The organism is uncultured Tateyamaria sp. (genome assembly GCF_947503465.1).
In the GTDB taxonomy this organism is placed as follows: Bacteria; Pseudomonadota; Alphaproteobacteria; order Rhodobacterales; family Rhodobacteraceae; genus Tateyamaria.
This window is the reverse complement of record NZ_CANNDN010000002.1, coordinates 1-54,652: the sequence shown is the minus strand read 5'-3', so window position 1 is coordinate 54,652 and position 54,652 is coordinate 1. Positions and strand designations below refer to the sequence as shown.

The following is a 54,652-nucleotide window of genomic DNA, read 5'->3' as shown; positions in this document are numbered from 1 at the left end:
ATCATGGGTTCGTTCCCCGTGGACACCGCAGCGATGGAAGACGCGTTCAAGACAGCAACCACGCTGAACGAGAAACTGAGCCACGTGGCGATTGACGCGGCTGAAAAGTCGACCGAAATCTCGTCCAAGTGGACCAAGGAAACTCTGGCGAAACTGGGCGACATGTCCAAAGCCAAAGCCGAGCCTGCCGACTATGCCAAAGCGATGACCGATTTCGCGTCGTCCTACGCAGAAGTGACAGCCGAGCACATGGCCGCCTTCGCCGAAGTTGCGAAAAAAGTGCAGATGGACACCGTCGAGCTGATGATGGCCGCAGGCAAAGACATGAGCGAAGACGCGCAAGCCGCAGTCAAGAAAGCGACCGGTGACATGACCGCCGCTGCCAAGAAAGCTGCTGCTGCGAAGTAATCGCACACCGGAATATCGCGCCAACTTTCCTCCCTGAAACGGCGCGGTGACTATGGCGGGTCCCTTTGTGGGCCCGCCTTTTTCTTTGGCGGGCGGCGGTCAGGTCAGGTGCCTGGCCAGCCAGTCATAGACCCGGCGCACCCGCGGGATGCGCCGCAGGTCGGGATGGGCCGTCAGCCAGAGCGGCATGGTGCCCACCTGGCTTTCATCCGCGATGCGCATGACGCGGGGATCGGCATCGCCCACGCGCCGTTGACCGAACCCGATGCCAAAGCCCGCAATCACCATGTGCCAGCACAGCACCTGGTCGTCGCTGCGAAATGCAAAGAAATCGCGGCCTGCGTGGAACCCGCGCTGGGCGAAGCCGTCGATGATCAGGGTGCTGCGGTCGTAGCCGATGATGGTGTGGTGGGCGAAATCCTCCAGCCTGTCCGGTGTCCCGTGCCGGTCGAGGTAGGCGGGCGCCGCATAGGCCCCCAGCGGCAGGTCGGCGATGTGCCTGGCAATCACGTCGTTCTGTGTGGGTCGGTACATGCGCAGCGCGATGTCCGCCTCGCGCCGCAGCAGGTTTTCCGTGGTGTCCGAGGCGATCACCTCGATCTGGAGCCCGGGGTGGGCGCGGTGCAGGTCCGTCAGGATCGGTGGCAGGATGAAGTTCGCGACCACATGGCTGGCGGTCAGACGCACGGTGCCCGAGAGGTCGGCGCCATGCCCACCTTGCGCCGCATCGAACCGTGCCGCCGCATCCGCCATGGTCGCGGCATGGGTCAGAAGCGTGGCGCCGTCTTCGGTCAGCACCATGCCGCCGCTGGACCGGTCGAACAACCGCAGGCCCAGTGTCGCCTCAAGCTGGGCGATATGTCGGCTGAGCGTGGGCTGGCTGCCGTTCCGGGCACGGGCCGCGGCCGAGAGCGAGCCATGTTCGGCCACGGCCGCGAAGGATTGGATCTGGGACCAGTCGGGGATCATCTCGGTATTCTTTTTTGGATAGCCATATGCGAAATCAGCCAGATCATATTCGATTTTGATTGCATTAGATAGGAGGAAGATCAGCCAGAAACAGGAGCATGGATCATGGCAAATGTGATTGTACTTGGGGCCAAGGGCCGGGTCGGGCGCGCGGCGGCACGCGCCTTTGCAGAGGCGGGGTGGTCCGTGACGCGGGCGGGCCGCGGGATAGATGGACCGGGCAGCGTGCAGGTGGATGCCACGGACAGGGCTGCGGTGACACGCGCCTGTGCCGGGGCGGATGTGATCGTGAATGCGGTGAACCCGCCCTACCACCACTGGGTCCAGACCGTGCCGAAAGTGACCGAAGCCGTCATTGCGGCGGCGCGTGCCCATGGGGCGACGGTGATGATCCCCGGCAACATCTACAATTACGGGCACAGCCTGCCACCGGTGCTGCGCGAGGACACGCCCTGGGTTGCCAACACGCGCAAGGGCGGCATTCGTATCCGTATGGAGCGCGCCTATCGCGACAGTGGCGTGCGCACGATCGTGCTGCGCAGCGGCGACTATTTCGAAGCGGCGCAGACCGGTGACTGGTTCGGCAGCTACATCACCGCGAAACTGGGCCAGGGCAAGGTGACCTATCCCGGGCCGCGGGATCAGGTGCACGCCTGGGCCTATTTGCCGGATGTCGGCCGCGCCATGGCGGCGCTGGCCGATTTGCGCAGCACCTTCGATACGTTCGAGGAATTCAACTTTGATGGCTATGCGCTGACGGGCGATGACCTGATCGCGCTGATCGAACAGGCGGTGGGCCGACCGTTGCGCGTGACGCCATTTCCGTGGTTTGCAGTCAGGATGATGGGGCTGTGGTCGCCGTTGATGCGTGAAGTGCTGGAGATGCGATACCTGTGGCAGCGGCCACACGCGGTGGACGGCACCAAGCTGAACGGCGTTCTGCCAGCCTTCCGGTCAACTCCGGTGGACCGTGCGATCGCGGCATCCGTGCGGGACAAGACGGAAGCGTATGTTACGGATGCCGCGCGGGCTTGAATTGCCGCACATGCACAAATGCTTTCTTTTTGTCCACACCGCGCCTAAGCTGCAATGCAGCACGGCAGCGGGGAGATCAGGCACGTGACAGAAAAACCAGCACCATTGTTGATCAAGCGCTATGCCAGCCGGCGGCTCTACAACACCGAGACAAGCGATTACGTCACGCTTGAAGACATCTCGGGATTTATCCGCGATGGGCGCGAGGTGCAGATCGTGGACCTCAAGACCGGCGATGACCTGACGCGCCAATACCTGCTGCAGATCATCGCCGAACACGAAAGCCGCGGCGAAAGCGTGCTGCCGGTCGACGTGCTGAACGATCTTGTGCGCAGTTACATGGGGGGCGGCGCGTCGGTGGTGCCGCAATTCCTGCAAGCCTCGTTCGAGATGCTGCGCGACGGGCAAAGCAAGGTCATGGAGAACATGACCGCCATAAACCCAATGGCCAAGATGCCCGGGTTCGAGATGATGCGAGCGCAGCAGGAAGCGTTCATGAAGGCGATGACGGGTGGTCTGGGCACCGGCTGGGCATCGACGGGCCCGGCGGCCGAGGCCGGAGAGAAGGACGGTGGCGAGGATCTGGATGCCATCAAGAAGCAGTTGGCCGAATTGCAGGACAAACTGTCGAAAATGTCCTGAGCCCGCGTCTGCGGCGGTTCAGGTTTTTTGCAACTGGAACGTTCTTGCCAAAGCTCGGATGAATGGCTGGTTTGAGCCCAGACCTACCAACCTGCCGCGATGTGTCGAATGACCGCTATGCGCAACAAGAATTGCCTTCTTGGATCGGTGGACATGGCACTGTCCCATATGAGCAGTATACGCAGCAATCACCTTCAAGCGGCTTAAGAACCGTCTGACACGACTTGCATTCATAGAACCACTGACAGGCGTCCGTGGGCATGGTTTCAGTCTCGACATACCCGCAAGATGGACAGGTCAGCGTGGACTCCAAGACTACTTTTGTTTGTTCTGTCGCCATAGCGCGTACCCCGTAAGTATGAGAAAACCTGCCAAAATCGGTAGCAAAACGGCATCGTCGTAGAGAATGCCAAGCAGGCCAGTCAGACCAAGTGCAGTTAGAACAATCGGCAACAACGGTGTGAAACAGCACAGGATCGCCAGAACCGTACCGCCAATGCCAAATGCCAGTAATCTGTTCTTCATCGGGTCGATCTCCACAAATCCCACATCAACCGTTGTGCTGAGGCTTCCCAATATGGGGATGACAGCGCGACCAAGAAGGCAATGGTGGCGAAGGATGCCCAGAGGATAGCGGATCGCCTACGCCTTGCGCACGCCTTAGGCCATATCACCTGATACCATGACCAGATCAGCGCAATGGCGACAGCAACAAGGATGAAACCCCGATAAGCAATAAAAGGCCCGAGCATGGTGAGCCATGCGCCACCAAGACCGACGATAGACAGCCCGATTGGCAACACGCAGCATGAGGCCGATAACAGCGCGAGAATAGCAGCGAGTGGCATGACCAGCCGCGCAGCCATGCCGGGTTCAGTCGTTGTTTGTTGATTTGCGTTCACGTCCATTCTGCGGTTTTAATTCCTGTAGTGGCTACAGGAGCAAGTAAAATGTTCACCATTGGCAAGGCGTCAGAACAAAGCGGCGTGAACATCGAAACGATCCGCTATTATGAACGGATGGGCATTGTGCCAAAGCCGGGGCGGTCGGCGGGAGGGCGTAGGCGCTATTCACCTGATGAAATTGCAAAGCTGAGGTTTGTGCGGCGTTGTCGAGACCTGGGATTTCCGATCCCTATCATCCAGACATTCTTGTCGCTGACGGAACGGGATGATCGAAGTTGCGGTGAGGTGAAGACGTTGGCGGAAAATCATCTGGATGAAATCAACGCCAAGATCGAGAACCTGACACGCCTCCGCGAAGCACTTCTATGCCTGTCTGCGAATTGTGATGACGGGACTGCCGCGTGTCCGATGCTCCATTCTCTCATGAAAGATGGTTTTGGCGAAGACAGAGCAGAGCAAAGCAGACATTGAGTTGGCTCCAGTGAACGGCAACTAAGTCCCGCCAGGGCGACATTCCGACGGTGTGCTTGTCCAGACAAAATGCGTTGTTAGGTTTGCTCCCAATCGCTTTGAGACGGTCAACGTCCAGCGAGTGCTTTCGTCACCGGCGTTCGCAAGTCGTCCCGCATGATCCAGTCAAAGTAGCGCGCCCGCAGATCCGTGGCGACAGGCCCGGCCGTACCGTTGGAAAAGTACCGGTCATCCACCCGCGCCACCGGGATCACGCCGCCACCGGACGAGGACAGAAACACCTCGTCCGCGTTCAGGAATTCGTCCAGCGGCAGGGGGCGGGTTTCGGGTGTCAGCCCTGCCTCAGCACATATTTCAAGCACCGTGCGCCGGGTGATGCCGTGCAGCACGCCGTGATCCGATGTCACGACCCGGTCGCCAAACACCGCAAAGACATTGAACCCTGGTCCTTCGGTCACGTGACCGTCGTGGTCAAGCAGGAGCGTGGTTTCGTAGCCGTTCTCCTTGGCCTCGAACAGGCCCGACGTGAAGTCGCCCCAGTGGTAGTTTTTGACCCTAGGATTCACGCTGTCGGCGGGGATGCGGCGGACGGTCTTGGCGATCCAGACCGACGTGCCCTGTGCTGCCACCTCGGGTTTGACGATGTGCACGTAGGGCACGCACCAGGCATAGAAGTGATTGGCGCAGTCGCGGGGATCACGGCTGCCTGCCGCGGGGTTGCGCCCGCGCGCAGCCACCATGGCGACATACGCGTCCTGCAAGCCACTGGCCCGGACCATGTCGGTGAGCGCCGCGCAGATCGCCGCGTGATCCATGCCGATGTCGTAGCGACCGACCGTCAGGGACGCGATGAAGCGGGCGACATAGTCATCCAGCCGGAAGAACGCACCCTGCCAGACCGGCACCACGTCATAGGCGATGTCGGAATGCGTCAGGCCCCAATCGGTTACGGGAATGGCGGCGTCCGCGATGGGAAGGATCGCACCGCCCATCCAGGCGGCGCCCGTGCTCAGGTCTGTCATGCGCAGACGCTAGCCGACCGGGCGCGGGTTGCAAACCGGGTTTGGGGGGCTCTGCCCCCGGCGCTGCGCGCCACCCCCGTCGTATTTCCGGTCGGAAGAAACGGTCAGGCGGCGCGTTTCTTGGTGGCTGTGGCGACGGCCGACAGCAGGACATCCGCCACGGCATCCAGCGTGTGGATGGGCAGGTGCACGGGCAGGCGGACATCGCAGGCGCGCATCAGCATGGCGCGGGTTCCGGGCAGGTCGGGCAGATCGGGGATGAACTGCCAGTTCCAGAAGGCGCGCGCGTTGTCGGTGCTGGCGCCAAAGACCTGCACCTTGACCCCGGCATCGCCTGCGGCTGTGACACAGGCGCTGACCTGTTCATCGGACATATCGACCAGGTTGAACTGGATCGAATCCGGTGCGCGCACTTCACCGTCAAGCGGGGCGGGGACGTGGATATGCGGGCTTTGATCCAACAGCGCCGCCACATGGTCGTGGTTGCGTCGTCCGTCTTCGACCCGTTGGGCCAGGTGCGGCAATTGCGGGCGGATGACCGCCGCGCTGAGGTTCGACATGCGCAGGTTGTAGAGCGGCCACCGGTTCTGGTGCGCGGCAAAGGCGTCTTGCAGCACCGGGTGTTTCTTCCAATTGTGTTCGTAGGCGCCCGACATGATGATGGCGCGCGCGACCAGGTCGGCGTCATCGGTGATCATGATCCCGCCTTCACCGGCGTTGATCATCTTGTAGGACTGGAACGAGAAGCAGCCGATTTTGCCCAGTGTCCCGATCTTGTGCCCGTTCCACAGCGTGCCCAGCGAATGGGCCGCATCCTCGATCACGGGGACGCCTGCGGCGGTCGCCAACTGCATGATCGCGTCCATGTCCGATGTGTGGCCGCGCATGTGGCTGACGATAACGGCCTGTACGTGGGGCAGCTTGGCGGTGAAGTCATTGATGTCGATGCGGTAGTTGTCGCCCACCTCGCACAGGACCGGCAGGCAGTCGGCATGCATCACCGCCGATGGCACGGCAGCAAAGGTAAAACCGGGGATCAGCACGCGCGCGTCGCGGGGCAGGTCCAGCGCCTTGAGCGACAGGAACAGCGCCGCCGAGCAGGACGAGACCGCGAGTGCGAACTTGCTGCCCATCATCGCGGCAAACTCCGCTTCGAGCAGGGACACCGGTGCGTCCTGCGGTGCGGTGTAACGAAACAGGTCGCCCGAGGTCAGAAGTCGGTCAATCTCGTCCCGGGCGGCGGCGGGGATGGGTTCGGCGCTGTGCATGTCGGGAAGGGCCATATTTCAGAATCCTTATGCTCGGTTTTTGGTTTTCTAAATCCGTTAGGGGCAAAAGGAAACGATTTTGTGACAGGGCGGCGAAAATCTGCGCCGGTTTACAGGCCCAGACGGTCGCGCAGGCTGTACCATGTCATCGCCAGCACCAGCAGCGGAGAGCGCAGGCGCGCGCCGCCCGGAAACGGCGCCGTGGGGATGGCGGCCATGGTGTCGAACCCGTCCGACTGCCCCTGAATGGCGCGGGCCATCAGCATGCCGGCATGGGTCGCGGTGCCCACGCCGTGGCCAGAATAACCCGAGGCATTCAACACAGCGGGACCGACCCGCGCGAGGTAGGGCAGGCGTTTCATGGTGATGGCAAGTGTGCCGCCCCAGGCATAGTCGATGGGCACATCGCGCAGATGCGGAAAGATCTGCGTCATCGGTTTGCGCACCTTGGCCGCAATGTCGCGCGGAAAGCGGTAGCCATAGCTTTCGCCCCCGCCAAAGAGCAGCCGCTTGTCATGGCTGAGGCGGAAGTAATTCACGACGAAGCGGCTGTCTGACACGGCAATGTCGCGGGCCAGAACGCGGTCGGGGTCGTCCAGCGGGGCGGTGGCCGCGACAAAGTTGTTGATGGGCATGACCCGCGCCGCAACAGCGGCGTTCAGCCCGCCAAGATATCCGTTGCACGCCAGGATGACGTGGTCGGCGGTGACCTGGCCGCCGGGGGTTGCAACGGTGACCACCGGGCCGGTCGAGACGCCCGTGACGGTGCTGCCCTCGTGGATCGTGGCCCCTGCAGCCTCTGCCGCGCGCGCCAGACCCAGCGCAAACCGCAGCGGGTGCAGATGGCCGGACCGGGGGTCGATCACGCCGCCCCGGTAGGCAGGCGACGGACAGATCGCGTGAAACGCGTCGCGCGTCAGCACCTCGACAGGATGGTCATAGATGCGGGACATGTGATCGGCATAGGCATGCAGGTCGGCCACATCGCGTGCGGTTTCCGCAGTCCAGGCCACACCGGGACGGTAGAAACAGTCGATCTTGTGCGTGCTGATCAGGGTGCGGACCAGATCGGTTGCCTCAAGGCCCATGTCCCACAGACGGCGCGCATCCTCCGGGCCAACCATCTTCTCCAGATAGGGCTGTTCAACCCGCTGGCCGGTGCCCAGTTGCCCGCCATTGCGCCCCGATGCGCCAAAGCCCACGCGCTGCGCTTCAAGAACGACAACCCGGCGCCCGGCCTGCGCCAGATGCACGGCGGCGGACAGGCCCGTATATCCTGCCCCGACAATGCACACGTCGGCGCGCACATCTGTGGCCAATGCAGGACGCGCGGGGCCAATGTCCGACGTTGCAGCATACCAACTGTCGGGATACGCCCCGGCACGATCATTGGCAGTGAGCAGGTCCATCTTCTCTGTTTCCCAAAAAACCGGCCCCATGGCCCGACGGGTGATGTTGCGATCGAAACGGATGGGCCAGATGTCCTGCCCTAGACGTTCAGCAGCAAATGCTCGCGCTCCCACGGGGAAATGACCTGAAGAAATTCGTCATATTCCGCGCGCTTGACGATGGAATAGACACGGGCAAAGTCCGGGCCCAACACCGCGTGCAGATCGGTGGCCTGATCAAAAAGATCGAGGGCCGATCCCAGCACGCGCGGGATGTCGCCATCGCCCTCATACGCATCACCCCGGAACTGGGCCGAGGGACGCTGTTCCTGGGTCAGGCCGAGATAGCCGCAGGCAAGCGACGCCGCGATGCCCAGATACGGGTTGCAGTCCATGCCCGCGATGCGGTTTTCGACCCGCCGCGCCTGCGGTTCGGACAGCGGGATACGAATGCCCGTGGTGCGGTTGTCGCGGCCCCAGGCCAGGTTGATCGGGGCGGCATGGTCCTTCACGTACCGGCGGTAGCTGTTCACGAAAGGGGCCATCACGGCAAGGGCCGCGGGCAGATGATTTTGCAATCCGGCGATAAAGTGGAAAAACGCGTCCGTATCGCCGCCCTGTGGGCCAACGAACAGGTTGTCGCCAGTCTGGGTATCGATGATCGAATGATGGATGTGCATCGCACTGCCGGGCTCGTTTTCGATCGGCTTGGCCATGAATGTGGCAAAGCAGTCGTGGCGCAGCGCGGCCTCTCGGATCAGCCGTTTGAAATAGAACACCTCGTCCGCCAGCTTGACCGGATCGCCATGGCGCAGGTTGATCTCAAGCTGGCCCGCGCCGCCTTCCTGGGTGATGCCGTCAATTTCGAACCCCTGCGCTTCGGCGAAGTCATAGATGTCGTCGATCACGGGCCCGAATTCGTCAACGGCGGTCATTGAATAGGCCTGGCGCGCGGCGGCGGGACGGCCCGACCGGCCAACCATCGGCTGGATTTCCTGCGCCGGGTCCAGATTGCGCGCAATCAGGAAGAACTCCATCTCCGGGGCCACAACCGGTGTCCAGCCCTTGTCCTTGTAGAGCTGCACCACCCGCTTCAACACGTTGCGCGGCGAAAAGGGCACGGGCGCGCCCTTGCGGTCATAGGCGTCGTGGATCACCTGCAAGGTCCAGTCGCCTGTCCAGGGCGCGGCGGTGGCGGTCGACATGTCCGGCTTGAGGATCATGTCCTTTTCGATGAACCCGTCCTCGTCCGCGGCCTCGCCCCAATCGCCGGTGATGGTCTGGTAAAAGATGCTGTCGGGCAGGTGAAAGTATTCCTGCCGCGCAAATTTCGAGGCAGGCACGGCCTTGCCCCGTGCGATACCCGGCAGATCGGCGATGATGCACTCGACCTCGTCCAGGCGCCTGCCTTCGAGGTAAAGGCGCGCCGCATCGGGCAGTGTGGCGGTCCAGGGGTCAGACATCGACAAGCGCCCCCTGTTTGAGGAAGGCCACCATGTCCGCGGCCACCTTGTGCCTGTGGGTGGGGATGTCCAGTTGCGCGCGCGCCTCCTCGATCAGCGGGTCGGGGACAACGCCGGGCGCTCGGTGGGTTGCCAGCGCCTCGACCATGTCGGCGCCAAATTCGGGGTGCGGCTGGATCGTCCAGATCCGGTTGCCATAGACAAGGGCGGCGTTTGCGCAAAAGGCGCTTGATCCGATCACCTCGGCCCCCGGTGGCACGGCGATCACCTGGTCCTGATGCCAGGCGTTCACGCTGATCGTTTCGCCCTTGTAGTCGTATTCGCGCCGCCCGACGGACCAGCCGCCCGCGAATTTTTCCACGGTGCCGCCCATGGCCTGCGCGATGATCTGGTGCCCAAAGCAGACGCCGATCATGGGGCGGCCAGAGGTGTGGATGTCGCGGATCAACGCTTCGAGCGGGGGAATGAACGGATGGTCCTCATAGGCGCCGTGTTTCGATCCGGTCACCAGCCAGCCATCGCAGATGTCAGGACCGCTGGGAAAGTCCATATCGACCACCTTGAAGGTTTCAAAGTCAAAGCCGTGCCCGTCCAGCAGGCGGGCGAACATGGCGTCATAGTCGCCAAGCGTTCCCAACACTTCGTCGGGCGCGTGGCCGGTTTGCAATATGCCGATTTTCATGGATCACCTGAGGGTTACGGGCCGAAGATAGTGCGTGCCTCAAACGCTGTCGAGGTAGATTTCCGTCTGCTCGTCTGGGCTGAGCTCTGCCATGTAGCGGGCCTCCTGCCGTTTCGTCATCAGCATGTTGGCGATCAGCGCCGCATCAAAGATGCGGGCGATCTCGGGGCTGGCCTCGAACGCTGCCATGGCTGCGTCCCATGTCGCCGGCACCTGTGGCAGGTCCTGGGCATAGGCGTTGCCGGTGATCGGGGCGGGCGGATCGGTGGCGTCCTCGATCCCGTTCAGGGCGGCACCCAGCACCGCCGCAATGGACAGGTACGGGTTCACGTCGCCCCCCGCCAGCCTGTGCTCGATGCGCCGCGCCGCGGGCGGGCCGGAGGGGACGCGGATCGCGGCCGTGCGGTTCTCGTAGGCCCAGGCGATGCCTGTGGGCGCATGTGCGCCGGGCACCAGGCGGGCATAGGAATTGGCATGCGGCGCGAAGATCAACATGGACCCGGGCATCGCCGACAGACATCCCTGAATGGCGTGGCGCAGGGCATCCGTGCCCGCGGCACCTCCATCGTCAAAGATGTTCCGGCCCTCCGCATCCAGCACTGAAAAGTGCATGTGCAGCCCGTTGCCCGCATAATCCGGATAGGGTTTGGCCATGAACGACGCGGCAAAGCCGTGCTTGCGGGCCAATCCCTTGACCAGCATCTTGAACAGCCACGCGTCGTCTGCGGCCTTCAGTGCATCGGCCTGATGCATCAGGTTGATCTCGAACTGGCCCAGGCCGCTTTCGGAAATGGCGGTGTCGGCGGGGATGTCCATCGCCGCGCAGGCGTCATACAGCTCGGTAAAGAAGTCGTCGAAGGCATCCAGCGTGCGCATCGACAGGATCTCGCCCGCCACGCGGCGCTTGCCCGAACGGGGCGAGGCAGGGACGCGCAGGCGGGTGCCCGCGTCATCAATCAGGAAGAACTCAAGCTCGACCGCAACAACGGGCGTCAGGCCCTTGTCGGCAAAGCGTTTTTGCACAGCCGACAAAGCATGGCGCGGATCCCCCGCGAACGGACGCCCATCGTCATGAAACATCCAGATCGGCAAGAGGCCGGTGGGCGTGTTCAGCCACGGCATGGGCACGAACCCCCGCTCGGTCGGGCGCAGCACACCATCGCGGTCGCCGGTTTCCATGACCAGCGGGCTGTCCTCGATATCCTCGCCCCAGATGTCGAGGTTCAGCACCGACATGGGAAATCGGGTACCGTCCTGCGTGACCTTGTCGGCAAAACGCACCGGCATCCGCTTGCCCCGCGCCACGCCGTTCAGATCGGCAGCGGCCACGCGGATGGCGCGGATTTCGGGATTGCCTGTCAGCCAATCGTGCATGATCAGTCTTTCATTGTTCTCAAAATATGCCCGCCGGAGGCATGAAATCCTTCATCGGATCAGGTTCATGCGCAACTTCATCTTCTGGCGCGTGTTGGCCGGCAAGTGACGGTTCAGACGCCGGTTTACAAGACCGAACATCCCGATGATGACCAGCGTCAGCAAGATGAAATACCCCGCCAGGATCGGGTAGGGCACAAACGGGTTGAACGTCTTGTCGGCAAAATAGCTTGCATAATAAAGCGCGTCGCCCCGTTGCTGCCACGCCGGAAAGCCCGAGAAGAAGACAAGCGTGGTGGCGTGGAACAGAAAGATCGCCTCGTTCGTGTAGGCGGGCCAGGCCAGTCGCAGCATCGTGGGCCATACGACGCGCTTGAACCGGGGCCAGCCCGACAGGCCGTAGGCATCCGCCGCCTCGACCTCGCCCTTGGGGATCGATTGCAGCGCGCCATAGAAAATCTCGGCCGAATAGGCGGCGGTGTTCAGAAACAGCACAATCAGCGCGCCCAGCCACGCAGCGGTGAACGGGTCAAAGAACGGGTGTACGCCCTTGAGTTGCAGAAACAGGAAATAGGCAAAGAAGAACTGGATAAAGAGCGGCGAGCCCCGGAAGACAAAAATGAACCATTCCGCAGGTTTGCGCGCCCATGTGGATGTCGCGTTCTTGCCGATGGCCACGGCAGTGGCGAGGAAGAAGCCAAGCGACAGGGCCACGATGCCGAAATACACGTTCCAGATCATGCCCGACCCGATCAGCGTGACTTGCTGGCAGATCGTGAAATCCTCGCGCGGGAGCAGCCGTTCGCCAATCCCGATGGAACGCAGGCCGTAGTCCATGATGGTCTGAACGCAACTCACGCAGCCACCTTTCGCTGCGCTTCGCCGCCCGTGGTGGCCTGCCCGTGGGTCAGGCGGGCCATCAGGCGGTCCAGCACGATTTCGGAGACGCGGGTGAACATCAGGTAGAAGACCAGCAGGGCGAGGAAGTACCACATCCGCCAGTCACCATGCGGATATTCGGTAAACCTCGACGTCTTGGTACCGCCCAACTCGCGGGCCCAATAGACGATGTCCTCGACCCCCAGCAGGAACAGCAGCGGCGTCGCCTTGATCAGCACCATCCACAGGTTCGACAGGCCGGGCAGGGCATAGACCCACATCTGGGGCACAAGGATACGCCAGAACGTCTGGCGCGGGGACATGCCATAGGCCTCGGCGGTTTCAAGCTGCGCCTTCGGAACTGCGCGCATCGCACCAAACAGGACGTTGGCGGCAAAGGCCCCGAACACGATGGCGAAGGTCAGAACCGCAAGCGCAAAGCCATAGCTTTCGTGCACCCATTGCGGGGCATTGCCCAACGGCATCTTGGCCGCGGCACAGACGACAAAGTCGTTGCCCTGACGGATCGGGTCGGTCCAATTCGGGCACAGCGCCTTGTGGCGCAGGTATTCGATGGCCTGGTCAAGCGCGATGACAAAGAACAGGAAAAAGGCGATGTCGGGCACACCCCGCACGATCGCAATATAGCCGCGGCCCAGCCACGACACGGGCGTGATGCCCGACCGCGCGGCGGACGCCCCGGCAAAGCCGAAGGCAAGCGCCGCGGGCGCGGTGACCGCCAGCAGGCCCAGCACGGTCAGCACCGACCAATAGATCGACATGTGCTTGCCCGTGGTCAGGTAGCACGCCATCCACTGCCAGTCGGGCAGGGTGCTTGGGTCAGTACAAAAGGAAAAGATGGTGCAGCCCCGTGGTCGGTTGTCCCCGCGGGGACAACCGTGTTTTCAGTGGGTTAGGCGATCAGAACGTCTCGCCGATCTCCCATTTGGTGATCAGGTCATTCAGGGACCCGTCATCTTTCATCGACTGGATGGCCGCGTCGAACTTGGCCTTCAGCTCTCCGTCGCTTTCGCGCACGCCCATGCCGACACCGCCGCCGATCAGCTCTTCACGCTCGAGAAACACCAGGTCGGCATCTTCTTCGACGATGGCGGCAAGGAACGACTGGTCGGCCAGCACTGCATCTGCTTCGCCGTTTTTCACGGCGGCGACAGTTTCTTCGGGTGTGGCGAATTCAACCAGCGTCCAGCCCTTTTCAGCGACAAATGCCGCCTGGATTGTGTTGGTCTGGGCCGCGATCACGGCGCCTTCGACATCCACATCCGCCGACGTGGCGGCATAGGAGGATGGGTCGGGCAGGGTGTAGTTCTGGGTGAAGTCGATCACCTCGTCCCGTTCGTCCGTGATGCTCATGCCCGCGATGATGGTGTCATAGTTGCCGGACACGAGGTTCGGGATGATGCTGTCCCATTCGTTGGTGACCCATTCGCAGGTCAGTTCGGCGCGGCTGCACAATTCGTCGCCCAGTTCGCGCTCGAACCCGTCGACTTCGCCCGCGTCATTGATGAAGTTCCACGGAGGGTAGGCGCCTTCGGTGCCCATGCGGACAACGGAATGGCCATCGGCCATGGCCAGCGTAGCCGTCAACGTGACGGCCACTGTGGTCATCAGGATAGATTTCATGAGTGATACTCCCCTTGTTTTCTTTGGGTTACGCGGCGTGGGTTGCAGATAGAAACCCGCGCAGACGTTCGGATTTGGGTGCGCCGAACAGATCGTCTGGCGCCCCTTGTTCTTCGATCAGGCCCTGATGCAGGAACACCACGTGGTCGCTGACGTCATGGGCCAGTTTCATGTCGTGGGTCACGATCAGCATGGTGCGCCCTTCGGCGGCCAGGTCCTTGATCACCTTGACGACTTCCTGTTCCAGTTCCGGGTCCAGGGCGCTGGTCGGTTCGTCGAACAGCAGTGCTTCGGGCTCCATGCAGAGCGCGCGGGCAATGGCGGCGCGTTGTTGCTGGCCACCTGACAGTTGCGCCGGAAAGGCGTCGCATTTGTCGCCGATCCCGACCTGGTCCAGATACTTGCGCGCCGCCGCTTCGGCATCGGCCGGGTCGCGGCGCAGGACGGTGACCGGGGCCTCCATCACGTTTTGCAGGATGGTCATGTGCGCCCAAAGATTGAACTGCTGAAACACCATCGACAGGTTTGTGCGGATACGCAGCACCTGTTTCGGATCAGATGGGCGGCGGGCGTGATCCTTGCCTTTCCAGGTCACAGGCTCGCCCTTGAACAGCACCTCGCCCTGCTGGCTGTCTTCCAGCAGGTTGCAGCAGCGCAGAAGCGTGGATTTTCCGGATCCCGACGAGCCGATCAGCGACACCACATCCCCCCGTTCCGCCCGGATATCCACACCCTTGAGCACTTCGAGCGCGCCGTAGGCTTTGTGTAGGTTGCGGATTTCGATAACGGCGGTGTCAAACACGTGGGGCAGCTACGTCTGTTTCGATCAGACGGTATAAGGAAGGAAAATATGGGCCTTGTCCACGGGCAAAAGGGACGTTTTGCCCGTCATTTGCGCAAAATGACCCAAGGGCAGGCCGGATTGGTCAGGGGCTGGGCGGAACGGGAAGCGCCAGATAGGCCGATGCGGGGATCTGTACCAGGCCCTTGAGCCGGAGCGCCGCGCGGTCGGTCGGCGACAGGCCGGCGATGGCGCTGCGCAGCGCCCGCGCGATCGGGATCGGGTCACGTTTGAGGGCGGTGATGTAGGGCAGGGTCGGTGTTGGCGCGGTCTGGTCAAAGGCATCGATGTCGGTGGCGTCCGCGGGATGTGCGTCGCACCACAGGAGGTATGTCAGCGCATCGATGGCAGCGACATCGGCGTCCCCCGACCGCACGGCGTCGATGCTTGCCACATGTCCGCCCGTTTGCAGCACCTGCGCGGGACGGCGCGGAGCGACATGCGCAAGCGGCGCGGCCCAGCCGGATTGCGACAACCCGTCGTTGAAGGCCATAACCCCTTGATCCAGAAGGGTGTTCAGGGCGCGCTCCTCGCCGGTGCGGCGGATCAGATAGCTGAAATAGTGCCCCGGCGGACAGCCCGGCAGATCGTAATCCGGGGTGCCGACCAGAACCACGTGACCATGCAGTTTCGCGCGGTAGGGCAAGCCACAGGTCTGGGCCAGCACGAGGGTGCGCGACTGCCGTTCGGCCCAGGGCGCGCCGCCACGGCTGAGGGCGGGCGGGCCGTAGCCAAGCGCCTGGCGTATCCCGTCCCACAACCGGTCATGCGCGCCGCGCAGGTGCGGCATGTCATACATCCCGAGGGATGCGATCACGCCGACACGCGCTGGCGGGCCATGGCACTGTCCTGATCCGTGACGCCCAGCAGGTTCGAGACCAGGCGCAACAGTGCATCCTCCTCTTGCGCGCGCTGGCCGTCGGCGAGCACGACCTTCCACAGCGCCTCGATCACGGCCAGCCGGTCCTCGTAGGCGACCGCATCCTTGATGGCGCGGGTAAAGCGAACGGTGTCCGGCGCTTCGGCTTCCATTGCTTCAGCATCGGCACGCAAGTTACTGGCTTCGCTTGCAGAAAGGCCATAGCGATCTTGCGCGATCTTATCGATCAAGACGCGTTCATCGCCCGAATAATCATTGTCCGACCGGGCGACGCGCACCAGCAGGGCGGTCAGGGCAAGCCGGGCATCGGCATCAGGCAGCGGGGCGGGTTCGGGCTGGATCAGCCGCTTGAGAAGGTCCTGGAACATACATGCTATTTATGGCGCGTGATGCTATTCGCCAAGCGCACGTGTGCGAATGTCCGCGCTGTCGGTGTCGGTGATGCCAAGGGCGGCCTCGATCTGGTGCAGCACGTCCTCTTCTATGCTTGCGTGGTCACCATCGGCCAACAGCACCTGCCACATTGCCATGGCAAGGCCCAGCCGGTCGGCGTAAGCCACTGTTTCCCTGAGAATATCAGCGTATTCCGGTGTGCCGGGCGCGTGCCGTTCCAGCGCCTCGCAGGTGGCGCGCAGCTTGGCTGCGTCCAGCGGTTTCAGGTCGAAGGTCGCCGACAGGATCTTGTCGATCGCGGCCACTTCGGGCGCCTGGTAGTCCCGGTCGGCCATGGCGACACGCACCAACAGCGCGCCCAGCGCAAGCTGCGGTGTGGGTTCCGGCAAGGGTTTGGTTTCTTTGGGTCTTTTGGGAAACAGGCGTTCGAACATCGGTCTCACTTCAGTTGGTCGAAGCGAGTTTTCAGATTTGCGGCCTGTTCGGCAAGACCAAAGGGGGGGCGGATCACGAAAATGCCAGAACCGATCATGCCATGTCCGGGGCGCGCGGGGGGGAAACGCACTTCGTGGCGGAGCGCCTCGGGGTGGTCTTTTTGCAGTGTTGCCAGCATGTTGGCATGCGCCTTTGATGTCAGGATCGGATACCACAGAACGATGATGCCCACGTTCCATGCGCGCACGTATTTTTTGATGTGACCGGGGATTGTGACATAATCGTCCTTCACCTCGAAACTGGGATCGATCAGCATAAGGCCCCGGCGCGGCGTGGGTGGCAGGATTGAATGGGCCATGGCAAAGCCGTCCGCGCGGTGAACCGTGGCCGTGGGCAGCGCCAGTTCAAGCGCGTTATGTTCGCCGGGATGCAGTTCGGCCAGTGTGATCTGATCTGTGTCGCGCAGGATTTGCGTGGCGATCATGGGTGAGCCTGGATAGGCAGATGTGCCATGAAGATCAATGGTTTGTGAAAGACACTTCGCGTAAGGGTGATCGGGTGGAAACCATGTTTTGACCCGTGCGATGCCCTGTGCCGCCTCGCCTGTCTTCAACGCTTCGTCCGCGCCAAGATCATAGAGCGCGCGGCCGCCATGGGTTTCGACATAGCTGATCGGTTTGTCCTTGGCCGTGAGATAGTCCAGCATCCAGGCCAACAGGGCGTGTTTGTGGACGTCGGCGAGGTTTCCGGCGTGGTATATGTGCTGATAGCTGAGCATGGCCGCTTATGGCCCGGGGACCACCGCGCGCGCAACGGGTAACGCGATGGTTCCGCGCGGGCACGACAAAGCCGGGTTAACGCCTGTGAAACAAGGCAAATCGGCCATGCACAGCCCGTACACACCCTGTGCACCATCCGTACACCGTCGGTGCACCGATGTCAGGGTTAACGGGGCGTACGGTGCCGCGTGTTAAGGAAAGATGAACGAGGCCACATGCCCTTGATCAAGGCGATGCGACCAGCGGCGAGCAGAACCAGCGCGCTGAGCCCGTATTTGGTGACGGGTTCCATCGTGCCCTGGATCAGCAGCACATGTACGACAGTGCCCACGGCGATGAGCGCCGCGAGGCCCGCATGCAGTCGGCGCCAGGTGAGCGGGCGCAGGGGCAGCCGTTTGCGCAGCGCGGCCATGAGTGCGGCGGCAAAGACGGCCCACATCGCCATCACACCCCAGACCGAGAAGGGCGTGGGCGATGTAAAGGTCAGCGCGTCGATCACATCAGGCGGGCTGGTGATCCAGAGGCCCGCGACATGGCCGGTGACTGCCAGCACCAGCAGCGCGCCGGTCACCCGGTGGATGCGGCGGCTGCGGCCCGGGGACAGGCCGGGCACATCACCGCCAGCGAGCAGCGGTTGCAGCAGCAGCAGCCCCATGCCGAAGATGCCCGCAAAGCCCGACGCGATGTAAATCCCGTCGCGCCATTGCAAAAGCGGGCTGAAGGCCGCCGCGACAAGCGGAGCCAAGAGCGCCGCGGCGAGCGCCGCCCAGATCAGACCTGCGCGCACGGCCCCTAGGCCGGGACAAGCACGAATTGCACGTCCAGCGTCGTGTCGGACGCGCGGCGCATAATCGGCCGCAGGAACACGGTCTGAAAGCCGTTGGCGTCAAAGTCGGCATCATAGGCGAGGTGCCCGTGCGGCTGGCCGAAGGCGGGCACGATCTGGGGCATGTCCATCTGAAACCGCCCGTTGGCATCGGTCAGCGTGGCGCCATGGCTGCGCTGGTCGCGTTCGTGGCCTTCGGTCGTGTGGGCCCACATCTGGATGCGGGCGTTCGGAATGGGGGCGCCGTCGCCTGCGCGCAGAACGGTGCCCGTCATCAGGAACCCGCCACCGCCGATCCGGTCGACGATGGGCGCGCCGGGGCGGTAATTGTTGGCACCTCCACGCATCGTGGGCGTGGGTGCGACCCCGTGGGCGCGGGCCGGGAGGCTGAGGCCGGTTGTCAACAGCGCGGCGCTGCCAGTGGCAAGAACCGTGCGGCGGGGCAGTGAGGTGGTCATGGGCATGTCTCCTCGGGCTGTGGCGTTGCAATTGAAGTAAGAGGGTATCACGCGGGATAAACCGGGGTCACGGGGTCGTGATGGAAAAGAGCGCGGGTGCGACCGCCTGATCCGCAGGCCCCGCACGGTCCGCATATCCCATGACGGACGTCCCGGCCACGCAGGCGTCAGGGCCGTGCCGCAGGGCGCCGGATGCGCGTGCCTTCTGCCTGGCCTGCTTTGCGCTTGAACAGGTCCTGGAGGATGCGGCCAAAGGCCTGGGCTGCGGGCCCCGATGCCGGGCGTCCCGCGACGACATACCCGAATTCGATGGTCAGGTCCTGATCCCAGGGCACAAGGGCGATCCCGTCGGCCAGTTCTGGATCAAGGGACACGGGATCGGCAAACGCATATCCCAGCCCCTGGTGCACCAGACGCAGGGCCGCCGTGCCCACGGACACTTCGTAGGCCGGTTTGCCCAGTCCGGTGACCTTGCGGTCAATCAGGCGGCGCAGCACGGTCGAATCCTCGAGCGCGATATAGGGCACATCGCGCATGTCGCGCGGCCCGAGCCGGTCGCGGTGCGCCAGCGGGTGCCCACGGGGCAATGCGATGCACAGCGTTGTGGCGCCCAGCGGGACAGGCTCCAGCTTCTCGATGGGCAGGGGGAGTGCGGACACGCACAGATCAAAGCGCTGGTGCAGGATCCGGCGGCCCAGATCGCGCCGCAACATGATCTCAAGCTTGACGGGTTGGTCGGGGTGACGTGCGGCAAAGTCTGCAATCGCGGGCAGCACAAGACCGTTGGCAATCCGGGTTTGCGACACGATCCGCAAGGGGCTGCGCATGTCCTTCTTCATCTGACCGAACATCGCGGGCACATCGTCGATCTGCGCCAGAAGGCTGAGCGCCTCGGGATAGAAGGCTTCGGCCTGCGGGGTGGGGATCAGCCGCTTTTGATCGCGGTTGAACAGGGTGACGTCGAAATCCTGTTCCAGCAGGCTGAGCTGGCGGCTGGTCGCGGATTGGCTGAGATTCATGCGAATGGCGGCCCGCGCAAGCGTGCCTTCTTCCATGATGTAGGTGAAAATACGCAGGGCCCGAATGTTCATTGTTCCAATTTTTCGATTTATAGATGCGTTAATTGCGTTTTTTATACGTTAGCGGGTTTGCTAGGGTCCAGACAGAATGTGAGCGGCCGCGCCAAACCAAGCGTGCCGACGTCTGTGGGAGGACATCATGCAAAGACGCGATTTCATCAAAACGGGCCTGTCGGCCTCGGCCCTGTTGGCCGCAGGCCCGGCGCTGGCAGAGTGGGCGCCGCGCCGCCCCATCAATGCGATCCTGCCCTATTCGGCCGGTGGCGGTACGGATGCGCTGGCCCGCGCGGCGGCGGCGTCTGCCGAGGGCATCCTGCCCGTGCCCCTGGTCATCGTGAACAAGCCGGGGTCGTCGGGCATCACGGGGGCCACCGAAGCGGCGGCGGCGCGGCCCGATGGCAGCACGGTCATGGTGACGTCGTCGGGATCGTTCCTTCTGACCTCGATGCTGCGGGACACGGATGTGAACCCCTTTGACAGCTTCGAGATCATCGCACAGATCGGCAACCTGACGCCCGCCGTGATCGTGCCGGCCGGCAGCCCGTTTCAGAGTGTGCAGGACCTGGTGGATGCGGCCAGGGCCAACCCCGGTGCGCTGCGCTGGGCCCACAACGGCAGGGGCGGGTTTCACCAGGTGGCCGGGCAAAGCTTTCTCAACCGCAACGGTCTTGATGCGCAGGACGTTCCGTTCAAGGGGGGCGGCCCGACCCGGGCGGCGGTCATCGGCGCGCAGGTCGATTTCGCCTTTGTCGGCATCCAGCAGGCCGCCGGGTTCGAAAACGAATTGCGGGTTCTGGCCCTGGCCGCACCCGAGCGGGACGCGATCCGGGACGACGTCCCGACGCTGGCGGAGCTTGGGTTCGACTATGTCGCGGTGTCGTCCCCGATTGTGTTCTTTGCGCCCAAGGGCACCGACCCCGAGATCGTCAGCGGCATGGAGGCCGCATTGAAAGCCATCACCGAGACCCGGCAATTCGCGGATCTGATGCGCGAACGGGGCAATGTCCCTGCCTTTCTGAGCGGGGCCGACACCGCCGCGCGCCTGCGCCGGATGCAGCAGGAGACACAGCCGGTCATCGACGCCCTGAAGTCGCAAGGCTAGGTCGGTGGCGGACGGCACCGTTCCCGCACAGCGGGCCGTGGGGGTGGCGCTGATCCTGCTTGGGATCGGCGCGACCGCCACAAGCCTGAGCATCGGTCTGGACCAATACGGGCGCTGGGGAGCGAGGTTCTTTCCCCTGGGCGGATCGATTGCGCTGCTGGTGCTGGGCGGTGTCGAGCTGTGGGGGGCCAGGCCCGCACCCGTGACCGACAGGCGGCATTTGCCTGCCGTTGCCGCGCTTCTGGTGCTGTCGGTCCTGTATGTCTGGTCGATGTCGATGGTTGGATATCTGGTCAGCACCGCCCTGGCGGCCCCCGTCGCGCTGTATCTGTTTGGCGTGCGCAACCGGGTGGGTCTGGGCGCGGCGGCGCTGCTGTGCCCTGCGATCTATCACGGTGTATTCTTCGGTCTGTTGGGGGTCTTTCCGCCGCTTGGCCGGTGGTTTGACCTGCTGGATGTGATCGGAGGCTATTGAAAGATGGATATCTTTGCGGGCCTTGCCACGGTTCTGGCCGATCCGGTTCTGCTGGGCTGGGTGTTTCTGGCAGCCGTGGTCGGAATGATCGTGGGGGCGATTCCGGGCCTCACTGCCTCTGCCGCGATTGCGATGCTGTTGCCGCTGACCTTCTACATGGAGCCGCTGCCCGCGCTGGCGTTTTTGTATGTGATCGGGAAATCGGGGCGCTATGGCGGGTCCATCGCCGCCATCCTGTTCAACACGCCGGGCACGGCCGCCTCTGCGGCGACGCAGCTGGACGGGTATCCACTGGCGCGGCAGGGCAAGGCCGGCAAGGCGATGAAGGTTGCGACCGTTTCGTCCGTGATCGGCGATTTCATCGGCGAGATATTGTTGATCATCGGCGTTGCGTGGATTGCAGCCATCGCGCTGAAACTTGGCCCGCCAGAGCTGTTCGCGGTCTACTGTGCGGCGTTCATCGTGATCGGGTCGGTGATCGGGCGGTCTGTCACGCGGGGCCTTGCATCGGCCGCGCTGGGCGTTCTGGTCGCGATGATCGGGCTGGACCCCATCAGTTCGACCGAACGGTTCACGTTCGGCAGTTTCGATCTGACCAACGGCATTTCACTGGTGCCGCTGATGATCGGCATCTTCGTGCTGGGCGAGGTCTTTGCCCAGATCGAGGCGCGGGGTGCCAAGGCGGAAATGGTCCCGACGGACCAGACGGACGCGGCCCGCAACACGCTGAGCTGGGCCGAGTACCGCCCGTGCATGCCGCATGTCATCCGCTCTTCGTTCATCGGCGCGTTTATCGGCATGTTGCCGGGGCTTGGTTCGGCCATTGCGGCCTTTGTGGCTTATGGCGAGGGAAAGCGGCGCGCGCGTAACCCGCAAGACTGGGGCAAAGGCGCATTGGAAGGGATTGCCGCGCCCGAGGCCGCGAACAATGCGGTCAGCGGGCCGTCCATGGCGCCGCTGCTGACCCTTGGAATTCCGGGGTCCACGATCGGCGCGATCCTGATCGGTGTATTCCTGATCCATGGCATCCAGATCGGGCCCACGATGTTCCTGACCAGCCGCGATCTGGTGTTTGCCCTGTTTGCCTGCGGGCTGATCGGGATCGCGATGTATGGTGTCATTGGTTATTTCGGGGCCGCCTGGGTCGGGCGCTTCATCACGCGCATTCCGACGCAGGTGCTGTATCCGATCATCTTTCTGACCGCCTTTGTCGCGGCCTATACGTCGCGCGGCAACCTGTTTGACGTCTACGTGATGGTCGCCGCGGGCTTTGCCGGTTGGGCGATGCGCAAGTTGCACTTCAACCCGGCGGCCTTTGTCATTTCCTTTGTTCTGGCGGGGGGCGCGGAGGAAGCGTTCCGGCAGGCGCTGTTGCTGAGCGATAACGGGCTGATGATCTTTGTCACCCGGCCCATTGCGCTGGTGTTCCTGCTGATTGGTGTGGCCGCGATGGTTGCGCGCGTGCGCCGCGTGAACAGGCAGGCGCGCACCGTCGCGCTGAAGGACGCCTGATGGCCGGCCCCCTGACCGGCATACGTGTCATCGACTGGACCCATGTCCTGGCCGGGCCGGCCTGCGCCTATTACCTGGGGCAACTGGGCGCTGACGTCATCAAGGTGGAGCGGCCCGGTCGCGGGGATGCGATGCGCCATCGTGGCGGCAGTGACACCGACCGGTCGGCCAGCGGGGCAAGTACCGCATTTCAGACCCAGGGGGCGGGCAAACGCTATCTCTGTCTGGATGTCGACCACCCCGAAGGCCGCGCGGTGTTCGCGCGGTTGCTGCGGTCGGCGGATGTGCTGGTTGAAAACCACCGCCCCACGACCCTGGCCCGTCTGAACCTGACCGAGGCCGACACGCGCGCGATCAATCCGCGCCTGATCCACTGCGCAATGACCGGCTATGGGCGCGGCCATGCCATGGCGGATGCGCCGGCCTATGACGTCAACATTCAGGCGATCAGCGGCCTGATGGCGTTGACCGGCACGGTCGAGACCGGACCGATCCGCACAGGGGCCCCCATCATCGACTATGCCACCGGGCTGGCGGGCGCGTTGGGGGTCATGTCCGCGCTGATGACGCGCACCCAGACCGGCGCTGGCGGGTTTGTCGATGTGTCCATGCTGGATACCGCATTTGCGCTGATGTCATCGACAATCACCGATTACCGCCTGACGGGGGTGGAACCGCGACCGCGGGGCAATGCGGCCAACAGCCGGTCGCCGTCGGCCGGGACATTCGCGTGCCGGGAGGGGCATATCAGTCTGGGCGTGAACGAGGAGGCGCAGTTTCGCGCGCTGGCCACGGCCATCGGCAAGGCGGAATGGCTGGAGGAGTCGCGGTTTGCATCCGCGCGGGCCCGCAGCGACCATCGGGCGGCGATTGTGCAGGACCTGTGTGCCGTCCTGCTGACAAGATCGGCCATGGAGTGGGAAGACATCCTGCTGGCGGCAGGGGTCCCGTGCGCGCGCTTGCGCAGCGTTGCCGAGGCGTTGGACCTGCCGCCGGCGACAGAGCGGCGGTTTGCCACGCGTGGTCCCGCCGGGTTCCCGGGACTGCCCTTTGTGATCGGGGCAGGGATGCCCGATGCTGGCCCCCGGGACCTGGGGGCGGACACATGCGCCGTGCTGGGCGACATCGGTCTTGGCGATGCAGAAATCGACGCCCTGCTGGCGGCAGGGGTCATTGAACAGCCCATGTGAACATCGCGACCGTTCCGTGCCTGCGCGGTGCCTAGACCAGCCGCGAGACGTCCTTGGCCGCCCTCACAAAATCCTCGAACAGCGGATGTGGCGCGAAGGGTTTTGATTTCAGCTCGGGGTGGAACTGCACCCCGATGAACCACGGATGGTCCGACCATTCCACGATTTCGGGAAGCCGTCCGTCCGGCGACATGCCGGAAAAGCAAAGCCCAGCCTTTTCAAGCTGTTCGCGGTACTTGATGTCGACCTCGTAGCGGTGGCGGTGACGTTCATCGATGGCGGTGGTGCCGTACGCCTCGGCCACGCGGCTGCCGTCCGTCAGGGTTGCGTCATAGGCCCCAAGGCGCATGGTGCCGCCCTTGTCGTCGCCCACCTTGCGTTCGACCTTGTGATTGCCCTGCACCCATTCCTTGAGGTGATAGACGACCGGTTCGAACCGTTTCTTGCCTGCCTCGTGGTCAAACTCCTCGGACCCTGCGGTCTTGAGGCCCGCCACGTTCCGGGCCGCTTCGATCACCGCCATCTGCATGCCCAGGCAAATGCCCAGATAGGGCACCTTGCGGGTGCGGGCGAATTCGGCGGCCTTGATCTTGCCCTCGGTGCCGCGTTCGCCAAAGCCGCCGGGGACCAGGATCGCGTGGAACCCTTCGAGGTGCGGCGCCGGGTCCTCGTTTTCGAACAGCTCGGCATCGACCCATTCGACCTTGACCCGGACGCGGTTTGCCATGCCGCCATGGGTCAGCGCCTCGGCAATCGATTTATAGGCGTCTTCCAGCTGGGTGTATTTGCCGACGATGGCGACCTTCACCTCGCCTTCGGCGTTGTGGATGCGGTCGCTGACATCTTCCCACTTGCGCAGGTCCGGTTTGGGCGCGGGCGAGATCTGGAAGGCGTCGAGCACGGCCTGGTCCAGCCCTTCGGCGTGATAGGCCAACGGCGCGTCATAGATGGTGCCCAGATCCTGCGCCGCGATCACGGAATCCGGCCGGACATTGCAGAACAGCGCCAGCTTCTCGCGTTCCTTTTCGGGGATCGGCCCCTCGGACCGGCACACGAGGATGTCGGGTGCGATGCCGATGGAGCGGAGTTCCTTCACGCTGTGCTGCGTGGGCTTGGTCTTCAACTCGCCGCTGGCCCTGATGTAGGGCAACAGCGTCAGGTGCATGAAGATGCACTGGCCGCGCGGCTTGTCCTGGCTGAACTGGCGGATGGCTTCGAAGAAGGGCAGCCCCTCGATGTCGCCCACTGTGCCGCCGATCTCGCAGAGCATGAAATCAACCTCGTCATCGCCGATCTCGATGAAATCCTTGATCTCGTTCGTGACGTGGGGGATCACCTGAATGGTCTTGCCCAGGTAGTCGCCGCGCCGTTCCTTTTCCAGCACGTTGGAGTAAATGCGGCCTGAGGACACGGAATCGGTCTTGCGCGCGGCCACGCCGGTGAAGCGTTCGTAATGGCCCAGGTCGAGGTCGGTTTCGGCGCCATCATCGGTCACGAACACCTCGCCATGTTCAAAGGGGGACATGGTGCCGGGGTCGACGTTCAGATAGGGGTCGAGCTTGCGCAGGCGAACCGAAAATCCGCGCGCCTGCAACAAAGCACCCAAGGCGGCCGACGCAAGCCCCTTGCCCAGTGAGGACACAACGCCACCCGTGATAAAAATATAGCGTGCCATTTCGGTGCAGTCCCCCGTGGTTCAGTCTGGCCCTGTATTTGGCTTTGGGCCATTGTCGGGACACGCAAACAAGCGTTCCCCACGGGGCCTCAGTATAACAGGATTCGGATGGGCGGGGCAAGGATGCCGCAACATGATGTTGCAGCTTTCCAGACGCCCGCAAGGTTTTGTTTAGTCGGCGCTGGGAACCAGCGGTGCAGTGTCGTCCGCGCTGGGCGGCAACAGGTCGCTGCCCGGCGGCACCAGATCATCGGCAGGTGCGTTTTGCGCAGGCGGCGTGATGCCAAGCTGATCGATCACCGACGTGCCGGACGCGTTCTGTGCCGCAATGATCGTCAGCGTGATCGACGTGATGGTGAAGGCGATCCCGAACAGCCATGTGACCTTGCCCAGGGCCGTGGCCGCCGGACGGCCCGATGCGGCGCCGCCACCACCGCCACCCATGCCCAAACCGCCCCCTTCGGAGCGCTGCATCAGCACCACGGCAATCAGGCCGAGGGCGAGGATCAGGTGGATGATCAGGATGACGTTTTCCATGGAGGCGTTGGGCCCTTTGCTGCGCGATGGGCGGTATCTATGCAAGTTTGGGATGCGGGGCAAGGGCGGTTTCGGCCTCTGGACATTTGGCAACGCAGTGGCCCATGATCAGACCATGCCCCATGACCATTCCGACCATGATCACCCGCATTCCCTGCTGCCTCCGGACCCTGCGCTGCGGGTCAAGGCACTGGAGACGATCCTGACCCGGAAGGGGCTGATTGACCCCGCCGCGCTGGACGAGATCATCGACACCTATGAGAACCGGATAGGACCCAGGAACGGCGCCCACGTGGTGGCCCGCGCCTGGTCCGATCCTGCGTTCAAGACGGCACTTCTGGACGATGCCGACCCGGTACTGGCCGAGATGGGATATTACGGCCGGCAGGGCGAACATATGGTGGTGGTCGAAAACACCGCCCAGACGCACAACATGGTCGTGTGCACGCTGTGTTCCTGCTATCCATGGCCGCTGCTGGGCATCCCGCCGGGCTGGTACAAGTCCGACGCCTATCGCGCCCGCGCGGTGCGTGAGCCACGCAAGGTTTTGGCAGAATTTGGGGTCGAGTTGCCCGAGGGCACCGCTGTTCGGGTTTGGGATTCGACGGCAGAAATTCGCTATCTGGTCCTGCCGCAACGGCCCGAGGGCACGGACGGAATGGACGAGGCGGCGCTCATGGCGCTTGTCACCCGCGACAGCATGATCGGCTGCGGACTGGCGGCTGCCCCTTAACCCACTGTCACACGACATATTGGCGCGTACGCCATGACGCGCGTACACAACATATTGGCGCGTACGCTGTGACGCGCTTACACGACATACTGGCGCGTACGCTGTGACCCGCGTACACGACATGGGGGGCCGTTTTGGCGATGGGCCAGTGGTGCCGGAGCCCGAGCACGTGAAGTTTCACGCCGATTGGCATCCGCGCGCCCTGGCGATCACGCTGGCCTGCGGGTCGTTGGGCCTGTGGAACCTTGATGTGTCCCGGCACGCCCGCGAAAGCCTGTCGCCGGCGGATTACGGGCGGTTTTCCTACTATGAAAAGTGGATTGCCGCGCTGGCTGACCTGCTGGTCGGCACCGGCGCGCTGACGGCAGAGGAACTGGCGCAGGGGCAGGCGGCCGGCGACAGCGATCTGGCGGACCGGCGGCTGGCAGCGGCGGCCGTCGCCGGTGTTCTGGCCCGGGGCGGGCCTGCAACACGGCCCAGCAACGTGTCCGCCGTGTTTGCCGTCGGGGATGTCGTTCAGGTCCGGCGCTTGCCCGAGAACATGATGGTATCGGGCGGACACACGCGTTTGCCCGCCTACGCGGCCGGAGCGGTCGGGACGGTCGTACGCCTGCATGGCAGCCATGTGCTGCCGGACAGCAACGCGCATGGCAGGGGCGAAGCGCCCGAGCCGCTATATGCCGTGGCCCTCAGGGCCAGGGATATCTGGGCGCATCCCGAGCACCCGGACGACGAGGTCATCCTGGATCTGTGGCAAAGCTACCTGTCTGCGCCATGACACGCGCGCCGGTCTTTGAGGCGCCGTGGCATGCGCAGCTTTTTGCCTTGACGGTACATCTGAACGAGGCGGGGCACTTCGCATGGCCGGATTGGGCCGACCGGTTCGGGGCCACGCTGAAACGGCACGGGCTCGACAGGGAACTGAACGGAGGCGATGACTACTTCATCGCGTGGCTCGAAACGCTCGAGGCGTTCCTGACCGAAACGGGGGCTGCCGAAACGCACGCCCTGTCAGACATGCGTGCGGCCTGGGAGGCCGCCTATCTGCGCACGCCGCATGGACAGCCGGTCAACCTCGACTGATCCTTCATCTTGCCAGATAAACTCCGGGGGAGTCGCGTCAGCGACGGGGGCTGGCCCCCGCCGATTTTTCAAAAAATCGGCCGCCCCGCCTCAAACCTCGTCAACATCGTCCACATCCGCCTGACCGGAGAGTCTGCGACGCACGATGCTCCAGCTCAGCCCGATGCCCAGCACCAGCGACAGGGCCAGCAACCCCAGCCATGTATTCACATTGCGGTTGTCGAGGCGGAGAAACCCCAGATCATAGGCCACCCAGAGCATGGCACCAACCACGGCCAGGATCAGAGCCATGCCGATCCCGCCGATCGACCGCAGCGTGGCGCGCAGGTAGATGATATAGGCAATGAGCAAGAGCAGCCCCGCCAGCACGGCGATGGACAGGTTTTGCCCGCCGTATTGCGTGACCCATTGGACGTAGTTGTATTCGGTCGGATTGTAGGTTGCGGTGAGGAGTGCCAGGGCAAAGAGCCAGCGTGCGAGAAAGCCCATGATAAGTGGTCCTGTTGTCGTCTGGACGTGTTCATGGCCTGAAACCTGCGCAGGCTGCAAGCGGCGGAGCCTCCGGCGGTCGTATTTTCGGTCAGAAGAAACACAGATAGCGGTTTGCGTCCGGCCCTTGCGTCGCTATACGGGCGCGGGTTTCATGGAAAGGATGTCTCATGGCCAATGTGGTGGTTGTCGGCGCGCAATGGGGCGACGAGGGCAAGGGCAAGATTGTCGACTGGCTGAGCGAGCGGGCGGACGTGATCGCGCGCTTTCAGGGCGGCCACAATGCCGGGCACACGCTGGTCATTGATGGCGAGGTCTACAAGCTGCACGCGCTGCCGTCGGGGGTTGTGCGCGGCGGCAAGCTGTCTGTTATCGGCAATGGTGTCGTGCTGGACCCCTGGCACCTGGTGTCCGAGATCGAGACGCTGCGCGGCCAGGGGGTCGAGATCACACCCGAGACGCTGATGATTGCCGAGAACACGCCGCTGATCCTGCCCATTCATGGTGAATTGGACCGGGCGCGCGAGGCGCAGAATTCCGTGGCCAAGATCGGGACCACGGGGCGCGGCATCGGTCCGTGTTACGAGGACAAGGTCGGCCGTCGCGTGGTGCGTGTGGCCGATCTGGCGGATCAGGCGACGCTTGAGTTGCGCGTGGACCGGGCGTTGGTGCATCACGATGCACTGCGCCGTGGTCTTGGCCTTGATCCGGTGGACCGCGATGCGCTGATTGCCAAGCTGGCCGAAGTCGCTCCGGCGATCCTTGAATACGCCGCCCCCGTCTGGAAAGTGATGAACGAGGCGCGCAAGGCAGGCAAGCGCATCCTGTTCGAAGGGGCGCAGGGCGCGCTTCTGGACATTGATTTCGGGACCTATCCCTTTGTGACATCTTCGAATGTGATTGCGGGTCAGGCGGCCACGGGTGTCGGCATGGGACCCGGCAGCATCGATTTCGTACTTGGCATCGTCAAGGCCTACACGACGCGCGTAGGCGAGGGGCCGTTCCCGACCGAATTGGAAGACGAAGACGGCCAGCGTCTGGGCGAACGGGGCCACGAGTTTGGCACCACCACGGGCCGCAAGCGCCGTTGCGGGTGGTTCGATGCGTGCCTGGTGCGCCAGACCTGCGCGACCTCCGGCGTGAACGGGATTTCGCTGACCAAGCTCGACGTGCTCGACGGGTTCGAGACGCTCAAAATCTGCGTGGGCTACGAGTTGGACGGGGTGCGCATGGATTACCTGCCCACCGCCGCCGACCAGCAGGCACGTTGCACACCCGTCTACGAAGAGATGCCCGGGTGGTCGGAATCGACCGAAGGCGCGCGCAGCTGGGCCGACCTGCCCGCCAATGCCATCAAGTACGTGCGCCGGGTGGAAGAGTTGATTGACTGCCCTGTCGCCCTACTTTCCACTTCGCCCGAGCGCGAGGATACGATCCTTGTCCGGGACCCGTTCGCCGACTGAGGAGGCAAGATGGCCCTGCGCTACAAGACCCGGAAACGCCTGTCCCTGCTGATCCTGATCGTCGCGCTGCCCCTTTACATCGTGGCAGCCGTGTCATTGGTCGGGGTCTTCGAACGCCCGTCGTTCTTGGTGGAACTGGTGATCTATGTCGGGTTGGGCGTGATCTGGGCATTTCCGCTCAAGTTCATCTTCAAGGGGATCGGTCAGGCGGATCCCGACACACCGGATTCGTGATAGGGTGGCGCCACAAGGAGGTGCCATCATGCTGTTCCATCCCGCCATTCCCATATTCCGCTGCTTTGATGAGCGTCTGGCGCGTGACTTTTACCTTGGTTTTCTTGGCTTCGTAGAAACCTTTGCCTTTCGTCAGGACAGGGACGGGCCGCTCTGCCTGGGCGTGCAATTGGGAAAATGCCGTCTGCACCTGTCGGAGTTTTTCGGTGACGCGAGCCCCGGCGGGTCGATAAGGATCGAGATGGACGATGTGCACGGGTTTTGCGCGGCAGTGTTGGCGAAAGACGACCCTCACGCGCGGCCCGAGGTGCAGCGTCAGCCCTGGGGCATGGACGACATGACGATGTCTGACCCGTTCGGCAACCGGCTGATCTTTTGCACTGATATACCTGACGGCGCAGGCTGACCGCCGACAACGAAAAAGGGCGGCCTGCATGAGCCGCCCCTGAGCCTCTGTCTTCGCAGGACCTAGCCCGCTTCGCGTTGATCCGGACGGTAGCCGATGTCGCCTGTGACGGCAAAGCGGCCCCCCTTGATCTTTTCGATCTTGCCGGCGCGCAGCAATTGTCCGAAGGACCGCAGCCCGTCTTCGCGGCTGAAATCGCCTTGTTCGACCTGACGGACCTTGGTCATCAGTTGCGGGCGTGAAAACTGGTCGCGGCCTTCGACAAAGCTGAGATAGCTTGCCGCGGCTTCGAGCAGGGCAGGCAGGTCATGTGCGCCCATGTCGGAGGCATAGTCCGCAAAGCTGGCGGCATCGTCGGCGGCTGCATCCTGGACGGCTGCCACGCGGCGCGGGGTCACCGGCCCTTTGGGCGCCGCATCCACATCAACACGCTGTTCGGCCACCAGCTTGAGCGGCGCCGGGCGGTCCGTGCTTGGGCGTTGGGCGCCTTCACCGCGGGGCGCGGGGCGGCGCGGCTTGACCACATCGGCCAAGTCCGACCGAAAGGCCCCTTCGTCCTCGCCATCGGTCTTGCCGATGTCGGCATCGGCCTTTTTCGCCATCACGGCGGCCTTGAGATGCTGGAAGGCGTTGCGGCGGCGCGACCCTTCGGGTTCTTCCATCTGGTTGTCGGCTTCGGCCATCAGACGCTGGACATCATCGTCCTTGATCATTGCAGGTTCGGCTTCGACCTCTTCCACCTGGCTGTCCATCACGTCGTCCGTGTCGACCGCGGTCATCGTTGCATCATCATCGGACCCAACGGCATCTTCGGCCACGGGCAGTTCGGCTTGAGGCAGTTCGGCCTCAACCTCGGCCAGTTCGGCCAACAGTTCTGCCTCCTCCTCCTCCGAAAGCGAGGTCGGGGCAGAGCTGTCCTCGATCTCTTCGAGGGCGCCGCTGGCAATGGCCGCGTCGATATCGGCGCGTTTGACCTTGATCACGCGGGCAATCGGCTTGGCAGGGGCAGGGGGTTCGACCGCTGCCTCGACCTCATCTTCGGTCTCGGCTTCCGGGGCCTCGTCAAAGATGTTGTCTGCCTTGTCCTCGTCCGCGTCGGGCGTGCCATCGTCAGCTGCCATCAGCGCGGCCAGGGTGTCGAGCCCGAGATCGTCGTCAGCTGCGTCGTCCAGGTGCCGGGCATCGGCGCCCGCACCCGTTTCGGGAGCCTCTTCGATGGCGGTGGCATCCTCTTGGGTATCTGCATCCTGTTCAAAACGGGCAAGAATGTCGGCGATGTCGTCATCGTCGTCTTCAACCGCATCGGCACTGTCGTCTGCCTGGGCGGCCGCGATGTCATCTGCTGCGGCTTCGCGCACGGCCTGGGCCGATACCGCATCTTCCTGCGCGTCGGCCATATCGTCCATTTCGGCAGACGGGGCAAAGGGTTCGGCATGTTCGTCTTCGAACAATTCGTCCTCTTCCGCCTCTTCCTGGCTTTGCGACACGACGGCGCGGATACGTTGCAGCTTGGCCGCGATGCTGTCGGGGGCCATGTCGGCGACCGGGGCGGGATCAACCGCCTCGTCCACAGGCTCGGCCTCGACAGGGGTTGCATCAACGGGGGCGCTGGCAAAGAATTCTTCGGCTTCGGCTTCGGCTTCGGCTTCGGCTTCGGCTTCGGCTTCGGCTTCGGCTTCGGCTTCGGCTTCGGCTTCGGCCAGGTCCGCGTCTGCCTTTTTATCTTCGGCCTTGGCGTCTTCGGTCTCGGGCGCGATCTCGCCTTCATCTTCCGCCGTCACGGCGGGGTCTTCGGCGGCATCTTCGATCGTTTCGGCCTCGACGGCCTCTGCCACCGGTGCGTCGGCCTCAACTCCCTCGGCCCCGGGCGTATCCGCCACGGCTTCTGCGGGTTCGGATGCGCCTGCGGTCGGGGCGTCCGCGGCTTCGGCCTCGGCTGTGTCCTCAGCGGCGGCAATCGCGGCAGGGGCGGCTGTCGCGGCGGCCAAGGCGGCAGGAGATGCCGTGCTCGGCGCAGGCGCAGGCGTTTCGGCGCTGAGCACGATCCGGCCTTCCTGTTGGCGCGCTTCGACGCGGCGCGAAATCTCGCGCTCGGCGATGCGGGCCAGCATTTCCACGTCTGGTTGGGGCGGTTCAGCCCCGAAATACCTGTCATCGGCCGCAAGGTCGCGGAAATACTCCGCTATTGCCTTCATCGTGCCGAAGCTGTCATCGAATCCTTCCAACGTGCACGAGAACGTGCCATAGGAGACTGTCAAAATTTTATTGTTACTCATCATCGGATGCTCGTCCTCTGCCGATATGCAAAGGGTGTTCTAAAGGGCAATGCCGGACCAAAGCGGCCCGAATCTGTGCGGTTGAGGGTATCATTTCGCGGCAACATTGTGATCTGTTTCCGAAAATTGCATTAATCCCGCATGACTTTCCCGATTGTTCACAGTTCTGACCCCGTGGCCCTGTTTGGCGGCGGTGCGGCGGATTTGGCGGATGTGGCCGCCGTTCAGGCCCTTGCCACCCGTTTCGTGGCCGCCGACGGGGGGGCAGAGGTGGCCCTGCGCGCGGGTGTGGCCCTGGATGCGGTCATCGGGGATTTCGATTCCGTGTCGCCGGAGACGCTTGCGCAGATCCCTGCCGACCGGCACCACCGCATTGCCGAGCAGGACAGCACCGATTTTGACAAGGCGTTGCGGCATATCGCGGCACCTCTGGTTCTGGCCGTGGGCTTTCTGGGCGGTCGCGTTGATCATCAACTGGCCTGTCTCAGTGTGCTGGCCCGCTATCCAGATCGGCCCTGCATCCTGCTGGGGCCTGAGGAATGCGTTCTGCTGTGCCCGCCTGCATTGGACCTGGACACCCGGGCAGGGGAGGTCGTGTCGCTTGTTCCACTTGCACCGGTGCAGGGGACATCCGCCGGATTGCGCTGGGGCATTGACGGGCTGGTGTTCGATCCGATGGTCCGGGTTGGCACGTCGAACATGGCGGAGGGGCCGGTTGCGTTAACCATGACAGCGCCCGCGATGATCCTGATCGTGCCGCGGCGCTGTCTGTCATCCCTTACGCGGGCGCTGGTGCACGCGTCCCGACCCGCGCGATGGCCCGCTCGCGCAGGACAACGTAAAGACCCGCCGCAATCGTGATGCAGATGCCCACGGCGGCAAGGCCGTCAGGCAGGTCGCGGAAGACCAGAAACCCGATGATCGTCGCAAAGGGAATTTCAAGATATTGCATGGGCGCCAGCGTGGCCGAGGGCGCATAGCGCAGCGACCAGGTCATCAGAAGATGGGCGGTTGTACCCAGCAGGCCGATCGACAAAAGGAGGCTCCATTCCACCGCATCGGGTCGGATCAGTTCGATCCCCGGCAGGTCATAGCCCTGCAGAAGGAACACCAGCGGTGCCATGATCACGATGGCCATCACGCCGCTGACCGCTTGCAGCCCGATCGGATCGGTTTCCTTGGCGATCTGGCGGGTCACCAGCATGAAGACAGAGAAATTCAGAGCCACGAAGAGCGGCAACAGGGCGGGCCAGCCGACCTGAACGAAGCTGGGCTGCACGACCATCAGCGTGCCGACAAATCCGATGATGCAGGCCACAAGACGGCGGCTGCCAACTTCTTCGCCCAGCACGTATTTGCCCAGGAGCAACATGATGAACGGCATGACAAAGGCGATGGCAACCGCGTCCGCGAGTGGTAGATATTGCAAGGCAGTGAACATGGCGCCGATGCCAAGGATGTGCAGCACGGTTCGGAACAGGGTCAGCCAGAATACCCGGCCCTGCATCCGCCACAGGCGCGACCCGACCCAGACGATCGGGATCAGGATCACCGCCTGCACTGCAAAACGGACAAGCACCAGCTGGCCGAGGGGCACAGATTGGCCCAACACTTTCGCCACCGCGTCCCCCACCGGGGCCACGATGCAAAAGCCCAGCATCAGAAGGATGCCGAGAAGAGGGCGATCTTGAGCCATGGGTTAACGCTATCTGTTCGACCGGTGAGCGCAACACCTGGTTTGGGGCGTGGATGACGCTATTTCGCGTCAAGGTTGCGCGATGGGAGATGTCCGCCGCGTGCACTCTTGGCTTCGCCAATTCGCCCACCCACCGGACCCGGGGTGTCTTGCCTCATGCTTACCACGTCATATCGCGGCTGCGCAGGCAGGCGCGATCGGTGGCAACGCGGGATCCGGATCTGCAACCCACCGTTCCGAGCCTCTGCGGGCCTGCAATGTCGAGGCCCGTGCCACTCCGGGCGGATCAGCAATTCGGCACGTTCACCGCCAATCCCCCCAGCGAAGTTTCCTTGTACTTCTCGCTCATGTCCGCGCCGGTCTGCCGCATCGTCTCGATGCAGGCGTCAAGCGGGACAAGATGCGTGCCGTCTCCGCGCAGGGCAAGGCTGGCGGCGCTGACCGCCTTGATCGCCCCCAGCCCGTTGCGTTCGATGCAGGGCACCTGCACCAGCCCACGCACGGGGTCACAGGTCATGCCCAAATGATGTTCCAGTGCGATCTCGGCGGCGTTTTCGATCTGGGCGGGCGTGCCCCCCATCACGGCGCAGAGACCGGCGGCGGCCATGGCGGCGGCACTGCCCACTTCGGCTTGGCAGCCAGCCTCCGCCCCTGAAATGGAGGCGTTGTACTTGACCAGCCCGCCAATCGCGGCGGCGGTCAGCAGGAAGTCCTCGATATGGGCTTCGGATGCGCCGGGCACGTGGTCGAGGTAATACCGCAGGGTCGCGGGCAGCACGCCTGCGGCCCCGTTGGTGGGGGCGGTGACCACCTGACCGCCCGCGGCGTTCTCTTCGTTCACGGCCATGGCATAAACGCTCATCCAATCGTTGATCGTGTGCGGCGCGGTCAGGTTCATGCCGCGTTCCTCGATCAGCTTGTCGTGGATGCCCTTGGCCCGGCGTTTCACGCCGAGACCACCGGGCAGGACACCATCGGTGCAAAGACCGCGCGTGATGCAATCATTCATCACCTGCCACAGCCGTCTGGTGCCTGACCGCAGATGCGCATCGCCATTGCGCGACACCTCGTTGGCGCGCTTCATGCCTGCAATGGTCTTGCCGGATGTCTCTGCCATCTCGAGCATCTCGGTGGCGGTCTTGAACGGGTAGGGGACGGGCGCGCCCTCGTCGGTGGCCTTGCCTGCGGCCAGCTCCTCCTCGGTCATCACAAAGCCGCCGCCGATGGAATAGAAGACCTGGCGCAACGTGACGTCGCCCTGGGCATCCGTGGCCATCAGGATCATGCCGTTGGCGTGGCCCGTCAATTGCGTGTCGTAATCAAAGATCAGGTCCGCCCCGGGATCGAACCGCAGCGCTGGCAGGCCTTCGGGGTGGAGAAGATGCGTGTCGTGCAGGGCGGCCAAGGTCGCTTGCGCCTGGTCATGATCATAGGTGTCCGGCACGAACCCGGCCAATCCCAGGATCGTGGCCCGGTCCGTGGCGTGGCCCACGCCGGTGAAAGCCAGGGAGCCATGCAACGAGGCGCGCACACCTGCAAATTGGAAGGGCGACGCGCGCATCATGTCCAGAAACCGGGCTGCTGCCACCATCGGCCCCATGGTGTGGGACGAGGACGGGCCGATGCCGACCTTGAACATCTCGAAGACAGAGAGAAACATCTAGAGCGCCGATCCTTCCGGTGGGGTGGGCAGTTGCGGAGCGGTGAACGGGTGCGCACCAAGGCCCTCGGCCCGGGCCACGCGGTCCACAGAGGGTCGTGTTTCCAGCATTTTGGTCAGGCGGTCCAGTGCCGGATAAGCGCCCAGATCGCACCAGCCGGTCCATCTCGCCGGATAGATGCGGCACCACCGCAGAATGCATGCAATGTAATAGTCGAGGACCCAAGGCGCGCGCGCGCCGTCCTTGTCCAGGCTGGCATAGTATCGATCCAGCACGGTCAGGGCCCCGGGCAGCGCCATGTCGGCCGCACTTGCGGTGCGCAGCTTCGTCCGCAACCTGGCTTGGGCCTCGTCGTCCGGCCCGACGTATTTCCACGGATAGAACATCATCCGCAACTGCGCGTGCAGGGTGTTGGACGTGAAAAAGAGTGTCGACAGGAAGGCGGGCCGCCTCGCGCTGCCTGGCTCGGGTGCCATCGCCCGGTGCGTGTCCGCCAGCCACAGCAGGATCGCGGCGGTTTCGAACATCACACCTTGCGGCGTTTCCAGTGCAGGGATCAGACCGGCGGGGTTCAGCGCCCGGAATGCCGTGGATTGGTGCGCCTGAACCGCACGGTCCACCAGCGCCACCTGATAGGGGAGGCCCAGATCCTCGAGGACCAGCCGCACGATCATCGAGGCATTGTCGGGCGCATAGTGCAAAACATAGCTCATGCCCCGTCATGTACCCCGCCCGCGCGGCGGGCCGATGTCTCAAAACGACCAAATCGTCCAGGTTTGGGTCAATGTTAACCGGGCCTTTACCAAGCTGCGATTTCCTGCCGGGCAGGAGGATGTGCCCATGCGCTGGATCTTGTTGCTGATGTCTGTTCTGGCCTGTGCGATGCCATGGCGGGCGGCTTTTGCCCAAGAGGTGTCGGGACAGGCCCTGGTGGACGCGCTGGTCGCGCGTACGCCGGGCACGACCCTGAACCGGATGCGGGCGCGCCCGAATGACTTTGTGCAAGAGGCGGCGGGGCTCATCCTTGGCTATGGCGGGCCCGAGGGATTGAGCGCTGCGGATATCGAGACGGCCATTGCCGCCGAACACGCCCGGAGCCGCGCGCGTGAGATGCGGCGGCTGCTTGAGGCGGACCTGAACGATGATCTGAGCGTCACGCGGGCCGAACTGGACGTGCTGTTGCGGGCGGCCTCGGCCACGATGCGCGGGCGGCTTCTGGTGTGGCACAGGTCGGCGGATGCCGATGACAATGGCACTGTCAGCTGGGCTGAATTACGTCGTCAGGCCGCCTTGCGCGCCGATGCCGACCTGTCGGACACCGCGATGGCGGCGATGCGCGAGATGATGACCTTTGACCTGAATGGCGACGACCGGGTTCAGCTGGACGAGGTGCTGGAGGCGATGGAACTGCTGGGCGCACCGGCCTGATCTGCCGTTTCCCCGGCGCCGGCGCGCAAATTGCGTCCCAAGGGGTCGCAACGGACGCGCGGGCTGCGTATAAGCGGCTCAGCACTTGGGGAGTCGTCGAACATGTCCGGAGAATTGTCGCCCATCGACAAGGCCAAATTCGTCGCCGCGAAACGCGCGGCCGACTACGTCGAAGATGGGATGCGCGTGGGACTGGGCACCGGATCAACGGCGGCCTGGCTGGTGCGCTGTCTGGGCGAACAGGTCCGCGAGGGCGGATTGCGGTTCAAGGGCGTGCCCACGTCCACCCGCACCGCCGATCTGGCGCGCGAGGTCGGGATCGAGGTGATCAGCCTGGACGAGGCGCGGTGGCTGGACGTGACCATCGATGGCGCGGACGAATTTGATGGCGACCTGAACCTGATCAAGGGCGGCGGCGGCGCACTGTTGCAGGAAAAGATCGTGGCGACAGCCTCTGATCAAATGGTGGTGATCGCCGATATCGGGAAAGAGGTAGAGCATCTGGGCGCCTTCCCCCTGCCCATAGAAGTGATCCCCTTCGGTTGGCAGACAACGCAGGCGCTGGTCGAGGAGACCCTGATTTCCATGGATGTGCTGGGCCGGCAATCCAGCCTGCGCATGAACGGCGAACGTCCCTTTATCACCGACGAGGGCAACTATATCCTGGACCTGCATTTGCAGCGTATCGGCAATCCGCGCCAGCTGAGCCTGGTGATCAATCAGATGCCGGGTGTGGTTGAAAACGGCCTTTTCATCGATATTTGTGATGCGGTCGTGATTGGCTACGGTGATGGCAGGGTCGAAGTGCGCGACATCAACGAAGGCACCGTGGAACAGGATCGGCTCGACTTTCTGGAAAGCGACAATCTGTTCACCGACCTTGCAGACTAAGGACCACACCCATGGCTGACTATGATTACGACCTCTTTGTCATCGGGGGCGGTTCCGGTGGTGTGCGCGCGGCGCGGGTCGCCGCGGGCGAGGCGGGGGCCCGCGTGGCCCTGGCCGAAGACGACCGCTATGGCGGCACATGCGTGATCCGGGGCTGTGTCCCCAAGAAACTGATGGTGTTTGCCAGCGAATTCTCCGGCACGGCTGATGTCGCCAACGCCTATGGCTGGAACATGACAAGTGGCAGCTTCGATTGGTCGGGTTTTCGCAGCCGCCTGAACACCGAACTGGACCGGTTGGAGGATGTGTACCGCAGCCTTCTGAAAAATTCCGGGGTCGAGACATTTGATGCGCGCGCCACGCTGAAGGACAAGCACACCGTCGCGTTGTCCACGGGCGAGACCAAGACCGCCAAGACGATCCTGATCGCAACCGGTGGCCGTCCGGTGCGACCCGACCTGCCAAATGCGGACCTTGGCATCGTCAGTGACGACATCTTTCACCTCGACACGTTGCCAAAGTCGATCCTGATCATCGGTGGCGGATACATCGCCTGCGAATTTGCCTGCATCCTGCATGGGTTGGGCGTGCAGGTTACACAGTATTATCGCGGTGCGCAGATCCTGCGCGGCTTTGATGACGAGGCACGCGGCCTGATTGCCGAAGCCATGCGCGACCGGGGCATCGAACTGCACACCGGCACCAACATCGTCCAGATGGGCCCGGCGTCGGATGATCATTCAGGTCCCGTGCCGACGGCATCGGACGCGGCCATGGGGGCCAGCGCGCAGCAGGAGGAGATCATGGCCTATGGCGGGGTCAAGGATGACGCGCAGGGGGACCGCACGGGGCCTGTCTGGGTCAAATCGACCAACGGGCGGGAACAGGTGTTTGATGCCGTTCTGTTTGCTACGGGCCGCGATCCGAACAGCACCGATATGGGGCTGGAGGAGGTCGGCATAGAGGTGGGACGGCGCGGTGAGATCCTGGTCGATGAGTATTCGAAAACCGCCGTCGACAGCGTCTATGCGATCGGCGACGTGACCAACCGGGTCAACCTGACGCCGGTCGCCATCCGCGAGGGCATGGCCTTTGTCGAAACTGCGTTCAAGGACAACCCCACGGCAGTGGATCACAGCCTGATCCCGTCGGCCGTGTTCACCCAGCCCGAAATGGGCACCGTCGGCCTGAGCGAGGAAGACGCACGCGAAAAGGAGGAGGTCGAGGTGTATTGCACGTCGTTCCGTCCCATGCGCACCGCCTTTGCCGGAAAACCCGACCGCGTGTTGATGAAACTGGTGGTGTCCAAGGCCAACCGCACCGTCCTGGGCTGTCACATCGTCGCACCGGACGCGGGCGAGATGATCCAACTGGCCGGTGTCGCCATCAAGATGGGCGCCACCAAAGAAGATTTCGACCGGACGGTGGCGGTGCACCCCACCATGTCCGAAGAGATCGTGACAATGCGAACCCCGATGCGGACTGCTTGAATTTCGGGGCAAAAATCACAGGTAATGCAAAGGTGTGGCACAGGCCGCACGGCAAGAGGAGAACAATACCACATGGCTGGCAATACAGGCGGCCCCTGGGGGGGTGGCGGAAACTCGGGTGACGGTGACGGCGGACGCCGGAACGGTTCCGGCGGCGGCGGTGGCCGCGGCAGTGGCGGGCGCGGTCCCGGTGATGAGGGTCCGCAGATCCCCGAAATCGATGAATTGGTCAAAAAAGGCCAGGAACAGCTGCGCGTCCTGATGGGCGGTCGCGGCGGTGGCGGCACCGGTGGCGGGCGCGGATCGGGCGGCGGCGGTGGTCCGTTCCTGACACGCGGCACGCTGGGTCTTGGGGCCCTGGCCGCGATTGTGCTTTGGGGCTTGGCAAGTTTCTACACTGTCCGGCCCGAAGAGCAGTCAGTCGAATTGTTCCTGGGCGAGTTTTCATCCGTCGGCAATCCGGGCCTGAACTTTGCCCCGTGGCCCGTCGTGACGGCAGAGGTGATCCCGGTCACGCGCGAACAGACCGAAGAGATTGGAGTGGGCGGTCGTGGAGGCGATGCCGGCCTGATGCTGACGGGCGACGAAAACATCGTCGATATCGACTTTCAGGTGGTCTGGAACATCACCCAGCCGGACAAGTTCCTGTTCAACTTGCGCGATCCGCGCCCGACAATCCGGGCCGTGTCGGAATCGGCCATGCGCGAGATCATCGCGCAATCGGAACTGGCCCCGATCCTGAACCGTGACCGGGGTGCCATTGCGGCCCGTCTTCAGGAACTGATCCAGTCCACGCTCGACAGCTACGATTCAGGTGTGAACATCATTCGCGTCAACTTTGACAAGGCCGACCCGCCGGAATCCGTGATCGCCGCCTTCCGCGACGTGCAGGCCGCGGAACAGGAACGGGACCGCTTGCAAAACGTGGCCGACGCCTATGCCAACCGGGTGCTGGCCGAAGCACGGGGTCAGGCGGCCCAGCTTCTGGAAGAGGCAGAAGGCTACCGCGCCCAGCAGGTCAACCAGGCACAGGGTGAGGCAAGCCGCTTCTCTGCCGTGCTCGAGGAGTACCTGAAAGCGCCCGAAGTGACGCGCAAGCGTCTCTACCTTGAGACAATGGAACAGGTGCTTGGCGACATCGACAAGATCATCCTGGACGAAACCCAAAACGGCGGAGGCGGGCAGGGCGTTGTCCCCTATCTTCCCCTGAACGAGTTGCGCCGCAGCGGAGGGACCAACTGATGCGTAGATCTGCATTTCTTCTGCCCATTGTGGTTGTGATCGCGGCCATTGGCCTGTCATCCCTGTACATCGTGGACGAACGTGAAAAAGCGCTTGTGCTGCAATTCGGCCGTGTCGTTGACATCAAGGAAGACCCCGGCCTGGCCTTCAAGATCCCGCTGATCCAGGAAGTCGTGCGCTATGACGACCGCATTCTCAGCCGGGATGTCGAACCGCTCGAAGTGACACCTCTGGATGATCGTCGTCTGGTTGTCGACGCCTTTGCCCGTTACCGGATCACGGATGTGAACCAATTCAGGCAGGCCGTCGGTACAGGTGGCGAATTGGCCGCCGAGCGCCGGATTGACGGCATTTTGCGGAACGAGTTGCGCGAAGTGCTGGGCTCGGTATCGTCCAACGATATCCTCAGCTCTGACCGGGCAGCCCTGATGCTGCGCATTCGCAACGGTGCCATTGCCGAAGCCCGCGCGCTGGGTATCGAGGTGGTGGACGTGCGCCTGAAGCGTACCGACCTGCCTGCGGAAAACCTGGATGCCACCTTTGAACGGATGCGGGCGGAACGCGAACGCGAGGCCACCGACGAACGCGCCCGCGGTAACGAGGCGGCCCAGCGTGTGCGCGCCCAGGCCGACCGGACCGTCGTGGAACTGACATCGGATGCCGAACGTCAGGCCGAGATCATCCGTGGTGAGGCCGACGCGCGTCGCAACAACATCTTTGCCGAGGCGTTCGGCGCTGACCCGGAGTTCTTCGAGTTCTACCGGTCGCTGACCGCGTATCAGCGCGCGCTCAGGGGCGAGAACTCGACCATGGTGATGTCACCGGATAGCGAATTCTTCAACTACCTGCGCTCTGACCAGGGGACGCGCAGCGCCGAGGGAGACTGACGTCATGGCTTGGGTCCTTCTGGCCCTCGGACTTGTGATGCTTGTGGAGGGGCTGGCCTATGTGCTGGCCCCTTCGCTTATCGAGCGCGTGCTTGAGATGCTGCGGAGCCTTCCCGAAAACGCCCGCCGCCAATTCGGGGCGCTGGTCCTGGTCAGCGGCCTGATCTGCATCTGGCTCGCGTTTTTCATCGGATTGTAAGGTCTGTGCCTCACGTTTGATCACGGAATGATCACGCGTTGTTGAAACGCGGATGTGCTGAACCATCTTTGATGTTGCAAGCGTGCAACCCTACATGCACCCTGTGCGCAGTTGCGCATGAACGTGTGCAAATCGACCGAAGCGGTCACCAAGACTAAGCAGGAGTACCCTGATGCAGCGACAGGCAATCGCCCTCTCCAGACAACACTCACAAATGCCCTACTTGCGCGCCCTCTGGCTGGGCGCACTGACGCTGGCCTTTGTGCTGGTGCAGGCGCTGATGGCGCAGGCCCGCCCCGAAAGCCTCGCGCCGCTGGCCGAGCAGATCAGCCCGTCGGTGGTGAACATCACCACCTCGACAGTGATCGAAGGCCGCACCGGCCCACAGGGCATCGTGCCCGAAGGCTCGCCCTTCGAAGACTTCTTCCGTGAGTTCCAGGATCGCAACGGCCAGGGCGACCGCCCCCGCCGCTCCTCGGCCCTTGGCTCTGGTTTCGTGATCTCCGAAGACGGGTTCATCGTGACCAACAACCACGTCATCGAAGGCGCGGACGAGATCAATATCGAATTTTTCAACGGTGACGAACTGACCGCCGAACTGGTCGGCACCGATCCCAACACCGATATCGCCCTGCTGAAGGTCGAAGCGGACGGCCCCCTGCCTTTCGTGCCCTTCGGCAACAGCGACACGGCCCGCGTGGGTGATTGGGTCATCGCGATGGGTAACCCGCTGGGGCAGGGGTTCTCAGTCTCGGCCGGGATCGTATCGGCGCGCAACCGGGCGCTCAGCGGCACCTATGACGACTACATCCAGACAGATGCGGCCATCAACCGGGGCAACTCGGGCGGTCCGCTGTTCAACATGGACGGTCAGGTGATCGGTGTGAACACCGCGATCCTGTCACCCAATGGCGGGTCCATCGGTATCGGTTTTTCGATGGCATCGAACGTGGTGACCCGTGTGGTCGACCAGTTGCAAGAGTTTGGCGAAACCCGTCGCGGTTGGCTGGGTGTGCGCATTCAGGACGTGACGGATGACATTGCCGAAGCCATCGGCCTTGAAAATACGGCGGGCGCCCTTGTGACATCCGTGCCGGATGGCCCTGCCAAGGATGCAGGCATGCAGGACGGTGACGTGATCCTGAACTTTGCCGGGGTCGAAGTTGCCGATACACGCGGTCTGGTCCGTCAGGTGGGCAACAGCCCCGTGGGCGAAACCGTGCGCGTGGTTGTGTTCCGCGATGGCGACACTGTGACCCTGCGCGTGACGCTGGGTCGCCGCGAAGAAGCCGAAGGCGCCGTGCCTGCCGTGGCCCCCGTCGAAGACGAACCGGCCGAGGCCGAAACCAAGGACGTGCTTGGGCTGACGCTGAGCACCCTGTCGGACGAGTTGCGCGAACAGCTGGGTGCGGCGGCAGATCAGGAAGGTCTGGCGGTGATCGAAGTGGACGAAACCTCGGAAGCCTATGAAAAGGGGCTTCGCGCGGGCGACATCATCACCGAAGCGGGGCAGCAGAAGGTCGACAGCATCGCCGAGTTCGAGGCACGCCTCGAAGAGGTTGAGGCCGCCGGACGCAAGTCACTGCTGCTTCTGGTGCGCAGGGCAGGTGATCCGCGCTTTGTCGCGCTGGGCCTTGCAGAGTGAGCCACACCACCGGAAACTGACAGCAAAAGGCGCCCTGCGGGGCGCCTTTTTCGTTTCGGGTGGACCGGCGTTGCACGCGTAAGACGCACGTGTCGGTGTGCCCGCGGGTCAGGCGGGCTGCGCCACGGCGATCAGACCCAGTTTGCGCGCGGCTGCAATGGACAGCACCTTGCTGTCCAGCCCCTCGGACTGTTGATAGCGGCCGATGGCTGCGCGGGTGCGCATGTCCAGCTCGCCCGTGATCGGACCCCGGTAGAAGCCGCGCGCGTCCAGCGCCCGCTGAACCGAGGCGATGAAATCAAGCGTCACCTGCGCCTCGCAGATGATCTCGTACCAGCTTTCGCGGCGGGGTTTCACGACCTCCTGCTGCGTTTCGGTCTTGTAGATGGGCGGGGCCTGGACACGGCCATCGCTGCTGATCTGTGCGGGTTGCAGCTGCACTTTGCGGGTCACGGTTTCGACCACGGCGGGGGTGATGGTCTTGCCCCAGCACGTGCCGGGGGCCGCGCCGGGCGGGGCCGTGGCCAGCGATATGGGATCGATATTGGCCGCCGATGTGACGGTGCCATTTTCGGCGCAACCTGCAACAAGGACTGCCGCCGCAAGCGCGGTGATGAAAGGTCTGATGGTCATGCTCGATGCCTCTGATTGGGCGTTTGCGGGCACCATAGACGCGCGCGCCCGCTCTGCCTAGCCCCGTGCCCTCAACCGCTCTTGCGGCTTTCCCAGGTCTCGGTCCGGGCCTCGGCCCCGATCTGACGGCCTGTGCCTTCGGCCAGAAGCTGGTCCAGCAGGGGCGAGATATCCTCGATATCCTCGGCCAGCACATGGGTCACGTTATGGGCGCGCTGCATCCGACCCGTGACCTTGAGCATCCGCCCCGCCACCACGGCCCGGCGAAAGCGTTCATAGATATGCCGCCAGACAATGACATTCACCACGCCCGTCTCATCCTCAAGCGTGATGAAGATCACGCCCTTGGCCGTGCCGGGCCGCTGGCGCAGGATCACCAGCCCCGCCACCGCCACCCGCGCATTCACAGGCGGTGCACCCAGTTCGGACGCGCGCAGGCATGCGGGCGGGCGGGGCCAGGCTGCGGTGTGGCCGACAGAGGGGGCGGGATAGACCTGCATGAGAACAAAGATAGAACAAAATCCCCGTGTCGCAAGCGGAAAAGACAGGGGTCGCAAAAGGGGCTGGCAGCCTTATCTCCTGCCCGGTAGAGATATGCGGAACGTGAATTGAAGGGGCAAGAGATGGCCAAGATCACCTATATCGAACATGGCGGCACGGAACATGTGGTGGACGTCGCCAATGGCCTGACGGTCATGGAAGGCGCACGCGACAACAACATTCCCGGCATCGAGGCCGATTGCGGTGGCGCCTGCGCCTGTTCGACCTGCCATGTTTACGTGCACGCGGACTGGGTCGAAAAGCTGCCCGCCAAGGACGATATGGAAACCGACATGCTCGACTTTGCCTACGAGCCGGACGAGACCCGCTCGCGCCTGACTTGCCAGCTGAAAGTGACCGACGCACTGGACGGTCTGGTTGTGCAGATGCCCGAAAAGCAGATCTGAGTGATGCGCGCATGACAAGGGAGGCGCCGCGTCTGCTGTCACGTTTCCTGCGTCGTCCCGCCCGCGGCGCGTTGCAAAAGGTGCGCCCGTGGCTGATGTCGCTGGCGCTTGTGGTGCTGGCAGGCCCCGTGTCGGCAGATGTGATCGCCGCAGCCCGCTATACGGAGCCGACCGACCGCTATGCCCATGGCATATTGGGCGACGCCATCGAATGGGGCGCGCTGGAACTTGAAATGACGGACGGGGCGATCCGCCGCTTTGTCCTGCCCCGTGATCATGTGTTCGAGGACGTGGCCCCGCGTCTGGCAGACCTGGACGGCGACGGTGCACCCGAAGTTCTGGTGGTTGAAACGGATGTGATGGCCGGCGGCGCATTTGCGATTTACGGCGCACAGGGCAAGATCACCGAAACGCCCCATATCGGCACCCGTAACCGCTGGCTTGCCCCGTTGGGGGCTGCCGATCTGGATCAGGACGGCGTGGTCGAGATCGCCTATATCGACCGCCCGCATCTGGCCAAGACCCTGCGCATCTGGCGGTACAAGGACGGAACCCTCACAGATGTTGCCGCCATGCCGGGCCTCACCAATCACCGCATCGGAGAGGTCGACATCGCAGGCGGCATCCGCACCTGCAATGGCGTCCCCGAAATGATCCTTGCCACCGCCAACTGGTCCGACCTTGTGGCCCTGCGTTGGGACGGCACCACCTTCCAGCGTGCCACTCTCGGGGGCGACACGACACGCCCCGCCTTTGCCCGGGCGATGGCGTGCAACTAGCGCGCGTCGCCACGCTGCTGCTGTGCCTGTGCGCCGCACCTGCCGCAGCCCAGGACCGCCTGACACCCGAACAATTCCTGGATCTGGTCGCGCAGCGCACCGCATCCTTTTCCACCTTTCCCGACCGCCAGCCCGTGGGAACCGAGCAGTTCCTGTCGCGCACCCGCACCGTCTGGGCCCGTGCCAATGGCACATGCGCCTATGGCACCGTGACCGTGACCGAGGGGCAGGTCTGCTTTGACTATGACGATGATCCGCCCGGCGTGCGTCATTGTTGGGTGCCGTTTCTGCGGGATGCACGCCTGTTCGTGGCCTCGACGGACGATCTGGGCGAGGTGCAGGAGGTTGTCGAGATCAGCGACGACCCGGTGGGCTGCACGCAGGTGCCGATTTCCTGACGCCGCATCTGCCCCTTGCGTGGGTTGACATCGCCGGAGCCTCCGGCGGGAGTTTATCTGGCAAAGTGAAAGGGATCAGGTCGCCGTATCGAAGGATCAGCGATGATCAGTCAAGCGCGCGCCAACCGATATCGCGCCGACAGAAGCCGCCCGGAAAGTCGATGGCGTCCACCATGTCATAGGCCGCATCTGCCGCTGCCCGCAGCGATGGCCCACGGGCGGTGACGTTCAGGACACGCCCGCCCGATGCGGTGATCGCCCCCTGCTGTTCCGTTGTGCCAGCGTGAAACACCATCTGGTTGCTGGTGCCGGGCAACGCATCGAGGCCCGAGAGGATTGCACCCTTTTGGTAGGTGCCGGGATAGCCGTCCGCGGCCATCACCACCGTCATCGCGTGATCGTCGGCCCAGTTGACCTGCGCTGTGCCCAGCCGTCCTTCGGCTGCGGCATGCATCAGGTCCAGCGCTTGCGCGCCCAACCGCATCATCAGGACCTGGCATTCCGGATCGCCAAACCGCACATTGTATTCGACCAGGCGCGGCGCCCCGTCCCTGATCATCAGGCCCGCATAAAGCACCCCCTGATAGGGCATGCCGCGAGCCGCCATCTCGGCCATTGTGGGGCGGATGATCTCGTCCAGCGCCCGTTCTGCCACGTCTTCCGTCAGGACAGGCGCCGGAGAGTAGGCACCCATCCCGCCGGTATTTGGTCCGGTGTCGCCCTCGCCCACGCGCTTGTGGTCCTGCGCCGTGCCGATGGGCAGGACATCCGTGCCGTCACACAGGACAAAGAACGACGCTTCCTCGCCGTCCATGAACTCTTCGATCACCACCTCGGCGCCCGCATCGCCAAAGCCGCCGCCGAACATGTCGTCGATGGCCGCGTGCGCCTCTGCGACCGTTTCGGCGATGATCACGCCCTTGCCGGCGGCCAATCCGTCAGCCTTGACCACGATCGGGGCACCCTGCGCACTGACATAGGCGCGGGCCGCTGCGGCATCGGTGAAATGCCCATACGCTGCCGTTGGGGCGCCCGCCCTGTCGCAGACCGACTTGGTGAACGCCTTCGAGGCTTCCAACTGGGCCGCCGCCTGGCTGGGGCCAAAGACTAGGACGCCCGCATCGCGCAACCGGTCGGCCACGCCCGCGGCCAAAGGTGCCTCTGGCCCGATGATGACGAAATCGATGCTCTCGGCCTCGACAAACCCCACGACGGCGCCGCCATCCTCGATGTCCAGCGCGGCGCATTCCGCAATGGCCGCGATGCCCGCATTGCCCGGCGCCACCACCAGACGATCGCATTTCGGGTTCTGCAACACCGCCCAGGCCAAGCTGTGCTCGCGGCCGCCGCCGCCCAGAATGAGGATGTTCATCGCTTGCTCCTTGGCCTTCGCTGGCTTGCGTTCTAAGCTGGCGGAACCCGCTACACAAGGATGGCTCATGAACCTCGTTGACGATCCCATTCCCGGTTCAAACACGCCCGAATTCTCGGTCTCGGAAATCGCAGGCAAGGTGCGCAAGCTGATCGAGGGCGAACTGGGATGGGTGCGCATCAAGGGCGAGGTCGGGCGCGTGGTGCTGGCGCGCTCCGGGCACCTCTATTTCGACCTCAAGGATGACCGCAACGTCCTGTCCTGCATGACGTGGAAAGGGCAGGTGTCGGGGCTTGGCACCATGCCCGAAGAAGGGATGGAGGTGGTGGCCGAGGGGCGTATGACCGCCTCGGGCTTCCAGTCCAAATTCTCGCTCAATGCAGAACGGATCGCGATTGCGGGGCAGGGCGCGCTGATGGCGCTGCTGGAAAAGCGCAAGAAGGCGCTGGCGGCAGAAGGGCTGTTTGACGAGGCACGCAAGCGGCCCTTGCCCTATCTGCCCGAGGTGATCGGGGTGGTCACGTCGCTGCAAGGCGCGGTGATCCGCGACATCCTGCACCGTCTGCGCGACCGCTTCCCGCGCAAGGTGCTGATCTGGCCCGTCGCGGTCCAGGGGGCCAATTGTGCGCCGGAAGTGGTGCGTGCGATCCAGGGATTCAACGCGCTCAACCCCGGTGGCGCCATGCCACGGCCCGATCTGCTGATCGTGGCGCGCGGGGGCGGCTCTGTCGAAGACCTGTGGGGCTTCAACGAAGAGATCGTGGCACGGGCCGCGTCGGCGTCTGATATCCCGCTGATTTCGGCGGTCGGGCACGAAACGGACACCACGCTCATCGACTTTGTGTCGGACCGGCGGGCGCCCACACCGACGGCGGCGGCGGAAATGGCAGTGCCGGTGCGGCACGAATTGCTGGCCTGGGTCGAACAGGCCGGTGCGCGCATGGTGGGCGCGGTCAGCGGAGCGATGCAGCGCCGCGACCAGCGCCTGCGCGACCTGGCCCGCGCCTTGCCACGGGCCGATGCGCTGGTCGAAGGGCCGCGCCAGCGGTTGGACGTGATTGGCGGGCAGCTGGGCCCGGCCCTGATCGCGGGGGTGCAGCGGCGCAAGGTGCGCCTGTCGGACATATCCGGCAGCCTGCGCCCGGCCACATTGCACCGCGGCATCGCGGCAGAGGCCCGGCGTCTGAACGGAATGTCGGCGCGGCTGGGCCCGGCGTTGGCGCGGGCTGCTGCAGGGCAACGCGATCGGTTCGTATCCCGTGCCGCGCGCCTGACACTGGCCCGTATCGCGCAGGACGTGGCGCGCAAATCGGAACGGCTGGCCGATGTGACCGACCGCCTGCAGGCGGCGGGTCAGCGCCAGCTGGGCGATCTGCACCGCAAGCTGGACGCCATGGACCGGCTGCGCGAAACGCTCAGCTACAAGGCAACTCTGGCGCGGGGCTATGCCGTCGTGCGGGGCGGGGGTGCGGTGCTGACCACAAGGGCGCAAGCCGAACAGGCCAGCGGGCTGGAGATCGAGTTTACCGATGGCCGTCTCAAGCTGGGTGGCGGCAAGACTTCGGCCCGGAAGGCCGGCACAAAGCCACCCGAACAGGGGTCACTGTTCTAGGGCGCATCAGGCCGTGCGCGGCCACCTACACCCCGATCTTGGGGCCCAGACAGACCATCTCTTCGCCGATGTCCTGCGCTTCATACAGGGCGGTGCTGGTCGGGTTGTTCTCGAATGTCGCGATCAGTCCGCCGGGCCCTTTTTCAAAGGTCCAGCATTGCGGGTCGGGCCGGTCGTCATAGACAAAGCAGATCAGCGGCCCCTCGGCATACCAGCGCCCTTCCTTGCATTCGCCATCCAGGAATGACCAGGTCACGCGCCGGTTTTCGTGATAGATTTCAGCGCCATAGGCTTCGCCTGACCGCCCGTAAAACAGCGTCTTTCCGGTGACATAGGCTTCGAATTCGGCAGCGCTCATCGGCTCGGACGAAACGGCATTGGCGCACAAGGCCAGTGCGATGATCAAACTGCGAAACACCATGACCCCACTGTGGCAGAGCGGGTCAGCGCCCGCCAGTGGTCTAGGCCGTGCCCGGCATCAAATCGCCTTGAGCCACAGACCCCGACCAGCGGGCCACCCGTCTGTCCATCATCCGCCGCCACACGGGCGGCACCAGCGCAATCACGGCCATGACGGGCAGTGAATGGGGCAGCATCGGCATCGTCTGCGCATCAAGGTCCAGTTGTGGAAATGCCGTGGCGGGGCGCGCGTGATGTGCGGAATGACGGGGCGCATTCAGCATCATGGCGGACGAATACCAGTGCGGCGCGTTCCAGGAATGGGCCGGCCCCATGGGCTCGCGCCGCCCATCGGGCAGCGTGCGTCGCCGTAAGCCATAGTGCTGCACGTAATCCGACAGCATCAACTGGACCTGCGCATAGGTACTGACCAACACAAGCCCCAGCAGCCCGGCCGGTCCCGCCAGCGCATGGGCCGCGGCCAGGCTCAGCGCCGCGCCCCCAACATACAGCAGGTAGGGCGCGGGCCACGCGGCACCGCCATGACGTTGACGTTCCGCCCGCAATCCGGCCCGAAAGCTGCCAATCCATGTGCGCGGCAGGTAGGTCCAGAACCCTTCGCCGCGCCGTGCGGTCGCGGGGTCTTTTTCGGTGGCTGCATGGATGTGATGCACCAGGCGATGCGCGCTGGTATGATGCCCGAACAGGATCGAGGCGTAACAGGCCGCGCCCAATCGAAAGGGCCAGCGCCCCGACCGGTGGATCAGCTCATGCGCGTTCGAATTCGAGATCTGCCCGAAATAAAGCCCGGCCGCGATGACAATCAGCGCCTTGTCCAGCGTCGTCAAATCCGTGCCCATGGCCCAAAGCGTCAGGCCAAGCAGCACGAAGTGCGTTATTCCCAGGGCTTCGGACAGGCGGTGTCCCGTCGCATCCGATACGGCCGGGCGCACGGGCAGCTTGTCCAGAAAGAACACCACAACCGTGATGACCAACAGTGCTGCGGCAGGCCACAGCCCACCCCACAGGCAGGCCGCCGCCAGGCACAGGCCCGGCAGGCCGCTCGCAACGGCAAAGGGCAACAGCGTTCGCATGGTCGCAGAATCACTCCGATTTTCGCCGGCGCACCCTAGCACGGTGCGCCCGCGCGCACAGGTAACAGCCATTTGCTGCCAAAGCGTGACCCATTGGCGGCGACATGGTGACGATAGGCGCGTGGATTGACCTGCGGGGCGTCGCTTTTGGGCTGATGGGTGGGCCGTGACGCTGGTAGGTTCGCGCCACGACAAGGGCAGGAGTGCGTGCGATGGCGCTGGATCAATCGACCAAGGGCAAGGGCGTCTGGAAATCAGGCAAGGGCAAGGGGCGCGTGCGCCCCAAGGGCCGTGCGCTCGAAGACGGGCCCTGGGATGAGGTGCGCGCACTGCTGGGCGACCAGCCCCGCCGCCGCGACCTGCTGATCGAATTCCTGCACCTGATCCAGGACAGGTACGGCCACCTCTCTGCCGCTCATCTGCGGGCGCTGGCCGAAGAAATGCGACTGTCCATGGCCGAGGTCTACGAGGTCGCCACCTTCTACGCCCATTTCGACGTTGTGAAGGAAGGCGAAACACCGCCCGCAGCGCTCACCATCCGGGTCTGCGACTCGCTGAGTTGCGAATTGGCGGGCGCCCAGCAGCTCAAGGCAGCGCTGGAAGACGGGCTTGATCCCACTGAGGTTCGCGTGCTGCGCGCGCCCTGCATGGGGCGTTGCGACACGGCCCCCGTGCTGGAACTGGGTCACAACCACATCGACAACGCCACGCCTGAAAAGGTGCAGGCCGCCATCGCGGCGGGTGACACCCACGCCCACGTCCCTGCCTATGAAACACTCGAAACCTACCGGGAAACAGGCGGTTACGATGCACTCCTCACCCTTCGCGCAAACGGCAACTGGGAAGACGTGCAAACGAAAATCAAGGACAGCGGCCTCCGGGGCCTGGGCGGCGCGGGTTTCCCGTCAGGCACCAAATGGGGCTTTGTGCGTGCCAATGCAGGCCCCCGCTACCTTGCCGTGAACGGGGACGAAGGCGAACCCGGCACGTTCAAGGACCGCTACTACCTCGAACGCACGCCACACCTGTTCCTCGAGGGCATGCTGATCGCCGCCTGGGCGGTCGAGGCCGACACCTGTTTCATCTATATGCGCGACGAATACCCCGTCGTGCTTGAAATCGTGGCGCGCGAAATCAGGGCACTGGAACAGGCAGGGATCGTCGCCCTCGGCTTTATCGACCTCCGCCGCGGCGCCGGGGCCTATATCTGCGGCGAAGAATCCGCGATGATCGAAAGCATCGAAGGCAAACGCGGTTTGCCGCGGCACCGGCCCCCTTACGTGGCCCAGGTCGGCATTTTCAACCGGCCCACACTGGTGCACAACGTCGAAACGCTGCACTGGATCGCGCGCATCTGCCGCGAAGGACCAGAGGTCCTCAGCAGTACCGAAAAGAACGGGCGCACGGGCTTGCGCAGCTACTCAGTCTCGGGCCGCGTCGCCAAACCGGGCGTCTACCTGCTGCCCGCAGGCTCCACCATCACCGACATCATCGAGGCGGCGGGCGGCATGGCCGACGGCCACGTGTTCAAGGCCTACCAACCGGGTGGCCCATCCTCGGGCCTGCTGCCCGCCACCATGCACGACATCCCCCTCGATTTCGACACGCTGCAACCGCACGGCACCTTCATCGGGTCGGCAGCGGTGGTTGTCCTGTCGGATCACGACCGCGCCCGCGACGCCGCCCTCAACATGCTGAAATTCTTCGAAGATGAAAGCTGCGGCCAATGCACCCCTTGCCGGGTGGGCTGCGAAAAGGCGGTCAAGCTGATGCAGGCCGACAGATGGGATCAGGGTCTGCTGGATGAACTCTGCACCGCCATGACCGACGCCTCGATCTGCGGGCTGGGTCAGGCGGCCCCGAACCCGATCAAGCTGGTGATGAAACATTTCCCAGACGAGGTCTGAGGCTCACCAGTTCTTGTAAACGGCGCAGGGGCATCCCTGCGCCCGCACTTGTTGGCACTTCCGTGACACCGCAGCCCGGTCGTTCCCGGTCATCCGCGCCATGTGATAGCCGGGCCGTCCATTTACGCGATTCTTCACAAATATGATGTCGATCTTGGCCTGGGAGGCGGCAGGGCATTGCTGCGCTACGCGGTCCGCGCGGGTCCGGGCGGCAGCCTTCGACGCTCCAAATCCAATCTGCGCACCCCACTTGGGCAAGGTCGGTTTGCCGGGCACCCCCTTGATTGCGCTGACTTTCCGGCTGCCCGCCATGGCCAGGCAGGCAGGCATGAACGCCGCGTCGCCTTCCAGCGCGAAATCATGTGTCTTGGGCGGCGCATCCCGCCATTCCTCTGCCGTCAGGCCGGTGATGATCTGCACGTAATCCATCGTTTCACGCGCCAACCCGCCCCCTTCGACAAACCCGTCTGCACGACCCTCGCCCCCGTTATAGGCCACCGCAGCCAGCCCCGAATTGCCATAGCGCCGCTGCAATTCGGCCAGGTAGTGGGCTGACCGTTCCATCGCCTCGGCTGGATTGTAGCTGTCTGAAAAGCCGCGCAGTTTCGCGGTGCCGGGCATGAACTGCGCAATCCCCTGCGCCCCGGCAGGGCTCAGCGCATTGGCGTCAAACCGGCTTTCCTGCCACAGAAGCCGCGCGAAAAACCCCGGGTCCAGCATATGCCGGGCACTGGCCCCTTCAATGTGCTGGCAGATGTCAAAGGCGGCATGTTCGGGGCGGATGCAGGCCACCGGCCCCAGGCTGCCCGACGAACACAACGTCCCCGGCGCCCGCGCCATGGCCGCACCTGGCGCCCAAAGCGCGACGACCCACAGGACCACTGCCCAGAACTCACACCTTTTCATGACAGACCGCTCGTATTAGGTCAGGAACAGATCAAGTATCGGGGCATCATGGCATTTTTCAAGAAACTCAAGGACCGTCTGTTCAAATCCTCGTCCAAGATCGACGAAGGGCTTGAGGCGATTGTCGAAGATGGCGGCGTGGAAGAGGCCGCAGCGCCTGACCCCGAAATCATTCCGACACCCGATCCGACCCCGGTGCAGACGCCCATGGAAATGCCCCCGGTCTCCGATCCCATGCCCGCCCCGGCCCCGCTTGAGGCGCCGCAGATCAGTGACCCCGAGCCGGTCTCCGAACCAATTGAGCCGCCTCTTGCACCCGAGCCGGATCCGATCATTGTTCCAGAGCCAGAGCCAGAGCCAGAGCCAGAGCCAGAGCCAGAGCCAGAGCCAGAGCCAGAGCCAGAGCCAGAGCCAGAGCCAGAGCCAGAGCCAGAGCCAGAGCCAGAGCCA

61 protein-coding genes and 1 pseudogene (1 of these 62 cut by a window edge) are annotated in these 54,652 nt (G+C 63.8%); 28 read left to right on the top strand and 34 right to left on the bottom strand.

What is annotated here, in order from left to right; translation table 11 throughout:
- Positions 1-408 carry the 3' portion of a phasin family protein gene (locus Q0844_RS12765; protein ID WP_299045413.1) on the top strand. Its footprint begins 42 nt before the window's first position, so 408 of the gene's 450 nt are visible here — the last part of the coding sequence; its start codon lies beyond the left edge, outside the window; its stop codon occupies positions 406-408.
- A gap of 99 nt (positions 409-507) precedes the next feature.
- On the opposite strand, the gene Q0844_RS12760 is transcribed toward Q0844_RS12765, so the two are convergent.
- The gene (locus Q0844_RS12760; protein WP_299045412.1) at positions 508-1,377 is read right to left on the bottom strand and encodes a LysR family transcriptional regulator; all 870 of its coding nucleotides are present in this window, start codon (positions 1,375-1,377) and stop codon (positions 508-510) included.
- 105 nt (positions 1,378-1,482) lie between these two features.
- Between Q0844_RS12760 and Q0844_RS12755 the strand changes: the two genes are divergently transcribed.
- On the top strand, positions 1,483-2,412 hold the full coding sequence (locus Q0844_RS12755) for an NAD-dependent epimerase/dehydratase family protein (RefSeq protein WP_299045411.1): 930 nt from the start codon (positions 1,483-1,485) through the stop codon (positions 2,410-2,412).
- Between the two features lie 84 nt (positions 2,413-2,496).
- The gene (phaR, locus tag Q0844_RS12750; RefSeq protein ID WP_299045409.1) at positions 2,497-3,054 is read left to right on the top strand and encodes a polyhydroxyalkanoate synthesis repressor PhaR; all 558 of its coding nucleotides are present in this window, start codon (positions 2,497-2,499) and stop codon (positions 3,052-3,054) included.
- A gap of 115 nt (positions 3,055-3,169) precedes the next feature.
- On the opposite strand, the gene Q0844_RS12745 is transcribed toward phaR, so the two are convergent.
- The 3 genes from Q0844_RS12745 to Q0844_RS12735 are packed head-to-tail and all read right to left on the bottom strand — an operon-like array spanning position 3,170 to position 3,962.
- Entirely contained in the window at positions 3,170-3,394 is a 225-nt protein-coding gene (locus Q0844_RS12745) for a GDCCVxC domain-containing (seleno)protein (RefSeq protein WP_299045407.1), read from the bottom strand.
- Positions 3,370-3,579 (bottom strand): mercury resistance system transport protein MerF, encoded by a 210-nt coding sequence (merF, locus tag Q0844_RS12740; RefSeq protein ID WP_299046755.1) that lies wholly within the window; start codon positions 3,577-3,579, stop codon positions 3,370-3,372. The genes Q0844_RS12745 and merF overlap by 25 nt, the downstream gene beginning before the upstream one ends.
- Positions 3,576-3,962 (bottom strand): hypothetical protein, encoded by a 387-nt coding sequence (locus tag Q0844_RS12735; protein ID WP_299045405.1) that lies wholly within the window; start codon positions 3,960-3,962, stop codon positions 3,576-3,578. Before Q0844_RS12735 ends, merF begins: the two co-directional genes overlap by 4 nt.
- Positions 3,963-4,004: 42 nt before the next feature.
- Here Q0844_RS12735 and Q0844_RS12730 point away from each other — a divergent pair, with 42 nt between their 5' ends.
- Entirely contained in the window at positions 4,005-4,430 is a 426-nt protein-coding gene (locus Q0844_RS12730) for a helix-turn-helix domain-containing protein (protein ID WP_299045403.1), read from the top strand.
- Between the two features lie 107 nt (positions 4,431-4,537).
- Here the strand turns inward: Q0844_RS12730 and Q0844_RS12725 are convergent, their stop codons facing one another.
- From Q0844_RS12725 to Q0844_RS12645, 17 genes are all read right to left on the bottom strand, one after another.
- Positions 4,538-5,452: an aminotransferase class IV gene (locus tag Q0844_RS12725; protein ID WP_299045402.1), complete on the bottom strand. Its 915-nt coding sequence runs from the start codon at positions 5,450-5,452 to the stop codon at positions 4,538-4,540.
- Positions 5,453-5,556: 104 nt separating this feature from the next.
- Positions 5,557-6,735, bottom strand: a complete 1,179-nt coding sequence (locus Q0844_RS12720) for a DegT/DnrJ/EryC1/StrS family aminotransferase (RefSeq protein WP_299045401.1) — start codon at positions 6,733-6,735, stop codon at positions 5,557-5,559.
- Between the two features lie 95 nt (positions 6,736-6,830).
- Entirely contained in the window at positions 6,831-8,129 is a 1,299-nt protein-coding gene (locus Q0844_RS12715; RefSeq protein ID WP_299045400.1) for an FAD-binding oxidoreductase, read from the bottom strand.
- Positions 8,130-8,209: 80 nt separating this feature from the next.
- Positions 8,210-9,571, bottom strand: coding sequence for a glutamine synthetase family protein (locus tag Q0844_RS12710; protein ID WP_299045398.1), 1,362 nt, complete (start codon positions 9,569-9,571; stop codon positions 8,210-8,212).
- Positions 9,564-10,253 carry a type 1 glutamine amidotransferase gene (locus Q0844_RS12705; protein WP_299045397.1) on the bottom strand — a complete coding sequence of 230 codons (690 nt, stop codon included), beginning with the start codon at positions 10,251-10,253 and terminating at the stop codon, positions 9,564-9,566. Before Q0844_RS12705 ends, Q0844_RS12710 begins: the two co-directional genes overlap by 8 nt.
- A gap of 39 nt (positions 10,254-10,292) precedes the next feature.
- Positions 10,293-11,627: a glutamine synthetase family protein gene (locus tag Q0844_RS12700; RefSeq protein ID WP_299045395.1), complete on the bottom strand. Its 1,335-nt coding sequence runs from the start codon at positions 11,625-11,627 to the stop codon at positions 10,293-10,295.
- A gap of 51 nt (positions 11,628-11,678) precedes the next feature.
- The gene (locus Q0844_RS12695) at positions 11,679-12,485 is read right to left on the bottom strand and encodes an ABC transporter permease subunit (RefSeq protein WP_299045394.1); all 807 of its coding nucleotides are present in this window, start codon (positions 12,483-12,485) and stop codon (positions 11,679-11,681) included.
- Complete coding sequence (locus Q0844_RS12690; protein ID WP_299046753.1) at positions 12,482-13,366, bottom strand: ABC transporter permease subunit; 885 nt, start codon at positions 13,364-13,366, stop codon at positions 12,482-12,484. The genes Q0844_RS12695 and Q0844_RS12690 overlap by 4 nt, the downstream gene beginning before the upstream one ends.
- Before the next feature lie 61 nt (positions 13,367-13,427).
- On the bottom strand, positions 13,428-14,150 hold the full coding sequence (locus Q0844_RS12685) for a transporter substrate-binding domain-containing protein (protein WP_299045392.1): 723 nt from the start codon (positions 14,148-14,150) through the stop codon (positions 13,428-13,430).
- Between the two features lie 28 nt (positions 14,151-14,178).
- Positions 14,179-14,961: an amino acid ABC transporter ATP-binding protein gene (locus tag Q0844_RS12680; protein ID WP_299046751.1), complete on the bottom strand. Its 783-nt coding sequence runs from the start codon at positions 14,959-14,961 to the stop codon at positions 14,179-14,181.
- A gap of 115 nt (positions 14,962-15,076) precedes the next feature.
- A complete protein-coding gene (locus Q0844_RS12675; RefSeq protein WP_299045390.1) occupies positions 15,077-15,781 on the bottom strand; it encodes a PhnD/SsuA/transferrin family substrate-binding protein in 705 nt (234 codons plus the stop codon).
- A 23-nt stretch (positions 15,782-15,804) separates the two neighbouring features.
- On the bottom strand, positions 15,805-16,239 hold the full coding sequence (locus Q0844_RS12670; RefSeq protein WP_299045388.1) for a TerB family tellurite resistance protein: 435 nt from the start codon (positions 16,237-16,239) through the stop codon (positions 15,805-15,807).
- A 24-nt stretch (positions 16,240-16,263) separates the two neighbouring features.
- Positions 16,264-16,698, bottom strand: coding sequence for a TerB family tellurite resistance protein (locus Q0844_RS12665; protein ID WP_299045387.1), 435 nt, complete (start codon positions 16,696-16,698; stop codon positions 16,264-16,266).
- A 5-nt stretch (positions 16,699-16,703) separates the two neighbouring features.
- A complete protein-coding gene (gene rlmJ / locus Q0844_RS12660; RefSeq protein ID WP_299045385.1) occupies positions 16,704-17,477 on the bottom strand; it encodes a 23S rRNA (adenine(2030)-N(6))-methyltransferase RlmJ in 774 nt (257 codons plus the stop codon).
- Positions 17,478-17,644: 167 nt separating this feature from the next.
- A complete protein-coding gene (locus Q0844_RS12655) occupies positions 17,645-18,265 on the bottom strand; it encodes a ferric reductase-like transmembrane domain-containing protein (protein ID WP_299045383.1) in 621 nt (206 codons plus the stop codon).
- 5 nt (positions 18,266-18,270) lie between these two features.
- A complete protein-coding gene (locus tag Q0844_RS12650; RefSeq protein WP_299045381.1) occupies positions 18,271-18,762 on the bottom strand; it encodes a twin-arginine translocation pathway signal in 492 nt (163 codons plus the stop codon).
- A 167-nt stretch (positions 18,763-18,929) separates the two neighbouring features.
- On the bottom strand, positions 18,930-19,853 hold the full coding sequence (locus Q0844_RS12645; protein ID WP_299045379.1) for a LysR family transcriptional regulator: 924 nt from the start codon (positions 19,851-19,853) through the stop codon (positions 18,930-18,932).
- Between the two features lie 127 nt (positions 19,854-19,980).
- Here Q0844_RS12645 and Q0844_RS12640 point away from each other — a divergent pair, with 127 nt between their 5' ends.
- From Q0844_RS12640 to Q0844_RS12625, 4 genes are read left to right on the top strand one after another with little or no spacing between them, the layout of a single operon-like run.
- Positions 19,981-20,943, top strand: a complete 963-nt coding sequence (locus tag Q0844_RS12640) for a tripartite tricarboxylate transporter substrate binding protein (RefSeq protein WP_299045377.1) — start codon at positions 19,981-19,983, stop codon at positions 20,941-20,943.
- A gap of 4 nt (positions 20,944-20,947) precedes the next feature.
- A complete protein-coding gene (locus tag Q0844_RS12635; protein ID WP_299045376.1) occupies positions 20,948-21,418 on the top strand; it encodes a tripartite tricarboxylate transporter TctB family protein in 471 nt (156 codons plus the stop codon).
- A 3-nt stretch (positions 21,419-21,421) separates the two neighbouring features.
- A complete protein-coding gene (locus tag Q0844_RS12630) occupies positions 21,422-22,930 on the top strand; it encodes a tripartite tricarboxylate transporter permease (RefSeq protein WP_299045374.1) in 1,509 nt (502 codons plus the stop codon).
- A complete protein-coding gene (locus Q0844_RS12625; protein WP_299045372.1) occupies positions 22,930-24,120 on the top strand; it encodes a CoA transferase in 1,191 nt (396 codons plus the stop codon). Before Q0844_RS12630 ends, Q0844_RS12625 begins: the two co-directional genes overlap by 1 nt.
- A 31-nt stretch (positions 24,121-24,151) precedes the next feature.
- Here the strand turns inward: Q0844_RS12625 and Q0844_RS12620 are convergent, their stop codons facing one another.
- Both Q0844_RS12620 and secG read right to left on the bottom strand, forming a co-directional pair.
- On the bottom strand, positions 24,152-25,795 hold the full coding sequence (locus Q0844_RS12620; protein WP_299045370.1) for a CTP synthase: 1,644 nt from the start codon (positions 25,793-25,795) through the stop codon (positions 24,152-24,154).
- A gap of 171 nt (positions 25,796-25,966) precedes the next feature.
- On the bottom strand, positions 25,967-26,332 hold the full coding sequence (secG, locus tag Q0844_RS12615) for a preprotein translocase subunit SecG (protein ID WP_299045368.1): 366 nt from the start codon (positions 26,330-26,332) through the stop codon (positions 25,967-25,969).
- Between the two features lie 115 nt (positions 26,333-26,447).
- On the opposite strand from secG, the gene nthA reads away from it, so the two are divergent.
- The 3 genes from nthA to Q0844_RS12600 all read left to right on the top strand — a co-directional run bounded on the left by nthA (position 26,448) and on the right by Q0844_RS12600 (position 28,148).
- Positions 26,448-27,065, top strand: coding sequence for a nitrile hydratase subunit alpha (nthA, locus tag Q0844_RS12610; RefSeq protein ID WP_299046749.1), 618 nt, complete (start codon positions 26,448-26,450; stop codon positions 27,063-27,065).
- A gap of 103 nt (positions 27,066-27,168) precedes the next feature.
- Positions 27,169-27,843: a nitrile hydratase subunit beta gene (nthB, locus tag Q0844_RS12605; RefSeq protein ID WP_299045366.1), complete on the top strand. Its 675-nt coding sequence runs from the start codon at positions 27,169-27,171 to the stop codon at positions 27,841-27,843.
- Entirely contained in the window at positions 27,840-28,148 is a 309-nt protein-coding gene (locus tag Q0844_RS12600; RefSeq protein WP_299045364.1) for a nitrile hydratase accessory protein, read from the top strand. The genes nthB and Q0844_RS12600 overlap by 4 nt, the downstream gene beginning before the upstream one ends.
- A gap of 90 nt (positions 28,149-28,238) precedes the next feature.
- On the opposite strand, the gene Q0844_RS12595 is transcribed toward Q0844_RS12600, so the two are convergent.
- Positions 28,239-28,637 (bottom strand): DUF6524 family protein, encoded by a 399-nt coding sequence (locus Q0844_RS12595; protein WP_299045362.1) that lies wholly within the window; start codon positions 28,635-28,637, stop codon positions 28,239-28,241.
- A gap of 170 nt (positions 28,638-28,807) precedes the next feature.
- Here Q0844_RS12595 and Q0844_RS12590 point away from each other — a divergent pair, with 170 nt between their 5' ends.
- The 3 genes from Q0844_RS12590 to Q0844_RS12580 are packed head-to-tail and all read left to right on the top strand — an operon-like array spanning position 28,808 to position 30,740.
- Positions 28,808-30,100 (top strand): adenylosuccinate synthase, encoded by a 1,293-nt coding sequence (locus tag Q0844_RS12590; RefSeq protein WP_299045361.1) that lies wholly within the window; start codon positions 28,808-28,810, stop codon positions 30,098-30,100.
- Positions 30,101-30,109: 9 nt separating this feature from the next.
- The gene (locus Q0844_RS12585) at positions 30,110-30,334 is read left to right on the top strand and encodes a DUF2842 domain-containing protein (protein WP_299045359.1); all 225 of its coding nucleotides are present in this window, start codon (positions 30,110-30,112) and stop codon (positions 30,332-30,334) included.
- A 28-nt stretch (positions 30,335-30,362) separates the two neighbouring features.
- Positions 30,363-30,740, top strand: a complete 378-nt coding sequence (locus Q0844_RS12580) for a glyoxalase superfamily protein (RefSeq protein WP_299045357.1) — start codon at positions 30,363-30,365, stop codon at positions 30,738-30,740.
- A 62-nt stretch (positions 30,741-30,802) separates the two neighbouring features.
- Here the strand turns inward: Q0844_RS12580 and Q0844_RS12575 are convergent, their stop codons facing one another.
- Positions 30,803-33,016: a hypothetical protein gene (locus tag Q0844_RS12575; RefSeq protein WP_299045355.1), complete on the bottom strand. Its 2,214-nt coding sequence runs from the start codon at positions 33,014-33,016 to the stop codon at positions 30,803-30,805.
- 141 nt (positions 33,017-33,157) lie between these two features.
- On the opposite strand from Q0844_RS12575, the gene Q0844_RS12570 reads away from it, so the two are divergent.
- Positions 33,158-33,877 (top strand): thiamine diphosphokinase, encoded by a 720-nt coding sequence (locus Q0844_RS12570; RefSeq protein ID WP_299045353.1) that lies wholly within the window; start codon positions 33,158-33,160, stop codon positions 33,875-33,877.
- Here Q0844_RS12570 and Q0844_RS12565 read toward each other — a convergent pair.
- The 3 genes from Q0844_RS12565 to Q0844_RS12555 form a co-directional block, all read right to left on the bottom strand.
- The gene (locus Q0844_RS12565; protein ID WP_299045351.1) at positions 33,795-34,712 is read right to left on the bottom strand and encodes a DMT family transporter; all 918 of its coding nucleotides are present in this window, start codon (positions 34,710-34,712) and stop codon (positions 33,795-33,797) included. The genes Q0844_RS12570 and Q0844_RS12565 overlap by 83 nt on opposite strands.
- A gap of 286 nt (positions 34,713-34,998) precedes the next feature.
- Positions 34,999-36,372, bottom strand: a complete 1,374-nt coding sequence (locus Q0844_RS12560; RefSeq protein WP_299045350.1) for an L-serine ammonia-lyase — start codon at positions 36,370-36,372, stop codon at positions 34,999-35,001.
- Positions 36,373-37,086, bottom strand: a complete 714-nt coding sequence (locus Q0844_RS12555) for a glutathione S-transferase (protein ID WP_299045349.1) — start codon at positions 37,084-37,086, stop codon at positions 36,373-36,375. It lies immediately after the preceding gene.
- A gap of 127 nt (positions 37,087-37,213) precedes the next feature.
- Between Q0844_RS12555 and Q0844_RS12550 the strand changes: the two genes are divergently transcribed.
- From Q0844_RS12550 to Q0844_RS12520, 7 genes are all read left to right on the top strand, one after another.
- Positions 37,214-37,801: an EF-hand domain-containing protein gene (locus tag Q0844_RS12550; protein WP_299045348.1), complete on the top strand. Its 588-nt coding sequence runs from the start codon at positions 37,214-37,216 to the stop codon at positions 37,799-37,801.
- 102 nt (positions 37,802-37,903) lie between these two features.
- Positions 37,904-38,692 (top strand): ribose-5-phosphate isomerase RpiA, encoded by a 789-nt coding sequence (rpiA, locus tag Q0844_RS12545; protein WP_299045347.1) that lies wholly within the window; start codon positions 37,904-37,906, stop codon positions 38,690-38,692.
- Positions 38,693-38,703: 11 nt separating this feature from the next.
- Positions 38,704-40,182, top strand: coding sequence for an FAD-dependent oxidoreductase (locus Q0844_RS12540; RefSeq protein WP_299045345.1), 1,479 nt, complete (start codon positions 38,704-38,706; stop codon positions 40,180-40,182).
- Between the two features lie 72 nt (positions 40,183-40,254).
- A complete protein-coding gene (hflK, locus tag Q0844_RS12535; RefSeq protein WP_299045344.1) occupies positions 40,255-41,424 on the top strand; it encodes an FtsH protease activity modulator HflK in 1,170 nt (389 codons plus the stop codon).
- Positions 41,424-42,311 (top strand): protease modulator HflC, encoded by an 888-nt coding sequence (hflC, locus tag Q0844_RS12530; RefSeq protein WP_299045343.1) that lies wholly within the window; start codon positions 41,424-41,426, stop codon positions 42,309-42,311. The genes hflK and hflC overlap by 1 nt, the downstream gene beginning before the upstream one ends.
- Before the next feature lie 4 nt (positions 42,312-42,315).
- The gene (locus tag Q0844_RS12525) at positions 42,316-42,510 is read left to right on the top strand and encodes a DUF2065 domain-containing protein (RefSeq protein WP_299045342.1); all 195 of its coding nucleotides are present in this window, start codon (positions 42,316-42,318) and stop codon (positions 42,508-42,510) included.
- 172 nt (positions 42,511-42,682) lie between these two features.
- Complete coding sequence (locus Q0844_RS12520; RefSeq protein ID WP_299045340.1) at positions 42,683-44,155, top strand: Do family serine endopeptidase; 1,473 nt, start codon at positions 42,683-42,685, stop codon at positions 44,153-44,155.
- Between the two features lie 108 nt (positions 44,156-44,263).
- On the opposite strand, the gene Q0844_RS12515 is transcribed toward Q0844_RS12520, so the two are convergent.
- Positions 44,264-44,788 (bottom strand): peptidoglycan-binding domain-containing protein, encoded by a 525-nt coding sequence (locus Q0844_RS12515; RefSeq protein ID WP_299045338.1) that lies wholly within the window; start codon positions 44,786-44,788, stop codon positions 44,264-44,266.
- A gap of 71 nt (positions 44,789-44,859) precedes the next feature.
- Positions 44,860-45,288, bottom strand: coding sequence for an OB-fold nucleic acid binding domain-containing protein (locus Q0844_RS12510; RefSeq protein WP_299045336.1), 429 nt, complete (start codon positions 45,286-45,288; stop codon positions 44,860-44,862).
- Positions 45,289-45,411: 123 nt separating this feature from the next.
- Here Q0844_RS12510 and Q0844_RS12505 point away from each other — a divergent pair, with 123 nt between their 5' ends.
- The 3 genes from Q0844_RS12505 to Q0844_RS12495 are packed head-to-tail and all read left to right on the top strand — an operon-like array spanning position 45,412 to position 46,912.
- Entirely contained in the window at positions 45,412-45,735 is a 324-nt protein-coding gene (locus tag Q0844_RS12505; protein ID WP_299045334.1) for a 2Fe-2S iron-sulfur cluster-binding protein, read from the top strand.
- Between the two features lie 11 nt (positions 45,736-45,746).
- The gene (locus Q0844_RS12500) at positions 45,747-46,514 is read left to right on the top strand and encodes a VCBS repeat-containing protein (protein WP_299045332.1); all 768 of its coding nucleotides are present in this window, start codon (positions 45,747-45,749) and stop codon (positions 46,512-46,514) included.
- Positions 46,505-46,912: a hypothetical protein gene (locus tag Q0844_RS12495; protein WP_299045331.1), complete on the top strand. Its 408-nt coding sequence runs from the start codon at positions 46,505-46,507 to the stop codon at positions 46,910-46,912. Before Q0844_RS12500 ends, Q0844_RS12495 begins: the two co-directional genes overlap by 10 nt.
- Positions 46,913-47,018: 106 nt before the next feature.
- Here the strand turns inward: Q0844_RS12495 and purD are convergent, their stop codons facing one another.
- Positions 47,019-48,284 (bottom strand): phosphoribosylamine--glycine ligase, encoded by a 1,266-nt coding sequence (purD, locus tag Q0844_RS12490; RefSeq protein ID WP_299045330.1) that lies wholly within the window; start codon positions 48,282-48,284, stop codon positions 47,019-47,021.
- Between the two features lie 67 nt (positions 48,285-48,351).
- Between purD and xseA the strand changes: the two genes are divergently transcribed.
- Positions 48,352-49,896: an exodeoxyribonuclease VII large subunit gene (gene xseA / locus Q0844_RS12485; RefSeq protein ID WP_299045328.1), complete on the top strand. Its 1,545-nt coding sequence runs from the start codon at positions 48,352-48,354 to the stop codon at positions 49,894-49,896.
- Between the two features lie 25 nt (positions 49,897-49,921).
- Here xseA and Q0844_RS12480 read toward each other — a convergent pair whose 3' ends face one another.
- Together Q0844_RS12480 and Q0844_RS12475 are read right to left on the bottom strand one after the other, a co-directional pair.
- Positions 49,922-50,317, bottom strand: coding sequence for a hypothetical protein (locus Q0844_RS12480; RefSeq protein WP_299045326.1), 396 nt, complete (start codon positions 50,315-50,317; stop codon positions 49,922-49,924).
- Positions 50,318-50,357: 40 nt separating this feature from the next.
- On the bottom strand, positions 50,358-51,389 hold the full coding sequence (locus tag Q0844_RS12475) for an alkane 1-monooxygenase (RefSeq protein ID WP_366523004.1): 1,032 nt from the start codon (positions 51,387-51,389) through the stop codon (positions 50,358-50,360).
- 212 nt (positions 51,390-51,601) lie between these two features.
- Between Q0844_RS12475 and Q0844_RS12470 the strand changes: the two genes are divergently transcribed.
- Positions 51,602-53,296 carry an NAD(P)H-dependent oxidoreductase subunit E gene (locus tag Q0844_RS12470; RefSeq protein ID WP_299045324.1) on the top strand — a complete coding sequence of 565 codons (1,695 nt, stop codon included), beginning with the start codon at positions 51,602-51,604 and terminating at the stop codon, positions 53,294-53,296.
- 3 nt (positions 53,297-53,299) lie between these two features.
- On the opposite strand, the gene Q0844_RS12465 is transcribed toward Q0844_RS12470, so the two are convergent.
- Positions 53,300-54,202, bottom strand: a complete 903-nt coding sequence (locus tag Q0844_RS12465) for a lytic transglycosylase domain-containing protein (RefSeq protein WP_299045322.1) — start codon at positions 54,200-54,202, stop codon at positions 53,300-53,302.
- A gap of 48 nt (positions 54,203-54,250) precedes the next feature.
- Here Q0844_RS12465 and Q0844_RS12460 point away from each other — a divergent pair.
- Positions 54,251-54,652: pseudogene (locus Q0844_RS12460) on the top strand (signal recognition particle-docking protein FtsY); the annotation flags it as partial.

Coding starts and splice junctions, on each gene's coding strand:
- Q0844_RS12760 (WP_299045412.1), bottom strand. CDS start 1,377: ATGATCCCCGACTGGTCCCAGATCCAATCCTTCGCGGCCGTGGCCGAA.
- Q0844_RS12755 (WP_299045411.1), top strand. CDS start 1,483: ATGGCAAATGTGATTGTACTTGGGGCCAAGGGCCGGGTCGGGCGCGCG.
- Q0844_RS12745 (WP_299045407.1), bottom strand. CDS start 3,394: ATGGCGACAGAACAAACAAAAGTAGTCTTGGAGTCCACGCTGACCTGT.
- merF (WP_299046755.1), bottom strand. CDS start 3,579: ATGAAGAACAGATTACTGGCATTTGGCATTGGCGGTACGGTTCTGGCG.
- Q0844_RS12735 (WP_299045405.1), bottom strand. CDS start 3,962: ATGGACGTGAACGCAAATCAACAAACAACGACTGAACCCGGCATGGCT.
- Q0844_RS12730 (WP_299045403.1), top strand. CDS start 4,005: ATGTTCACCATTGGCAAGGCGTCAGAACAAAGCGGCGTGAACATCGAA.
- Q0844_RS12725 (WP_299045402.1), bottom strand. CDS start 5,452: ATGACAGACCTGAGCACGGGCGCCGCCTGGATGGGCGGTGCGATCCTT.
- Q0844_RS12720 (WP_299045401.1), bottom strand. CDS start 6,735: ATGGCCCTTCCCGACATGCACAGCGCCGAACCCATCCCCGCCGCCGCC.
- Q0844_RS12715 (WP_299045400.1), bottom strand. CDS start 8,129: ATGGACCTGCTCACTGCCAATGATCGTGCCGGGGCGTATCCCGACAGT.
- Q0844_RS12710 (WP_299045398.1), bottom strand. CDS start 9,571: ATGTCTGACCCCTGGACCGCCACACTGCCCGATGCGGCGCGCCTTTAC.
- Q0844_RS12705 (WP_299045397.1), bottom strand. CDS start 10,253: ATGAAAATCGGCATATTGCAAACCGGCCACGCGCCCGACGAAGTGTTG.
- Q0844_RS12700 (WP_299045395.1), bottom strand. CDS start 11,627: ATGCACGATTGGCTGACAGGCAATCCCGAAATCCGCGCCATCCGCGTG.
- Q0844_RS12685 (WP_299045392.1), bottom strand. CDS start 14,150: ATGAAATCTATCCTGATGACCACAGTGGCCGTCACGTTGACGGCTACG.
- Q0844_RS12675 (WP_299045390.1), bottom strand. CDS start 15,781: ATGCCGCACCTGCGCGGCGCGCATGACCGGTTGTGGGACGGGATACGC.
- Q0844_RS12670 (WP_299045388.1), bottom strand. CDS start 16,239: ATGTTCCAGGACCTTCTCAAGCGGCTGATCCAGCCCGAACCCGCCCCG.
- Q0844_RS12665 (WP_299045387.1), bottom strand. CDS start 16,698: ATGTTCGAACGCCTGTTTCCCAAAAGACCCAAAGAAACCAAACCCTTG.
- rlmJ (WP_299045385.1), bottom strand. CDS start 17,477: ATGCTCAGCTATCAGCACATATACCACGCCGGAAACCTCGCCGACGTC.
- Q0844_RS12650 (WP_299045381.1), bottom strand. CDS start 18,762: ATGACCACCTCACTGCCCCGCCGCACGGTTCTTGCCACTGGCAGCGCC.
- Q0844_RS12645 (WP_299045379.1), bottom strand. CDS start 19,853: ATGAACATTCGGGCCCTGCGTATTTTCACCTACATCATGGAAGAAGGC.
- Q0844_RS12640 (WP_299045377.1), top strand. CDS start 19,981: ATGCAAAGACGCGATTTCATCAAAACGGGCCTGTCGGCCTCGGCCCTG.
- Q0844_RS12630 (WP_299045374.1), top strand. CDS start 21,422: ATGGATATCTTTGCGGGCCTTGCCACGGTTCTGGCCGATCCGGTTCTG.
- Q0844_RS12625 (WP_299045372.1), top strand. CDS start 22,930: ATGGCCGGCCCCCTGACCGGCATACGTGTCATCGACTGGACCCATGTC.
- Q0844_RS12620 (WP_299045370.1), bottom strand. CDS start 25,795: ATGGCACGCTATATTTTTATCACGGGTGGCGTTGTGTCCTCACTGGGC.
- secG (WP_299045368.1), bottom strand. CDS start 26,332: ATGGAAAACGTCATCCTGATCATCCACCTGATCCTCGCCCTCGGCCTG.
- nthA (WP_299046749.1), top strand. CDS start 26,448: ATGCCCCATGACCATTCCGACCATGATCACCCGCATTCCCTGCTGCCT.
- Q0844_RS12600 (WP_299045364.1), top strand. CDS start 27,840: ATGACACGCGCGCCGGTCTTTGAGGCGCCGTGGCATGCGCAGCTTTTT.
- Q0844_RS12595 (WP_299045362.1), bottom strand. CDS start 28,637: ATGGGCTTTCTCGCACGCTGGCTCTTTGCCCTGGCACTCCTCACCGCA.
- Q0844_RS12590 (WP_299045361.1), top strand. CDS start 28,808: ATGGCCAATGTGGTGGTTGTCGGCGCGCAATGGGGCGACGAGGGCAAG.
- Q0844_RS12585 (WP_299045359.1), top strand. CDS start 30,110: ATGGCCCTGCGCTACAAGACCCGGAAACGCCTGTCCCTGCTGATCCTG.
- Q0844_RS12580 (WP_299045357.1), top strand. CDS start 30,363: ATGCTGTTCCATCCCGCCATTCCCATATTCCGCTGCTTTGATGAGCGT.
- Q0844_RS12575 (WP_299045355.1), bottom strand. CDS start 33,016: ATGAGTAACAATAAAATTTTGACAGTCTCCTATGGCACGTTCTCGTGC.
- Q0844_RS12570 (WP_299045353.1), top strand. CDS start 33,158: ATGACTTTCCCGATTGTTCACAGTTCTGACCCCGTGGCCCTGTTTGGC.
- Q0844_RS12565 (WP_299045351.1), bottom strand. CDS start 34,712: ATGGCTCAAGATCGCCCTCTTCTCGGCATCCTTCTGATGCTGGGCTTT.
- Q0844_RS12560 (WP_299045350.1), bottom strand. CDS start 36,372: ATGTTTCTCTCTGTCTTCGAGATGTTCAAGGTCGGCATCGGCCCGTCC.
- Q0844_RS12555 (WP_299045349.1), bottom strand. CDS start 37,086: ATGAGCTATGTTTTGCACTATGCGCCCGACAATGCCTCGATGATCGTG.
- Q0844_RS12550 (WP_299045348.1), top strand. CDS start 37,214: ATGCGCTGGATCTTGTTGCTGATGTCTGTTCTGGCCTGTGCGATGCCA.
- rpiA (WP_299045347.1), top strand. CDS start 37,904: ATGTCCGGAGAATTGTCGCCCATCGACAAGGCCAAATTCGTCGCCGCG.
- Q0844_RS12540 (WP_299045345.1), top strand. CDS start 38,704: ATGGCTGACTATGATTACGACCTCTTTGTCATCGGGGGCGGTTCCGGT.
- hflK (WP_299045344.1), top strand. CDS start 40,255: ATGGCTGGCAATACAGGCGGCCCCTGGGGGGGTGGCGGAAACTCGGGT.
- hflC (WP_299045343.1), top strand. CDS start 41,424: ATGCGTAGATCTGCATTTCTTCTGCCCATTGTGGTTGTGATCGCGGCC.
- Q0844_RS12525 (WP_299045342.1), top strand. CDS start 42,316: ATGGCTTGGGTCCTTCTGGCCCTCGGACTTGTGATGCTTGTGGAGGGG.
- Q0844_RS12520 (WP_299045340.1), top strand. CDS start 42,683: ATGCAGCGACAGGCAATCGCCCTCTCCAGACAACACTCACAAATGCCC.
- Q0844_RS12515 (WP_299045338.1), bottom strand. CDS start 44,788: ATGACCATCAGACCTTTCATCACCGCGCTTGCGGCGGCAGTCCTTGTT.
- Q0844_RS12510 (WP_299045336.1), bottom strand. CDS start 45,288: ATGCAGGTCTATCCCGCCCCCTCTGTCGGCCACACCGCAGCCTGGCCC.
- Q0844_RS12505 (WP_299045334.1), top strand. CDS start 45,412: ATGGCCAAGATCACCTATATCGAACATGGCGGCACGGAACATGTGGTG.
- Q0844_RS12500 (WP_299045332.1), top strand. CDS start 45,747: ATGACAAGGGAGGCGCCGCGTCTGCTGTCACGTTTCCTGCGTCGTCCC.
- purD (WP_299045330.1), bottom strand. CDS start 48,284: ATGAACATCCTCATTCTGGGCGGCGGCGGCCGCGAGCACAGCTTGGCC.
- xseA (WP_299045328.1), top strand. CDS start 48,352: ATGAACCTCGTTGACGATCCCATTCCCGGTTCAAACACGCCCGAATTC.
- Q0844_RS12480 (WP_299045326.1), bottom strand. CDS start 50,317: ATGGTGTTTCGCAGTTTGATCATCGCACTGGCCTTGTGCGCCAATGCC.
- Q0844_RS12475 (WP_366523004.1), bottom strand. CDS start 51,389: ATGCGAACGCTGTTGCCCTTTGCCGTTGCGAGCGGCCTGCCGGGCCTG.
- Q0844_RS12470 (WP_299045324.1), top strand. CDS start 51,602: ATGGCGCTGGATCAATCGACCAAGGGCAAGGGCGTCTGGAAATCAGGC.
- Q0844_RS12465 (WP_299045322.1), bottom strand. CDS start 54,202: ATGAAAAGGTGTGAGTTCTGGGCAGTGGTCCTGTGGGTCGTCGCGCTT.